The sequence below is a fragment of the Maribacter sp. ACAM166 genome (assembly GCF_005771495.1).
GTDB lineage: Bacteria > Bacteroidota > Bacteroidia > Flavobacteriales > Flavobacteriaceae > Maribacter.
Map to the genome: position 1 here is coordinate 1 of NZ_VAUW01000020.1, position 57,671 is coordinate 57,671.

Annotated in this window: 47 protein-coding genes and 2 tRNA genes; 27 read left to right on the top strand and 22 right to left on the bottom strand. The window is 36.2% G+C overall.

The window, feature by feature from the left end:
* Positions 1-153: 153 nt before the first annotated feature.
* Positions 154-1,458 carry a sodium:proton antiporter NhaD gene (gene nhaD, locus ES765_RS13375; RefSeq protein ID WP_138114827.1) on the top strand — a complete coding sequence of 435 codons (1,305 nt, stop codon included), beginning with the start codon at positions 154-156 and terminating at the stop codon, positions 1,456-1,458.
* Positions 1,459-1,465: 7 nt separating this feature from the next.
* Here nhaD and ES765_RS13380 read toward each other — a convergent pair whose 3' ends face one another.
* From ES765_RS13380 to ES765_RS13395, 4 genes are all read right to left on the bottom strand, one after another.
* Positions 1,466-4,093, bottom strand: coding sequence for an MGH1-like glycoside hydrolase domain-containing protein (locus ES765_RS13380; protein WP_138114828.1), 2,628 nt, complete (start codon positions 4,091-4,093; stop codon positions 1,466-1,468).
* A gap of 238 nt (positions 4,094-4,331) precedes the next feature.
* Positions 4,332-5,141 (bottom strand): amidohydrolase family protein, encoded by an 810-nt coding sequence (locus tag ES765_RS13385; RefSeq protein WP_138114829.1) that lies wholly within the window; start codon positions 5,139-5,141, stop codon positions 4,332-4,334.
* A 111-nt stretch (positions 5,142-5,252) separates the two neighbouring features.
* Positions 5,253-5,927 (bottom strand): hypothetical protein, encoded by a 675-nt coding sequence (locus tag ES765_RS13390; protein WP_138114830.1) that lies wholly within the window; start codon positions 5,925-5,927, stop codon positions 5,253-5,255.
* A 53-nt stretch (positions 5,928-5,980) separates the two neighbouring features.
* Positions 5,981-6,664: a cell division ATP-binding protein FtsE gene (locus ES765_RS13395; protein ID WP_138114831.1), complete on the bottom strand. Its 684-nt coding sequence runs from the start codon at positions 6,662-6,664 to the stop codon at positions 5,981-5,983.
* Between the two features lie 156 nt (positions 6,665-6,820).
* Here ES765_RS13395 and ES765_RS13400 point away from each other — a divergent pair, with 156 nt between their 5' ends.
* From ES765_RS13400 to ES765_RS13410, 3 genes are all read left to right on the top strand, one after another.
* Entirely contained in the window at positions 6,821-9,838 is a 3,018-nt protein-coding gene (locus ES765_RS13400; protein ID WP_138114832.1) for a tetratricopeptide repeat protein, read from the top strand.
* Between the two features lie 28 nt (positions 9,839-9,866).
* Positions 9,867-11,621, top strand: coding sequence for a TonB-dependent receptor (locus tag ES765_RS13405; RefSeq protein ID WP_138114833.1), 1,755 nt, complete (start codon positions 9,867-9,869; stop codon positions 11,619-11,621).
* A 213-nt stretch (positions 11,622-11,834) separates the two neighbouring features.
* Positions 11,835-12,845: an OmpA family protein gene (locus ES765_RS13410; protein ID WP_171017306.1), complete on the top strand. Its 1,011-nt coding sequence runs from the start codon at positions 11,835-11,837 to the stop codon at positions 12,843-12,845.
* A 1-nt stretch (position 12,846) separates the two neighbouring features.
* On the opposite strand, the gene ES765_RS13415 is transcribed toward ES765_RS13410, so the two are convergent.
* Entirely contained in the window at positions 12,847-13,629 is a 783-nt protein-coding gene (locus ES765_RS13415; RefSeq protein WP_138114835.1) for an NIPSNAP family protein, read from the bottom strand.
* Between the two features lie 288 nt (positions 13,630-13,917).
* On the opposite strand from ES765_RS13415, the gene ES765_RS13420 reads away from it, so the two are divergent.
* The 4 genes from ES765_RS13420 to ES765_RS13435 all read left to right on the top strand — a co-directional run bounded on the left by ES765_RS13420 (position 13,918) and on the right by ES765_RS13435 (position 18,262).
* Complete coding sequence (locus tag ES765_RS13420) at positions 13,918-15,222, top strand: MFS transporter (RefSeq protein ID WP_138114836.1); 1,305 nt, start codon at positions 13,918-13,920, stop codon at positions 15,220-15,222.
* Positions 15,223-15,293: 71 nt separating this feature from the next.
* Complete coding sequence (locus ES765_RS13425; RefSeq protein WP_138114837.1) at positions 15,294-16,055, top strand: NYN domain-containing protein; 762 nt, start codon at positions 15,294-15,296, stop codon at positions 16,053-16,055.
* A gap of 110 nt (positions 16,056-16,165) precedes the next feature.
* Positions 16,166-17,986 (top strand): DUF885 domain-containing protein, encoded by a 1,821-nt coding sequence (locus ES765_RS13430; RefSeq protein ID WP_138114838.1) that lies wholly within the window; start codon positions 16,166-16,168, stop codon positions 17,984-17,986.
* Between the two features lie 60 nt (positions 17,987-18,046).
* Entirely contained in the window at positions 18,047-18,262 is a 216-nt protein-coding gene (locus tag ES765_RS13435; RefSeq protein WP_138114839.1) for a hypothetical protein, read from the top strand.
* Between the two features lie 142 nt (positions 18,263-18,404).
* On the opposite strand, the gene ES765_RS13440 is transcribed toward ES765_RS13435, so the two are convergent.
* Positions 18,405-18,944 (bottom strand): DUF2911 domain-containing protein, encoded by a 540-nt coding sequence (locus ES765_RS13440; protein ID WP_138114840.1) that lies wholly within the window; start codon positions 18,942-18,944, stop codon positions 18,405-18,407.
* A gap of 234 nt (positions 18,945-19,178) precedes the next feature.
* Between ES765_RS13440 and asnB the strand changes: the two genes are divergently transcribed.
* Positions 19,179-20,852 (top strand): asparagine synthase B, encoded by a 1,674-nt coding sequence (asnB, locus tag ES765_RS13445; RefSeq protein WP_138114841.1) that lies wholly within the window; start codon positions 19,179-19,181, stop codon positions 20,850-20,852.
* A gap of 80 nt (positions 20,853-20,932) precedes the next feature.
* Here the strand turns inward: asnB and ES765_RS13450 are convergent, their stop codons facing one another.
* Entirely contained in the window at positions 20,933-21,118 is a 186-nt protein-coding gene (locus ES765_RS13450; RefSeq protein ID WP_138114842.1) for a CsbD family protein, read from the bottom strand.
* Between the two features lie 399 nt (positions 21,119-21,517).
* Between ES765_RS13450 and gyrB the strand changes: the two genes are divergently transcribed.
* Both gyrB and ES765_RS13460 read left to right on the top strand, forming a co-directional pair.
* The gene (gyrB, locus tag ES765_RS13455; RefSeq protein WP_138114843.1) at positions 21,518-23,458 is read left to right on the top strand and encodes a DNA topoisomerase (ATP-hydrolyzing) subunit B; all 1,941 of its coding nucleotides are present in this window, start codon (positions 21,518-21,520) and stop codon (positions 23,456-23,458) included.
* Between the two features lie 71 nt (positions 23,459-23,529).
* Positions 23,530-24,546 carry a DUF6588 family protein gene (locus ES765_RS13460; protein WP_138114844.1) on the top strand — a complete coding sequence of 339 codons (1,017 nt, stop codon included), beginning with the start codon at positions 23,530-23,532 and terminating at the stop codon, positions 24,544-24,546.
* Positions 24,547-24,867: 321 nt separating this feature from the next.
* Here ES765_RS13460 and ES765_RS13465 read toward each other — a convergent pair whose 3' ends face one another.
* Positions 24,868-25,245, bottom strand: a complete 378-nt coding sequence (locus ES765_RS13465; protein ID WP_138114845.1) for a hypothetical protein — start codon at positions 25,243-25,245, stop codon at positions 24,868-24,870.
* 293 nt (positions 25,246-25,538) lie between these two features.
* Between ES765_RS13465 and mdh the strand changes: the two genes are divergently transcribed.
* Both mdh and secDF read left to right on the top strand, forming a co-directional pair.
* On the top strand, positions 25,539-26,465 hold the full coding sequence (gene mdh / locus ES765_RS13470; RefSeq protein ID WP_138114846.1) for a malate dehydrogenase: 927 nt from the start codon (positions 25,539-25,541) through the stop codon (positions 26,463-26,465).
* 165 nt (positions 26,466-26,630) lie between these two features.
* Complete coding sequence (gene secDF / locus ES765_RS13475) at positions 26,631-29,600, top strand: protein translocase subunit SecDF (RefSeq protein ID WP_138114847.1); 2,970 nt, start codon at positions 26,631-26,633, stop codon at positions 29,598-29,600.
* Positions 29,601-29,651: 51 nt separating this feature from the next.
* Here the strand turns inward: secDF and ES765_RS13480 are convergent, their stop codons facing one another.
* The 7 genes from ES765_RS13480 to folE form a co-directional block, all read right to left on the bottom strand.
* The gene (locus ES765_RS13480) at positions 29,652-30,884 is read right to left on the bottom strand and encodes an ATP-binding cassette domain-containing protein (RefSeq protein ID WP_138114848.1); all 1,233 of its coding nucleotides are present in this window, start codon (positions 30,882-30,884) and stop codon (positions 29,652-29,654) included.
* Positions 30,885-31,406 carry a GNAT family N-acetyltransferase gene (locus ES765_RS13485; RefSeq protein ID WP_138114849.1) on the bottom strand — a complete coding sequence of 174 codons (522 nt, stop codon included), beginning with the start codon at positions 31,404-31,406 and terminating at the stop codon, positions 30,885-30,887.
* 35 nt (positions 31,407-31,441) lie between these two features.
* Entirely contained in the window at positions 31,442-31,936 is a 495-nt protein-coding gene (locus ES765_RS13490; protein WP_138114850.1) for a DUF192 domain-containing protein, read from the bottom strand.
* Positions 31,937-32,899 carry a prolipoprotein diacylglyceryl transferase gene (gene lgt, locus ES765_RS13495; RefSeq protein ID WP_138114851.1) on the bottom strand — a complete coding sequence of 321 codons (963 nt, stop codon included), beginning with the start codon at positions 32,897-32,899 and terminating at the stop codon, positions 31,937-31,939.
* A gap of 121 nt (positions 32,900-33,020) precedes the next feature.
* Positions 33,021-33,242, bottom strand: coding sequence for a membrane protein insertion efficiency factor YidD (yidD, locus tag ES765_RS13500; protein WP_138114883.1), 222 nt, complete (start codon positions 33,240-33,242; stop codon positions 33,021-33,023).
* Between the two features lie 453 nt (positions 33,243-33,695).
* Positions 33,696-35,174, bottom strand: coding sequence for a cysteine--tRNA ligase (gene cysS / locus ES765_RS13505; protein WP_138114852.1), 1,479 nt, complete (start codon positions 35,172-35,174; stop codon positions 33,696-33,698).
* 14 nt (positions 35,175-35,188) lie between these two features.
* On the bottom strand, positions 35,189-35,869 hold the full coding sequence (folE, locus tag ES765_RS13510; protein ID WP_138114853.1) for a GTP cyclohydrolase I FolE: 681 nt from the start codon (positions 35,867-35,869) through the stop codon (positions 35,189-35,191).
* A 132-nt stretch (positions 35,870-36,001) separates the two neighbouring features.
* On the opposite strand from folE, the gene ES765_RS13515 reads away from it, so the two are divergent.
* On the top strand, positions 36,002-37,801 hold the full coding sequence (locus ES765_RS13515; RefSeq protein WP_138114854.1) for a T9SS type B sorting domain-containing protein: 1,800 nt from the start codon (positions 36,002-36,004) through the stop codon (positions 37,799-37,801).
* Between the two features lie 123 nt (positions 37,802-37,924).
* Entirely contained in the window at positions 37,925-39,367 is a 1,443-nt protein-coding gene (locus ES765_RS13520; RefSeq protein ID WP_138114855.1) for a T9SS type B sorting domain-containing protein, read from the top strand.
* Between the two features lie 57 nt (positions 39,368-39,424).
* On the opposite strand, the gene ES765_RS13525 is transcribed toward ES765_RS13520, so the two are convergent.
* Together ES765_RS13525 and ES765_RS13530 are read right to left on the bottom strand one after the other, a co-directional pair.
* The gene (locus ES765_RS13525) at positions 39,425-40,930 is read right to left on the bottom strand and encodes an OmpP1/FadL family transporter (RefSeq protein WP_138114856.1); all 1,506 of its coding nucleotides are present in this window, start codon (positions 40,928-40,930) and stop codon (positions 39,425-39,427) included.
* A gap of 31 nt (positions 40,931-40,961) precedes the next feature.
* Complete coding sequence (locus ES765_RS13530; protein ID WP_138114857.1) at positions 40,962-42,254, bottom strand: hypothetical protein; 1,293 nt, start codon at positions 42,252-42,254, stop codon at positions 40,962-40,964.
* Between the two features lie 96 nt (positions 42,255-42,350).
* Here ES765_RS13530 and proS point away from each other — a divergent pair, with 96 nt between their 5' ends.
* The 4 genes from proS (at position 42,351) to rpsT (ending at position 44,410) form a co-directional block, all read left to right on the top strand.
* Positions 42,351-43,826 carry a proline--tRNA ligase gene (gene proS, locus ES765_RS13535; protein ID WP_138114858.1) on the top strand — a complete coding sequence of 492 codons (1,476 nt, stop codon included), beginning with the start codon at positions 42,351-42,353 and terminating at the stop codon, positions 43,824-43,826.
* Positions 43,827-43,904: 78 nt separating this feature from the next.
* Positions 43,905-43,976, top strand: a tRNA-Glu gene (locus ES765_RS13540).
* 55 nt (positions 43,977-44,031) lie between these two features.
* Positions 44,032-44,103: transfer RNA gene (locus ES765_RS13545), tRNA-Glu, on the top strand.
* A gap of 55 nt (positions 44,104-44,158) precedes the next feature.
* Positions 44,159-44,410, top strand: coding sequence for a 30S ribosomal protein S20 (rpsT, locus tag ES765_RS13550; protein ID WP_138114859.1), 252 nt, complete (start codon positions 44,159-44,161; stop codon positions 44,408-44,410).
* A 1,377-nt stretch (positions 44,411-45,787) separates the two neighbouring features.
* Here the strand turns inward: rpsT and ES765_RS13555 are convergent.
* Together ES765_RS13555 and rho are read right to left on the bottom strand one after the other, a co-directional pair.
* Positions 45,788-46,462 carry a hypothetical protein gene (locus ES765_RS13555; RefSeq protein WP_138114860.1) on the bottom strand — a complete coding sequence of 225 codons (675 nt, stop codon included), beginning with the start codon at positions 46,460-46,462 and terminating at the stop codon, positions 45,788-45,790.
* A gap of 197 nt (positions 46,463-46,659) precedes the next feature.
* A complete protein-coding gene (gene rho, locus ES765_RS13560) occupies positions 46,660-48,285 on the bottom strand; it encodes a transcription termination factor Rho (protein ID WP_138114861.1) in 1,626 nt (541 codons plus the stop codon).
* A gap of 191 nt (positions 48,286-48,476) precedes the next feature.
* Here rho and ES765_RS13565 point away from each other — a divergent pair, with 191 nt between their 5' ends.
* Positions 48,477-48,887, top strand: a complete 411-nt coding sequence (locus ES765_RS13565; RefSeq protein WP_138114862.1) for a DUF4293 domain-containing protein — start codon at positions 48,477-48,479, stop codon at positions 48,885-48,887.
* A 155-nt stretch (positions 48,888-49,042) separates the two neighbouring features.
* Here the strand turns inward: ES765_RS13565 and ES765_RS13570 are convergent, their stop codons facing one another.
* Positions 49,043-49,537: a metallophosphoesterase family protein gene (locus tag ES765_RS13570; protein WP_138114863.1), complete on the bottom strand. Its 495-nt coding sequence runs from the start codon at positions 49,535-49,537 to the stop codon at positions 49,043-49,045.
* Positions 49,538-49,694: 157 nt separating this feature from the next.
* Between ES765_RS13570 and truA the strand changes: the two genes are divergently transcribed.
* Together truA and ES765_RS13580 are read left to right on the top strand one after the other, a co-directional pair.
* A complete protein-coding gene (gene truA, locus ES765_RS13575) occupies positions 49,695-50,444 on the top strand; it encodes a tRNA pseudouridine(38-40) synthase TruA (protein ID WP_138114864.1) in 750 nt (249 codons plus the stop codon).
* Positions 50,437-52,203: an ABC transporter ATP-binding protein gene (locus ES765_RS13580; protein WP_138114865.1), complete on the top strand. Its 1,767-nt coding sequence runs from the start codon at positions 50,437-50,439 to the stop codon at positions 52,201-52,203. The genes truA and ES765_RS13580 overlap by 8 nt, the downstream gene beginning before the upstream one ends.
* Positions 52,204-52,271: 68 nt before the next feature.
* Here the strand turns inward: ES765_RS13580 and ES765_RS13585 are convergent, their stop codons facing one another.
* The gene (locus ES765_RS13585) at positions 52,272-53,057 is read right to left on the bottom strand and encodes a diadenylate cyclase (protein ID WP_138114866.1); all 786 of its coding nucleotides are present in this window, start codon (positions 53,055-53,057) and stop codon (positions 52,272-52,274) included.
* 53 nt (positions 53,058-53,110) lie between these two features.
* Complete coding sequence (gene folP, locus ES765_RS13590; RefSeq protein ID WP_138114867.1) at positions 53,111-53,935, bottom strand: dihydropteroate synthase; 825 nt, start codon at positions 53,933-53,935, stop codon at positions 53,111-53,113.
* 103 nt (positions 53,936-54,038) lie between these two features.
* Between folP and ES765_RS13595 the strand changes: the two genes are divergently transcribed.
* The 5 genes from ES765_RS13595 to ES765_RS13615 are packed head-to-tail and all read left to right on the top strand — an operon-like array spanning position 54,039 to position 57,663.
* On the top strand, positions 54,039-54,578 hold the full coding sequence (locus ES765_RS13595) for a DUF1599 domain-containing protein (RefSeq protein ID WP_138114868.1): 540 nt from the start codon (positions 54,039-54,041) through the stop codon (positions 54,576-54,578).
* A 36-nt stretch (positions 54,579-54,614) separates the two neighbouring features.
* Entirely contained in the window at positions 54,615-55,712 is a 1,098-nt protein-coding gene (locus tag ES765_RS13600; RefSeq protein ID WP_138114869.1) for a BT_3928 family protein, read from the top strand.
* Between the two features lie 41 nt (positions 55,713-55,753).
* On the top strand, positions 55,754-56,503 hold the full coding sequence (gene tpiA / locus ES765_RS13605) for a triose-phosphate isomerase (protein WP_138114870.1): 750 nt from the start codon (positions 55,754-55,756) through the stop codon (positions 56,501-56,503).
* Between the two features lie 27 nt (positions 56,504-56,530).
* On the top strand, positions 56,531-57,367 hold the full coding sequence (gene prmA, locus ES765_RS13610) for a 50S ribosomal protein L11 methyltransferase (RefSeq protein WP_138114871.1): 837 nt from the start codon (positions 56,531-56,533) through the stop codon (positions 57,365-57,367).
* A gap of 20 nt (positions 57,368-57,387) precedes the next feature.
* Positions 57,388-57,663, top strand: coding sequence for an ATP-dependent Clp protease adaptor ClpS (locus ES765_RS13615; RefSeq protein WP_138114872.1), 276 nt, complete (start codon positions 57,388-57,390; stop codon positions 57,661-57,663).
* Positions 57,664-57,671 lie beyond the last annotated feature (8 nt).

The window sequence follows — 57,671 nt, forward strand, 5'->3', positions numbered from 1 at the left end:
TCGAGATGATTTGGGAAAACAAGGTTATATTTAACATAAGAGAAAGGTGTGGTTTTGAGTGCACCACAAAGGTAACTTTGAGGAACAGAATTCCCTTTCTCTTTTTTAATCGTTTAGGACGCTATTGGTAATGAACCTTTAATTTATTTGTTGATGTATCTAACATTACTTGCCGTTTTTATTGTTGGTTATGTTTTTATTGCCTTGGAGCATAATGTCAAAGTTGATAAGGCTGCGACGGCATTACTCACAGGTACACTTTGTTGGGTTGTTTTTATTTTTGGACGAGACTCTTTTTTAACGGATATACCTGGGGAGGATTCCATTTCGTTCGTTACCGAAAGTCTTCGGGAGAATTTAGGGGAAATATCTGAAATCTTATTTTTTCTTTTGGGTGCCATGACCATCGTAGAAATCATTGATGCTCATGAAGGTTTTTCTGTTATTACGGATAAAATAACTACCACCAATCGGGTAAAATTGTTATGGATTCTCTGCGTATTGACGTTCTTTCTTTCTGCAGCTTTAGATAATTTAACCACGGCAATCGTAATGTCGGCATTACTTCGAAAACTGATTCATGAGAAAAAGGATTTATGGATGTTTGCCGGATTATTGATTATTGCTGCTAATGCGGGTGGTGCATGGTCACCCATTGGCGATGTTACGACTATCATGTTATGGATTGGTGGTCAAATTACCGCATTGCATATTATCAAAGAAATCTTCTTACCTAGCCTGGTCTGTTTGCTGGTGCCTTTGGTCATCACTTCGTTTAGGTTTAAAGGGGATATTTCTAAAATTCCTGAGCAGTATACTATAGTTTCGCATCACGTTCAAATAAGCACATTTGAAAAAAATGTTGTTTTTGCTATTGGTATTGGAGCATTATTATTTGTGCCAATTTTCAAGACCATCACGCATTTACCACCCTTCATGGGTATTTTATTAGGCTTGAGTGTGGTGTGGATTTCGACTGAACTTATGCATCGAAATAAAACGTTGGAGGAAAAGAAGATGTTGTCTATTTCTAATGTATTACGTAGGATTGATACGCCAAGTATTTTGTTCTTTCTTGGTATTCTGGTAGCGGTAGGTGCTTTGCAGTCTGCAGGTCATTTGGCAGATATGTCACGTTTGCTCGATTCAAATTTTGATAGTATTTACGTGGTAAATGCAATTATCGGGGTGTTGTCTTCTATTGTAGATAATGTACCCTTGGTTGCGGGTACCATGGGCATGTACAGCTTAGAGACGTATCCGGTTGATTCAGATTTCTGGGAATTGTTAGCCTTTTGTGCAGGTACAGGTGGTAGTATACTCATCATAGGTTCTGCTGCAGGAGTTGCCATTATGGGAATTCTTAAAATTGATTTTATGTGGTATCTAAAACATATATCCTTGTTGGCGATAATAGGATATGCCGCTGGTATCTTAACTTTTATGCTGATAAATTAAAATCCTATTAATTTTCTAATTGCTCGATGAGGTTGGCTACTAAGGCAGTCCATCCGGTTTGGTGTGATGCTCCTAAACCTCTGCCATTTTCTCCGTGAAAATATTCATAGAATAAGATGAGGTCTTTAAAGTTCGCATCTTTATACTGTTGCTGATAATTTTGGTTTACGGGTCGGTTGCCTTCAGCATCTTTTTCGAACATAGTAATCAGGCGTTTGCTTAATGCATCGCTTACCTGTTTTAGATTTAATAATTTAGAACTGCCTGTAGGGTATTCAAATAGAAAATCATTTCCACTATAGGTATGGTATTCCCGTAAGGCTTGAATGAACAAATAGTTCATGGGCATCCAAATAGGGCCGCGCCAATTCGAGTTTCCACCAAAGAGCGAAACTGTTGATTCTGCGGGTTCATAATCTATCGAATAGTCAATGCCATCAATCTGAATTTTGTAAGCTGTCTCATGTATTTTTGATAAGGAACGGATACCATACGGACTCAAAAACTCCTTTTCGTCCAACAAGCTAGTGACTAGTTTTTGCATCCGGTCTTTGGGTACTAATGATAACAACAAATCATCCCCATCATTGAACTGTTGAATCACATCATACTTTAAATTATCGGCCCTATATTTTTGAAACCAAAGAATGCTATCCTTGAACTTAGGGAATTTTTCTAAGGTGCTTTTCTTAATGGTAAGCACAGCAGCAAGAGAAAGCATACCTGCAATGGATCGTACTTTTATGGTCGTAGACCTACCATCGGGCAAGATTAACCGGTCATAAAAAAATCCTTCAATATCGTCCCAAGTGTTTGCCTTATCCGTATCCATTTTGTTCAAAGCTTCTGCTATGAATATAAAATGTCCGAAATATTTGGTGGCCATATCCTCGTAAGCGTCATCTTCTTCTGCGATTTGCAAACTCATTTCAAGCATGTTCAGGCTATATAAAGCCATCCATGCGGTACCATCAACTTGATCCAGAAATCCATTACCCGGTACACCATGGCTACGGTCAAAGACGCCAATATTATCGAGACCAAGAAATCCTCCTTGAAAGACGTTATTATCATTTCTGTCTAATCGGTTCACCCACCAGGTGAAGTTTAATGACAGTTTGTTGAACATGCGTTTTAGAAACTTTATATCTCCTTTACCGTTCTTTTCTTTGTCCGTTTTGAAAATTTGTAGAGTGGCCCATGCCTGTACAGGCGGATTCACATCACTAAAATTCCATTCGTAGGCAGGTATTTGTCCGTTAGGTGACATGTACCATTCTTTGGTAAATAGCAATAATTGCTCTTTAGCGAAGTCAGGGTCAATTAAAGCAAAAGAGGCACAATGAAAAGCAGAATCCCATGCAGCATACCAAGGATATTCCCATGCATCTGGCATAGAGAGGATATCATGGTTACGCAACGTTTTCCAATTACTGTTACGACCACTTAGGCGTTCTTGTGGAGGTCTTGAGGTTTTTGAATCTCCATCCAACCACTTTTCAACTTCGTAGTTGTAGTATTGTTTTGACCATAGTAAGCCGGCGAATGCTTGCTTCAAAATGGCTTTACGCTCGTCAGTAGCCTTTGGGGTAATTTCATTGTAAAACACAGTACACTCTTGCTGTCTCTTTGAGAAGATGTCGTTAAAATCAGCAAAAGGTTCTTTAAGTTTTTGCTCTGTCAATCTTAGTTGAAAGATCTTCGATTCACCACCTTTCAGCTGCATTTCATATAAGGGCGCAAATTTAGTTCCCGAATCGTTTTGGGTGGCTAAATCAAAATCGTTGTTACATACGGCATAATGAAACAAATCTTTTTTAAAGGGATGTTGATTATTTTCGTTGTAAACAGCTTCTCGATTTGTTTCGTTTTCAGTGAACAATAATTTATCCGCTGGCTGAAAATACAAGTTGTAGTTCCCAACATAAGGGTGGTCAATGTTTACAAAAGCATTGGCATCTTTACCTTGTTTTGTGATGACCGGCTTTTTAGACATTTCTTTAAACGTCCAATGATTACGCATAATCAATTGCGGTAAAAGCGCTATTGGTGCAGGTTTGTCATTTCTATTGGTAATAGTAATTTGAATAAGGATATCGCTTTCATCTGCCTTGGCATATTCGGTAGCTACATCAAAGTAGGCGTTGTCATCAAAAATACCAGTATCCAACAATTCAAATTCCAATGCTTTTCTATCGCGGTTTTGGTTTTCACTGACCAACTGCTCATACGGATACCTGCTTTGAGGATATTTGTACAGATACTTCATATACGAATGAGAAGGCGTATTCTCTACATAGTAATAGAGTTCTTTTACATCTTCACCGTGATTACCTTGCGGACCCGTTAAACCAAAAAGGCGCTCTTTTAAAATAGGGTCTTGCCCATTCCAAAGGGCAATGCTAAAACACATATTGCAATAGCGGTCGCTAATACCCGCAATACCATCTTCACCCCATCGAAAAACCCTACTTCTGGCTTGCTCATGTGGAAAATAATTCCAAGCATCTCCAACAGCGCTATAATCTTCCCGTACCGTTCCCCATTGGCGCTCACTTAAATAAGGACCCCATTTTAACCAATCTTTTTCTTCTTTTTGGTGTTGGGCTAAACGTTCTTTTTCGGGGTTCTTCATAGGAAGCTTATTTTTCGCTTTTCGCTATTTAAATTGTTTATTTTGCGTTTGCAATACGCTTTTATATTTTTTCTTTTAAATTTCTAACAACTAACAACTAACAACTAACAACTAACAACTAACAACTAACAACTAACAACTAACAACTAACAACTAACAACTAACAACTAACAACTAACAACTAACAACTAACAACTAACAACTAACAACTATTTTAAGTCGTATCGTTTACTTTAAACTAAAGCTTACTAACATCAATTTTGAAGAGTTCAGCTGCATTTTTCCAAAGAATTAATTCCTTCTTTTCGTCCGCTAAATCTAATTGATTCATGAATTTTAAATAGGATTTCATATTAGAAATGGGCCAATCTGTACCGTATAGTAAATAGTTGGGGTCACCAGCATAGGTTATCATTTCTTCGATTTCCTTTTTCATGTAGCGTTCAAACTTATCTGAAAAATCACCGAGTACTAACCCTGATATATCTGCGTATACGTTTTTGTTCTTATAAACGATTTCCATACAATCCTTAATCCACGGATTACCCACATGACAAATCACAATTTTTAAATCGGGATAATCAACGGCTAAATCATCAATATGAATAGGGTGTGAATATTTTATTTTCCCAGTAGGGGCATAGGTGTCCCCAGAATGAAACATCACTGGCACATCATATTCAATCGCCATTTCGTACATCAATTTAAAACGAATATCATTCGGATAAAAAGGCTCGTAACCAGGATAAAATTTCAAGCCCTTAATAAACCCCTTTTCAAGGTATTCACTAATTTCCCGTACATCTCTGTGGTTATAGTGGTGATAACTAACGCCAGAAACAACACCCAAATTTTTATAGCCTTTTATAGCTTCTACCACTTGCCTGGTACTAGGTCGATGTTCATTCACTTTGTATGAGGTAAGCACCAACGAATAATCAATATTATTCTCAGCCATGTTTTGCGAAAGCTTATCTAAACTTTCGTTTAAGGAGACCACTTTATCTTCATGATAGTTGTTGATGTGGGTGTGTACGTCTATAATCATGTTTGTTATTTTGTATTGACTTTTTATAGTTATTAGGTTTTTTAAAAAAAAACTGCTTATCACGGGGTTTCTCAATTGGGTGATTTTCTCTCGTGAAAGTTGTAAAATTTATTAATTATCTTGGATTTCAATAAAAGATAAAAATTTCTTTCCAAACTCAGTTGTTCTAGAAGATTTTAACCCATTTAAATTAACACCTACCTTTAATTCACTGGTATTTATTAATCCTGAACTATATAAGTCAGACCATATTAAATCACAAAATTCCTTTCTACTTTTAAGCGCTGAATAGGCTTTAAAAAGTATCTTAGATAAAGGTGCTGTGGCATATTCAGGAAAATCTATTTCATTCTCGATAAACCACTTGATTGGGTTATCAAAAACCTTTAAGATTTTAATATGCCATACAGTGAAATCCGTTATGAATCGAGTGAAAAAGTTAATTTCAGATGAGTCAAGGTTCTCGTGTATTGCAGTATTTAAGAGAGCATTTTTGAAATAATCTAATTTTTCTTTCTCACTTGTTTTTAGGGCTTCGGTTGAAATGTTTATAACCGTATCAATAAAAATATCATTATTAGCTAATTCGTTTAGTTCAATTTTATTCTTTACTTCAAGAACCTTTAGTTTTTCCCCTACTTCTTGCATCCAAATCTCTCGTCTTTTTTCAATGGGGTTTTTTAAAAGAAGAGGTAATATTTCAGAAGCTGTACTACCAATTATAGGTATAGATGCTATTCCTGCTTTTAAAATTGAATATAAAACTTCCTTTTTATCCTTGGACATGTATGGATATATATTAAGGTAGCCGATTTTAAATTATTTATCCATAAAAACCTCTACACCGCCCTTTGCACCACTTCAAAGACCTTATTGGCATCGCACTTAAGGGTTTTGGAGGGGTATTTAAGAATCAAGGCATAATCGTGGGTGGCCATTAGAATAGTTCGTCCAGCTTTATTGATTTCTTGTAGTACTTTCATGACCTCTACACTGGTCTGTGGATCGAGGTTTCCGGTAGGTTCATCTGCAAGAATAAGTTCTGGGTCGTTCAAAAGGGCACGTGCAATCGCAATACGCTGTTGTTCACCACCAGAAAGTTCATGTGGAAATTTAAAGCCTTTGGTTTTCATACCTACTTTTTCAAGTACCGATAGCACTTGAGCATCGATTTTTGCATTGTCTGTCCAGCCAGTTGCTTTCAAAACAAAAAGCATATTCTGGTTGATATTTCGGTCTGGAAGCAGTTTGAAATCCTGAAAAACGATTCCTAATTTTCTACGTAGAAACGGAATTTCACTTTCTTTTAGCGTCTTTAAGTTGAACTCAACAATATGACCTTCACCTTTTTGCAACGGCAAATCGCCGTAAAGCGTTTTCATGAAGCTACTTTTACCGCTTCCCGTTTTACCAATAAGGTATACAAATTCTCCTTTTTCAACTTTTAAACTCACTTCGCTCAAAACCAAACTGTCTTTTTGAAAAATCGAAGCATCCTTAAGTTCTAAAACAATCTCTTTCATAGCGCTAATGTTGATATAAAAGTAATAAGTTCTTATTGATATTAAAGAACCCTTTTTTAAATTCTTTTCTTTTGCACTGGTAATGCACATACTTAGGAACAATTTTCGCCGTTATCCCATGTGATAACCGGTATATTTAAATAGTAACAGAACACTATGCTTAAAAAAATCACCGCTTTTATTCCGATGGTATTGGGATTGGTCGTTTTGACCAGTGCCCAGGAATCTAAGATTTACACCCACGAACAGAAAGCTTTTCAAGACGCCTTGGCGCTTTACAACAACGAACAGTATCAAGCGGCACAGACCATTTTTGACAAGGTCAACGTGACCACAAAAGACGAGGAGACCGCTGCCAATAGTGCTTACTATGCAGCCAATGCTGCCGTGCGGTTAAACCAAATCGGAGCCGATCGTTTAATGGAGGATTTTGTGGAAAAATACCCCACCTCTACGAAGCGGAATTCTGCCTTTGCAGATGTGGCCGAATACTATTTTCAGACAGGTAAATATCCGTATGCCTTAAAGTGGTATGACAAGGTGGACCAAAAATCATTGTCTCGTGGCGAGATGGACAGGTTCAACTTTAATTATGGTTATTCTTTATTCTCATCACGTAAAACAGCGCAGGCAGAGAACTATTTAGAAAAGGTAACTACATCACCTATATACGGTTCACAGGCTAAGTATTATTTAGGTTATATATCGTATCAGCAAGATGATTACGAAACTGCCAACGAACGTTTTGACCAGATTACGGATCAAGATGTGCTCGAAGAAAAGTTGAGTTACTACCAAGCTGATATGAATTTTAAGCTAGGTAAGTTTGAAGAATCCATTGCCTTGGCTAAAAAACAATTACCTAAGTCTGATAGAAAAGAAGTTTCTGAACTGAATAAAATTATTGGAGAGAGTTATTTCAACTTAAAGCAATATGAAAATGCGGTTCCTTATTTGACAGCGTATAATGGAAAGGGCGGTAAATGGAGCAACACCGATTATTACTACCTAGGTTATGCCTATTACAAGGGAGGCGATTATGCAAATGCCATAGCCCAGTTCAATAAAATTATTGGCGGCACAAATAGCGTTGCACAGAATGCTTACTATCATTTGGCGGAGTGTTATTTGAAGTTGGATAAAAAGCAGGAGGCTTTGAATGCGTTTAGGAATGCTTCTCAAATGGATTATAGTGTAGAGATACAAAAGGATGCATTTTTGAATTATGCCCGTTTGAGCTATGAAGTGGGTAATGCCTACGAAGCGGTACCTGCGGTGATCACTAATTATCTAAAGACGTATCCGAACGATGAGCACCAAGAGGAGATGCAAACCCTATTGGTAGATTCGTATATCACTTCAAAGAATTTTGCTGGAGCGATGAAATTGCTTGAGGAGAATAAAAATTACGCCAGTAAAACCGTTTACCAAATGGTAGCGTATTATAGAGGTATCGAGCTTTTTATGGAAGGAGACTATACTGCTGCTTCAGAGAATTTCGGTAAATCACTTTCAAGTGCAGAAAATATGCTATTCAAAGCACGTGCGAATTACTGGAAAGCAGAGGCCGATTATATCTCGAATCGTTTTGATGATGCGGTAAAAGGCTATGTTGCTTTTAAAAATAATCAGTCAGCTAAGAATACGGAGATGTACCGTGAAATCGATTATAGTCTGGCCTATGCCTATTTTAAACAGAAAAATTATTCTGATGCAATTACATACTTTGATTCCTTTACGAAAAACGGAAACGCGGAAGTTGAGAAATTACACGATGGTTTTTTACGCTTGGGTGATAGCTATTATGCTACTAGTAAATATTGGCCAGCAATAGAAACGTATAATAAGGCTTTGGCCTTAACCGGACCAGAGAAAGACTATGCTTCGTACCAAAAAGCAATGAGTTATGGCTATGTGGACAGAGGGGACAGCAAAATCGAAAATTTAGAATTATTCGTCAGCCAGTATCCAAGATCAAGTTTCAAGGATGATGCGCTTTTTGAATTAGGGAATACGTTTGTATCCCAAGGTCAAGAAAATAAAGGATTGCAAGCGTATGACCGTTTGATTGAAGAATACAAAGGCAGTTCATTGGTGCCACAAGCATTGATGAGACAAGGTTTGGTCAATTATAACGCAAATAGAAACGAAGCGGCCTTAGTGAAATTTAAGACTGTAGTTCGTGATTATCCGAAGACTCAAGAAGCGATACAAGCAGTTGCTACCGCGAAATTGGTCTATATAGATTTGGGACAGGTAAATGAATATGCTGAATGGGTACGTGGTTTAGATTTTGTAGAGGTAACCGATACAGAACTAGATAATGCCAGTTTTGATGCCGCCCAAAAGCAGAACATGGAAGGTAAAGTCGAGGCGGCCATACGAGCCTATGAAAATTACATCCAACAATTTTCGAATGGATTGCATGCGGTTGATGCTAATTTCAGTTTGGCTCAATTGTACTTTGGTAAAGGAGAAAAGGAATCGGCTTTACCGTATTATAAATACGTTGCCGATAGAAGTACCAGTGAGTATGCCGAGCAAGCGTTGACACGAGTTTGTGAAGTCTATATAGGAAAGGATGATTACACTACGGCGTTACCCTACTTATTGAAATTAGAGCGTCAGGCTAACATTATGCAGAATAGAACATTCGCCAGGTCTAACTTGATGAAAGGATACTATGGTCAGAATAACTATTCAAAAACATTAGAATATGCGGATAAGGTATTGTCTACGAAAAATATCGATAACCGTATAAAGAGTGATGCCCATATTATGATAGCACGTTCGGCCATTGCTACTAATGATGAGCAAAAAGCAAAATCTGCCTATGGAGAGGTATTGAAGATAGCATCTGGTGCTACGGCTGCCGAAGCCCTTTACTACGATGCCTATTTTGAACATAAAGATGGGTCGTTTGCAAACTCTAATGTTGCCGTTCAGAAATTGGCAAAGGATTATGCTACCTATAAAGAATGGGGAGGTAAAGGCTTGGTCTTAATGGCCAAGAACTATTATGCCTTAAATGATGCCTATCAGGCAACGTATATTCTAGAAAGCGTCACCACTAATTTTAGTCAGTATCCAGAAATTGTTTCAGAGGCTAAGGCAGAATTGGCCATTATCAAATCAAAAGAAGCAGAAAGTAATTCATCAGTTAATCCAAATTAAACTAATGTACACCAGTAAAAGAACACCTATGTACAACAAACATAGTATTACATTCATTTTTTTAGCACTAGGCCTGCACATCAGTTTTGCCCAAGACGATAAAAAAGATGATTTAGGCACGGAAACAGTGACTGTTACCAAGGCCTATACACCTACGGTATCAGACGCCTTTAAAATTAAGTCGGTTCCTGATTTGAATGACTCGATCGTATTGCAGAAAAAACCGATTACCTACAGTATTTTTTCTGTTCCGGTTGCATCAACATTTACGCCTTCAAAAGGAATAGCTTCAACGGTTGAAAAACTTCCACCACCGCAGTTATATAATTCGTATGCTTCTTTTGGGGCAGGTAATTATGGCAATGTGTTGGGAGAATTTTATACAAGTAGAACCATCAATAGAGATGAGAATTTAGATGTAGGCTTTAATCATTTATCTTCTCGAGGAGGTATAAAAGGGGTAGATTTAAATAATACGTTCTATGACACCAAACTAGATGCTTCTTATTCAAAACGAGATCGCGATTTAAATTGGGGTGCAGCACTAGGGCTTCAACATCAATTGTATAACTGGTATGGCTTGCCAGAAGGTGTTTACGATCAAACTACAATTGGTAGTATTGATGAAAGTCAAAACTACTTTATGGGAGAAGCTGGTGCACATATTAATGTGGAGGATGCATTCTTTAAAAGAGCCGATATAAAGTACCGTCGATTTTTTGATGCGGTAAGTTCTGGTGAAAATAGAGCCATTTTTAATACCGGTTTTGAATTCCCAATGAACGAGGAAATCTTCGGGGTAAATGTAAAGGTGGATTATGTAGGCGGAACTTTTGAAAATGCGAATGTAAATAGTACTACCAATGATGCAGGAATAGCCTATGGGAATTTGCAAGCAGGTATCAATCCGTCATTACAAATGCTTCGTGATGACCTTTCGCTAAATTTGGGAGTGAACTTGGTTTATGGAATGGATTTAGAAAATAGCGAAAGCAATTTTTATATCTATCCAGCAGTAACTGCATCCTATAGGTTATTGGATGAATCTGTTATTGCATACGGTGGTGTAACCGGGGAACTGAAACAGAATTCGTATTATGATTTTGTGGAGGCTAATCCTTTCGTTTCTCCTACTTTATCTGTTGCACCTACCGATAGTCAATACAATGCCTATATTGGTTTTAAAGGTCAATTATCACCTAACCTTAGTTATAATATTAAGGGTTCGTATGCTGCCGAGAATAGAAAGCCATTATATCGATTGAACCCTCAAAATAATTTTAGATCAGATGAAAAAGGATACTATTATGGAAATTCTTTCGATGTATTTTATGATGATATAAAGACGTTAGGAATTTTTGGGGAATTGAATGTAGATGTGAATCGTAATTTCACCTTGGGTGTTAATGTCGAGGTATATGATTATAGTACAGAAACAGGTAACCCTGCTTGGAACTTGCCAAATTTGAAAGGTTCTCTTTTTATGGATTATCAAATTGGAGAAAAGTGGTTTATGGGCGCTAATCTATTTTATATGGGTGAACGAGAAGATTTTGCTTCTGTTGTTGTAGAAAATATACAGCCTGGTGGATTTCCGGCGACCATGATTACCTTAGATGGTTATTTTGATGCCAATGCACATGTGGGATACCGATTAAATAATCAGCTTTCCTTTTTTGTAAAAGGCGCCAATCTTTCTAATAATGAATATCAGCGTTGGGCCAATTTTCAGGTACAAGGTATTCAAGTGTTAGGTGGTGCAACGTATAAATTCGATTTTTAAGAATACACTTATATAAAATTTCAGAATGTTTAAATGCCCTTCTCAATGATTAGAAGGGCATTTTTTTGCCTTCTTCCAAATGCTATGGTATTATAGGTTTTCAGTACTTTAGGGAGAGATAAGTTTATTATGGTGTTCAAAAACCTACAAAACGCAATTATATTTTTACTGTTGCTCGGTATGCATAGTTTTGGTTTTAGTCAAAATCTAGTGGTGAATCCAAGCTTTGAAATCTTTGTACAGTGCCCCGTTAAACTTGGCAACTTAGAGCAAGATGTAGAAAACTGGAAAATACCGACCCTTGGTTCTACAGATTATTTCAATGGATGTAGTACTTCGATGGGAACTCCAGAGAACTTTAATGGCCAACAACCTGCTAATTTCGGTGTTGGGTATGTAGGTTTTTATATGTTTGCGCCTGATGATTATAGGGAATATATACAGGGGGCTTTATCGACCACGTTACAAAAGGGAGGGCGCTACACGATTTCCTTTTATGTGAGTTTAGCAGAACGTTCAGATTTTGCAGTAAAGGAATTTGGAATCCGTTTTTCAGAATTTCCGGTTAAGGTGGAAACCAGCAAAGTGCTTTCTAATATCCATTTTTCAAAATTGCAGGGTGATACTTCCAATCAAATTGAGATTACGTATTCAAAATTTTATTCCGATGAAAAAGAATGGATAAAGCTTACGCAAGAGTTTGTCGCCAACGGAACGGAAAATTATATACTCATCGGCAATTTTAAGAATAATAGAAGAACACAAAAATTTCAGACCAAAAGAAAAATCACCAAAGGGTCTTATTATTATGTAGACATGATTTCAGTGGTCAAAACTGATTCAAAGAAAATTGATAGTCCACCAATACATAATTTTAAATTGGATAGTGTACATGTTTTTAAAGATGTGCTGTTCGGTTTTAATAAAGCAATCCTCAAAGATGTATACCAACAGGAGTTGACATCGATCTTAAACTATTTGAAGCTTCATACCGAAGTGAAAATAAAAATTAGTGGTCATACAGATACTATGGGCTCAGATAGGTTTAATCAGTTGCTATCTGAAAAGCGGGCCAAATCTGCGGCTGATTATTTTTTGTTGAAAGGTGTGGAGCAGAGTAGGATCTATTTTGATGGTTTTGGAAGTTCAAAACCCATAGCATCAAATAAAACAAAAGCCGGTAGATTACTCAACCGGCGTGTAGAATTTGTGTTGTTGCAGTGATTTAATAATCAGAATACGCTGTTGGGTAAAGTAAATGAATGTCTGCATTACTAACGGTATTAACATATTTTTCCATGACCGATATTTCCTTCCATCTATCAGAATCTACAAAATTTTCCCATAAGGCATTTCTTTTGTCCATGTCCGTAAAGGTGGTCATATACATTAAATTAGGCATTTTATCACCTGAAATCACTTCGGCATAAAATACCGCATTAAAGCCTAAATTTTTAAAAAGATCAACTTCTCCACCTTCATTAAACATAGCTACCTTTCTGCGATACATGGCCTCGGTAGGCCCTTCATAACTACGTAGTTCATAAACCCTATCGGTTCGTGGACCTGCTACATCAGTCGGTTTCATTTTGGGCATGTCAGGAAAGGCGCGCATCAAAACAGAGCTAACCCGCTCATAAGGTGCATTGTCATGATACGCATTGATGTAATCTGCACCAGCTGTAAGATGCGTTTTATCCAAAGCAAGCATCGACTCCAATTGGTCAAATGCACTCAACGATTTAAAAGGAATCAAAACATAGATTTTATCACTCATTTTAAAATTATCTTGACGCACTTTAAAAACGCCAACATGTTCAATACCCATTCTTTTTAGAGCAGGTACATAGGCATTTTCCAAGTAAGTATCAACCCTTTTTTCCTGATCACTATTTTTGATAGTATAGGTTTTTAGTTGGTAGTATTCTTTATCTTGAGCATAGCTTGAAATGGATGAAAAAATCATTAGAACGACAAAAATAAAAGGCAATAAAAATCTATTTTTCATGAGTTGAATAGTATGTTTGTTAAGGATAGAAAGTTAGGAATAAAAATAGAATCGTTGGTCGAGTTTAGCTAAAACCTATTTCATGATGAGTTTTTAAGATTTTTAAATCTAGTTTTTCGAAAGTCACACAAGTGAGCATTATAAAAAAGGCATCCTACATAATGATTTTTATTTTACCGTTAGAGATAATTCCTGTGGGTGTAAATAGGAGTGCACGAAGTGCGCAATCGTGCATATAATTTTAGTGAGTGAAGGCTAAGGCGTATTTTTGCGGCTAGCAACTTTTGTATGTCCAACCTTTTTCAGAAACCACTTATTGACCCGGCCAAAAGCCCAATTTTTTATGGGTATGTAATTCTTGTAATTGGTACGATAGGTATTTACTTCAGTATACCTGGTCAGACTATTGGGGTTTCAGTATTTACAGACCCTGTAAAAGATGCATTGGGTTTAACTAGAAATCAATTTAGTAATGCCTACATGATAGGTACCATAGCAAGTTCATTGGTGATTGGTAGGGCAGGGGTTTGGTTTGATATATACGGAGCTAGATATGTGGCTTTTTTCGCTGCGTTATCGCTAGCGGTGACCTTGTTTTTATGCTCATGGTCAGTAACGATGAGCTCTTATATAAAAGAAGTATTATCGGTTGATACTTGGATGGTGCCTTTTGTATTAATGACCGTATTATTTTTTCTATTACGTTTTGCAGGTCAGGGAGTGCTTACGATGGCTTCCAGAAATGTGATAATGATTTGGTTCGATAAGAATAGAGGCAAGGTAAATTCATTTAGTAGTGTGGCACTTTCATTTGGGTTTTCATCTTCACCTTTGTGGGTCAACGCATTAATAGAAGGATATGGTTGGCAACAAACATGGCAATTTCTAGCAATAGGCTTGTTAATTTTCAGTGTTTTCATTTTCATTTTTTATAAAATATCGCCTGAGAAACATGGCCTTCTGCCAGATGGTGCCAAGTCACCGACAAAGGAGGAGGAAGAGATCACAGTTGTTCCAAAACAGTTTACCCTATCGGAAGCAAAAAAGGAAAGAGCATTTTGGATGTACGGACTTACATTGGCATTCAATAGTTTTTTTATCACCGGACTTACTTTTCATGTCGTGTCAATTTTCACACATGAAGGATTTGTGAAAGAGGATGCTATTGCCATTTTTTTACCGAGTTCGGTTGTGGCGGTAACCGTTTCTACCCTGTTTAATTTTTTAAGTGATTACCTGCCATTAAAATTGTATTTGTACTTAATGTTGATAGGAGGGTTTTTGGCATCGTTAGGTTTTTTGTTTTTATCCACCCCTGCGGGTATACCAATGTTAATTGCCGGATTTGGTATTTTAGGCGGATTCTTTGCAGTGCTAAATGCGGTAGCATGGCCTCGGTTTTTCGGTAGAAAACATTTAGGTGGTATTACGGGTAAAATCATGAGCTTGTTAATTCTAGCAAGTGCCTTGGCGCCAAGTGTTTTTAGTCTTTGCCTATCCACGTTTGGTTCTTATAAAATGGTAGGATTTTTAGGGTTGGCTTTTTTGCTTTTTTTGGTAATAGGTTCCATCAAGGCTAATAATCCTCAATAATGTTCTATTTAAAAGGATAACATCTTGCAGTTCAAGTTGAAAACTAATTATCTTTATAAAAAATCAGTTTTATGGATTTAAATTTAGCAGTATTGATAGATGGTGATAATATTCCATCTGCTTACGTAAAGGAAATGATGGAGGAGATTGCTAAATATGGTAATCCTACAATAAAACGTATCTATGGCGATTGGACCAACCCGCGTTTAGGTAAATGGAAGAATGTTTTGTTGGAAAATGCCATAACACCTATTCAACAGTATGGTTATACTCAAGGAAAAAATGCGACAGATTCTGCAATGATTATTGATGCCATGGATGTGCTTTATGCTGGTAAAGTCAATGGTTTCTGTATCGTTAGTAGTGATAGTGATTTCACACGTTTGGCTACTAGATTGAGAGAAGCAGGGATGCAAGTTTTTGGTATTGGCGAGCGTAAAACTCCCAATCCTTTTATTGTGGCGTGTGATAAATTTATATACATAGAGATTCTTAAAAGCAGGACTGAGGAAGATACTTCTGATACCGTAAATGAAACACCTGCCGTTAAAAATACTGTTGATAAGATAACCCCAAAGGCATTACGTTTTATAGCTACGACTATTGATGATGTTGCGGATGATGACGGATGGGCATTTTTAGGTGACGTAGGTAGTTTATTGCAAAAAAAGCAACCTAATTTTGATTCGCGTAATTATGGTTTTCAAAAATTGACCCCATTAATTAATTCAATTCCTCATTTTGAAATTGAACGAAGAGAAGATTCCAAAGGACGTAAGAAACTTATTTACGTAAAAATTAAGGAAAAGAATAATTCCAAATTAAAGAAATAACTAGTTAAGAGCAACCCCCCTTCGTTTAAAAGCTCTAATTTTTATATTCTATCGTTAGAGGTCTAAAGCATATCGTTAGTTTTTGTATTTTCATTTCAAATACTAAAACTATGATTCGTGCGCTTTCCTTCTTTTCTTTTATTCTTTTATTTATTTCTTGCGAGCAATCGGAAAAGAAAAAAGCACCTATCGTCGAGAAGCCAGTAGCTGAGGTGTTTACAGAATTCTACGAATTCAAAAAAAGCATAAATCCTATAGAAGCGACAAAGGCGGGTTATTCGAAATATAATGACACCATTGCTAACTACATTTCAGATGATTATATTTTTCACCTAAAAGAGCGCTACACGTATTTTTTGGAGGAGCTCGACCGGTATGATTCTACTACTGTAACTGCGGCAGATTGGATGAGTCTACGGGTTATGAAGTGGGATTGTTCATTGAAACTGCAAGGTGTTATGAACCCAATCGTAACTGTAGCCTCCCCGATATATGACTTGCCCAGTTTTGAATTAATGCCAATTTTTCAAATTCAATCCTTACATTTATATGTAGCTCAATTGGCCAGTGGAGCAAGTGTGCAACCATTTAAAACCGTAGAAGATTACACTAATTGGTTACATCGGTTAGAAGATTATGTGACTTTTTTGGATACTTCGATCGATAAAATGAGGATAGGGATGACTAAAGGTATTGTTTTGCCAAAGGCCTTAACCTTAAAAATGTTGCCTCAGGTGAGATCGTTTATAGATATTCCACTTGAAGAGAATTTATTTTACCAGCCAATAAATAATCTACCTGATAGTTTTTCAGATGCTGAGAAAGAAACATTGAAAAGGAGTTACACTAACTTGATTCAAAATAAACTGACTCCTAAATATGTTGCGTTGAATATATTTTTAACTGAAGAATATTTGCCGGCTTCTAGAGAAACAAGTGGACTTGGTGATTTGCCAGATGGGAAGGAGACGTATGATTATCTTATTAAATTACACACTACAACGACCATGAGTGCTGATGAGATTCATGCATTAGGGTTGTCTGAAGTGAAACGTATTTCTGGTGAAATGATTACTGTTAAGAACCAGTTAGGATTTAAAGGTGATTTAAAATCCTTCTTTAAATCCTTACGGAATAAGAAATCTTTAATGCCTTTCTCTAAGCCGGAAGATGTTATTTCTAACTTTAATAGTATTCATGAACGTATCGATAATCATATTGATTCTTTATTCGAACTTACTCCTAAAGCTGGGTTTAACGTACGTAGAACAGAAGCGTTTAGAGAAGCATCTGCAAGTGCTGAATATACGCCAGGGTCAAAAGATGGATCAAGAGCAGGTATTTTTTACGTGCCAATTCCAAATGTAAAAACATACAATACGATTCATGATGAAGCCTTATTCTTGCATGAGGCTATTCCAGGGCATCATTTTCAGCTATCCCTACAACAAGAGAATAGCAACCTCCCAGAGTTTTTACATCCAGAAAGTATGGGTGTATTTGTTGAGGGTTGGGCACTTTATGCAGAATCTTTGGGTAAGGAATTGGGAATCTATACAGACCCATATCAGTATTTTGGAATGTTGAGTATGGAAATGCACAGGGCTATTCGTTTGGTTGTGGATACCGGTTTACATGCTAAAGGTTGGACGAGGGATGAGGCAATACAATTTTCTTTGGATAATGAGGCAGAGTCTGAAGAGAGTATTATCTCAGAAGTAGAGCGTTATATGGCTACGCCTGGCCAAGCCCTTTCCTATAAAATTGGTCAATTGAAAATTCGCGAGTTGCGAACAAAGGCAGAAAAGGAACTTGGTGCTAAATTTAATATACGCTCATTTCATAGTCAAATTTTGAACTCTGGTAGTTTGCCATTAGTCCTTTTGGAGGAAAAAATAAATGGTTGGATAAGCAGTCAAAAGAACCCTTAAAGGAAAAAGGTTAATTAATTATTTAAGCTTAACAGATTAAACACGTTTGAGATAAATCGTTTGCAACAAGCAGGAGAATTATCGACTAGGGTGTATGTCATTATTAGTAATAATAAAGAGTACGTTAATTATTTCATTTATAAAGGTCCGGCTAAAAGTGACCGGTTAAATGTTCGTTCCGTAGAAGATGTGAGTCCGTTCTTAATTTTTTACGTTGCAAACTCTAGTTTTGAGAAAAATGAAGTATTGAACCTGTTAAGTTTGCTGGCTATGTAATTTACGATTAGGATATGATGACGGTTCCTCTAGAAGAAATACCTATTGTCTACGCTGAATAAACTTTTGTAAATGAGGTGATTCATTAAAAAGAAAAACCTCGGTTATGTACCGAGGTTTTTGCTATATATTTTTTCTAAACTTACATTGTAATTGGAACGGCAACTCTTGTTTTATCCCATCCCATTACTAAATGAGCTCCGCCTTCAGCGTCTTTGAAGGCGATAGAGAATTCTTCAAGTGGTGTAATATCAGAACCATTAGGTACCGCTACGCGAGCAACATCAGAAGCTTCATCATAAAAGTAAGAACCCCATTGGTTTAAATTTTTATTTAATATAACAGTCCATTCTTTTTCGCCAGGTATGGTAAATAGTGAATAGGTGCCGGCTTTGACATCTTTTCCTCCAAATTTTACATCTTTGTAAAATGTAATTTCAGGAGCTTCATTTGCTCCAGTTCTCCAAACTTTACCTGTTGGAGCCAATTCTTCCATAGAACGACCTTTCAATTGTGGTCTTCCATAAATGATACGGACTGTTTTTTCGGAAACCTTATAATCCGTAGGGTATGCTGCCATATCCATCGGACTTTTATCGATCCCTGAAAAATCTTGTGCAGTAGCAATAGTGGTTAAAATCAAGGCAAATAGTAATGTTGCCAAGGTAGATACTCTTTTCATAAAAATTATTTTTCATAAAATTAAGCAGATCCTGTGAGTATATTTGGTAAAATGGCGTTAAATTTTGACTCATTACAGTATAGCATGCGCTAAGGATTATTTGATAAGTCTTACTTCGAATTATAAGTGTAAATTCAATTTAAACTTATAATATGTAAGTAAAATGATTATTTATGTTTCGTAATTGGAAGTATAAATCGATATTTGTATTCAAATTGATATAATAATAAGATTATGTGTGGAATAGTATGTGCATTTGATGTTAAGGAAAGTACAGAGTCTCTTAGACCTCAACTACTGGAAATGTCGAAGAAAATAAGACATAGAGGTCCGGATTGGAGTGGTATCTATGCTGATGATAAAGCGATTTTAGCGCATGAAAGATTAGCGATTGTTGATCCAGCTTCTGGAAAACAACCGTTGTTGAGTCCGAACGGTAAATTGGTATTAGCTGCCAATGGAGAAATATACAACCATAGAGAGTTGCGTAAGCAGTTTGAAGGTAAATATGAATTTCAGACAGAATCTGATTGTGAAGTTATATTGGCTTTATATCAAGAAAAAGGAGTTGACTTTTTAGATGATATGAATGGCATATTTGGGTTTGCTATATATGATGCTGAGAAGGATGAATACTTTGTAGCACGTGACCATATGGGGGTTATTCCATTATATATGGGTTGGGACAAGAACGGAACATTCTATGTAGCTTCAGAATTAAAAGCATTAGAAGGTACGTGTACTAAAATCGAATTATTTCCTCCAGGTCATTACTTACATAGTTCAGATGGACAGTTGAAAAAGTGGTATTCTAGAGATTGGATGGAGTATGATGCAGTAAAGGATAATGAAACTAGTATTCAGGAGATTAAGGAAGCGTTAGAGGCTGCGGTGCATCGTCAATTGATGTCCGATGTACCTTATGGTGTATTGCTTTCTGGAGGATTGGATTCTTCTGTTACATCTGCAATTGCTAAAAAATATGCACAGAAGAGAATAGAATCAGGAGATACGACAGATGCTTGGTGGCCACAATTACACTCTTTTTCAGTAGGACTTGATGGCTCACCAGATTTGGCAGCTGCCCAAATAGTTGCAGATCATATAGGAACGGTTCACCACGAAATCAAGTTTACCATACAAGAGGGGCTTGATGCAATAAAGGATGTGGTTTACAACTTGGAAACTTATGATGTTACCACCATTCGTGCTTCTACGCCTATGTATTTAATGGCACGTGTCATCAAATCTATGGGTATCAAAATGGTATTGTCGGGTGAAGGTGCAGATGAATTGTTTGGAGGGTATTTATATTTTCATAAAGCTCCTAATGCTAAAGAATTTCATGAAGAGACGGTACGTAAACTAAGTAAACTGCATATGTACGATTGTTTGCGAGCAAACAAATCATTGGCATCTTGGGGTATTGAAGGAAGAGTGCCATTTTTGGATAAGGAATTTATTGATGTTGCCATGCGTATTAACCCACAAGATAAAATGATTAATGGTGAACGTATGGAGAAATGGGTAGTGAGAAAAGCCTTTGAAGAAATGTTACCTGAAAGTGTAGCTTGGAGACAAAAAGAACAATTCTCTGATGGTGTTGGTTATAGTTGGATCGATACGTTGAAGGTGGTTGTAAATGACGAAGTAAGTGATGAACAATTAGCGAACGCCAAATTCAGATTCCCGCTTCAGACACCAACTTCAAAAGAAGAATTTTACTATCGTTCAATATTTCAAGAGCATTTCCCATCAGATGCGGCAGCATTATGTGTGCCACAAGAAGCTTCTGTAGCCTGTAGCACTCAAATTGCTTTAGAGTGGGATGAAGCGTTTAAAAATATGAACGATCCTTCTGGTAGAGCAGTTGCAAACGTACATAGTGATGCATACGTTAAACAATAGGTTGAGTTTGAATTAGTCAATGTTTCTATTGTAAAAAGCCCGTCTAATTTTAGACGGGCTTACTTTTTAATTTAGATAGACTACAATTCGTTAATCATTTTCTTTAATTTTTCTTTAGACTCACCAGTCTTCTCTTGTATTCTACCTAGTAGCTCATCAGATTTTCCTTCTGCGTAAGTCAGGTCGTCATCTGTTAAGTCAGCATATTTTTGTTTAAGCTTCCCTTTTGCAATGTTCCATTTTCCTTTAAATTGCTCTTCATTCATGATACTTTAATTTTAGGATTAGAATGCTAAATTAACATCAATAAATAAAGGAAATCTTAATATTCATCCCATTTTTCGGATAGCGTTCAGATTATTTTTAATACAGTCAATTCTCGGCTTTTATTATTAAAAAATTAACTTTTAGAATCACTGTTTTTAGGGTGAATAAAAGCTAATTTAAATGTAGGGCTCTATTTTGTAAATTCAATTGTAGTTGCAAATCTAAGATTAACGATAAAAATGAATAGAACATTTATTATAAAGTAAGTTTTAAGGTCTAATTTTCCACAATGATTGTTGATAACTTGCTCTTGCCTAGTGACTAGGAACGTCATAGTTCATAGGGTATTCCGTATATTTGTAAGATTGCAAAATTTGAAGTAAAACAACCTTAATTTTATGAGCGAAGAAGCAAATAATAAAGATTATTCGGCAGATAGTATTCAGGCCTTAGAGGGTATGGAGCATGTACGTATGCGTCCATCCATGTATATTGGTGATGTTGGGGTGCGTGGTTTGCATCATTTGGTGTATGAAGTAGTCGATAATTCTATTGATGAAGCAATGGGTGGCTATTGCGATACGATTAGTGTTGTTATTAATGAGGATAATTCCGTAACTACAGTTGATAATGGTCGGGGTATTCCTGTTGATTTGCACAAGAAAGAAGGAGTTTCTGCGCTACAAGTAGTAATGACCAAAATTGGTGCAGGTGGGAAGTTCGATAAGGACTCCTATAAAGTTTCCGGTGGTTTGCATGGTGTTGGGGTGTCTTGTGTGAATGCATTGTCGGATCATTTAACGGCTACCGTTTATAGAGAAGGTGTTGTTTGGCAACAGGAATATCAAAGAGGTAAGGCTCTTTATCCGGTAAAACGAGTTGGTGAAACTACTGAGCGAGGTACGATGGTTACCTTTCATCCAGATGAAAGCATTTTTAAACAGACAATTGAATTTAGTTATGAGACTTTAGCGAATAGAATGCGTGAGCTTTCTTTTTTGAATAAGGGAGTAACGATTAGTATTACCGACAAGCGTCAGAAAGATGATAAAGGGGAGTATATAAGCGAAACCTTTTATTCTGATGAAGGGCTTAAAGAGTTTGTTAGATTTTTAGACACTAATCGTGAATCATTGATAAAAGGTGTTATCTCTATGGAAGGGGAAAAGAATGACATTCCAGTAGAAGTAGCCATGATTTATAATACGAGCTACACCGAAAACCTTCATTCGTATGTGAATAATATTAATACCCACGAAGGTGGAACTCATTTATCCGGTTTTAGAAGGGGGCTTACATCAACGTTAAAGAAATATGCCGACGCTTCCGGTATGTTGGATAAATTGAAATTTGAAATTCAAGGGGATGATTTCCGTGAAGGATTGACCGCTATTGTATCTGTAAAAGTGCAAGAGCCTCAGTTTGAAGGTCAGACCAAGACAAAATTAGGTAACCGTGAGGTTTCTGCAGCAGTGAGTCAGGCTGTTTCTGAAATGTTGACCAATTACTTAGAAGAGAATCCTGATGATGCCAAGATTATTGTTCAAAAAGTAATTCTTGCGGGTCAGGCAAGACATGCGGCTTCTAAGGCTCGTGAAATGGTACAGCGTAAGAATGTAATGAGCGGAGGTGGGTTACCTGGTAAACTATCGGATTGTTCTGAACAAGATCCTGTAAAATCTGAAATATTTTTAGTTGAGGGTGATTCTGCAGGTGGTACGGCCAAAATGGGTCGTGACCGTAAGTTTCAAGCTATTTTGCCTTTAAGGGGTAAAATTTTGAATGTTGAAAAAGCCATGCAGCACAAGGTTTTTGAAAATGAGGAAATCAAGAATATGTATACCGCGTTAGGGGTTACAATAGGAACAGAAGAGGATAGCAAGGCTTTGAATCTTGCTAAATTGAGATATCATAAGGTGGTCATTATGTGTGATGCTGATGTCGATGGTAGTCATATTGAAACACTTATTTTAACGTTCTTCTTCCGTTATATGAGGGAGCTTATTGAAAGTGGACACGTTTATATCGCAACACCGCCATTATACTTGGTGAAAAAAGGACAAAGAAAGCAATATGCTTGGAGTGATAAAGAGCGAGATGCAATCGCTGATACGTATAGTGGAGGCGTAAGTATTCAGCGCTACAAAGGTCTAGGTGAAATGAACGCTATTCAATTATGGGATACTACAATGAATCCAGAATTCAGGACTTTGAGACAGATAGTGATTGATAATGCAACGGAAACGGATCGTGTGTTTTCAATGTTAATGGGTGATGAAGTTCCTCCAAGAAGGGAATTTATTGAGAAGAATGCCGCTTATGCGAACATTGACACATAGAAATCACTACTTACACAACAAAAACCTGCGCCTACAGCGCAGGTTTTTTAGTTTTGTATAAAATTTTAAAGATGAAGAATTTACTTGTATTTGTTTTTATAGGGAGTTGCTTGAACGCTAGCGCTCAATCAGATTTTAATAATGTATTTGCTGCAGGTGTTGAAGATGCTGAACGATTTACAACAGATTATTTGAATCCACTCTCAGAAAGTGTGGTTTACAGTATATCAACTGGATGGTACAACACTGCTGATGCAAAACCATTAGGCGGATTTGAAATTTCAATTATTGGAAACATTACCGGATTTAAAAATAAGTCGGATAAAAAAACATTTATTCTTGATCCTAATGATTACGAAAATCTTGATTTTGAGGATAACCCAGGTGTTGCAAGAGAAGTATCTACTGCATTGGGAGATATTGCTGGGGTAAACGTACTTGTGGAAGGTGAAGTTGCTGGTCTTACTGTTAGAGAAACTTTTGAATTACCATCAGGACTTTCAGGTGAAGGTATTGATTTTGTTCCTTCAGGATATATCCAAGCTAGTGTTGGTCTAATTAAGGGTACGGAAATCAAAGCAAGGTTTCTTCCTAAGATGGAGTATGAAGATGCATCCATTGGTTTAATAGGGTTCGGGATTCAACACGATTTCACTAAGCTATTACCGGCGGATAAAGTACTACCGGTAGCTATTTCAGCAGTAATTGGATATACCAGTATTTCGGGAGATTATGATTTGACCAATGCAGCGTTAATAGAAGGAGAAAATCAACGAATTGAAGCGAGGATAAACAGTTGGGCTTTTAGTGGTGTCGTATCTACCAAATTGCCAATTATTAACTTTTACGGTGGTTTAGGGTATGTTTCGGGAAAGTCTGTGACAAATGTTTTAGGAACATATAGGGTTACTGAAGGTCCATTTATATCAGAAACGTATGTTGACCCATTCTCAATCACCAAAAAGGTAAGTGGTGTGACTGGAACAATAGGAACGAAACTTAAGGTAGGTTTCTTTAGGTTAAACGCAGAATATAATTTAGGCGAGTTTAATACTGCAACAGTTGGTGTTAATTTCGGTTTCAGATAAATAATACGGGGCTATTAAAAAAAATATTTAAACGTATTGAAATAGAAAAATATCGATAAAATTGTCCTCAATCTTGTCGATATTTTTCTATTAATTCTCTGATAAAATGTACTTTATCAACTATCAACTATCAACTATCAACTATCAACTATCAACTATCAACTATCAACTATCAACTATCAACTATCAACTATCAACTATCAACTATCAACTATCAACCCTTTTGCTTAGTGTAGTCTAAGGGGTCAATAAATGAGTATATAAAAAAGCCTGCCTAGATTGCTCTAGACAGACTTTTTCCCATGGCCCTGTTAAAATCGTTCATTCCCTGGTTGCCAATGTGCCACCTTCACTGTTTGTAAGGTATATGCCATCTTCAACGTTTAAAATAGAGAAAACATGAGTAGGTTTGCCTTCAAGACCTCTATACTCTATGGTATATGTATCGTCTTGTCTAGACCATTTAAAATCTGTTTTGAGGGTTGTTGTTGCGCCGCTTATTTCGTGATATCTACCTAAATATACATCGTTGAAAATCCATTCTTTTCGAACAGCCTGTTTTGATGATTTTTCTGAAGCCACAATTTTTGATTGTGACCATATCCCGATAATAGGGTCATTGTTCTGTTCTATCCTAGAACAGTTGGCTAGAAATATAATGGCGCATATAGCCATTAAAGAGAGAAGCTTTTTAGTCATAAGTAGGTTACTATTTTTTTTAGGATTTGGGATCCATAGTTTATAACGTGACGAATGTCGCGTTATTATTAAAATTCGATGTACGGTATCAATTTTCCGATATCTTCGTTGAATAGTCTTTTTTTTTAACACGACCTGCATTTTATCGATGATTTTATAGTAACTGAGAGGTAATTAAATGGGCCGTTCTAGACTATTTTTCATCAATAAATACCTATTTTTGAAATGAAAAATCAATATAATAAGGTGGAACAAGTCCATTTTATAAATAATAATTCATAAAACAGATTTACATGAAAGTTACAGTAGTTGGTGCAGGCGCAGTTGGTGCTAGTTGTGCAGAATACATTGCTATTAAAGATTTTGCTTCTGAAGTGGTTGTTTTGGACATTAAAGAAGGATATGCGGAAGGAAAAGCCATGGACTTGATGCAAACCGCATCGTTGAATGGATTTGATACTAAAATTACAGGTAGTACCAATGATTATGCTAAAACTGCTGATAGTCATATAGCTGTGATTACTTCTGGTATTCCAAGAAAACCAGGTATGACCAGAGAAGAATTGATTGGTATAAATGCTGGTATTGTGAAAACAGTTTCTAGGAACCTTATAGAACATTCACCAAATGTTATCATTATTGTAGTTAGCAATCCTATGGATACGATGACTTATTTGGTACATAAAACTACAGGTTTACCTAAGAATAGAATTATTGGAATGGGTGGTGCGTTAGATAGTGCTCGGTTTAAATATCGTTTAGCAGAAGCCATGGAAGCTCCAATTTCAGATATCGACGGTATGGTAATTGGTGGTCATAGTGATACGGGTATGGTGCCATTAACTTCGCATGCTACCAGAAACAGTATTCGAGTTTCTGAATTTTTATCGGAAGATAGACTGCAACAAGTTGCTGATGATACTAAAGTTGGTGGAGCAACATTGACAAAACTTTTAGGTACAAGTGCTTGGTATGCACCGGGTGCTGCAGTGTCTTCAATGGTACAAGCTATTGCGTGTGACCAGAGAAAAATGTTCCCTTGTTCAACAATGTTAGAAGGTGAATACGGTTTAAACGACATATGTATAGGGGTTCCTGTTATATTAGGAAAAAATGGAATTGAAAGAATAGTCGAAATTCCACTTAGTGACGCAGAGAAAAACAAAATGAAAGAAAGTGCAGAAGGTGTAACAAAAACCAACGGCCTGCTTGATTTTTAAATTCATAATCAAAGTGTTAGTACAAGTAAAGCCATCTGGTTTCCATGGAATTAGGTGCTAGATGGCTTCCTTTTTACAATTACTTCTAAATATATTGCCAAATCTTAGGGTAAATCATATATTTGCACGCTGTTATAAAAAGCGTTCATAAAATTCTCATAACCAATGCAAAATAAAGGACTTATAAAGCTTTTTGCTTTATTATTCGGGTTAGTAAGTATCTATCAGCTATCCTATACTTTCATAACGAGTAAAGTAGAAAAAGAAGCTACTGTCTTCGCCACAAGCCGTATACCGCAGGCAGAAGAGGGTCATGTAGCAAAAAGAGAGGTCGTATATAATAACTATCTCGATTCAATTGGCAACAATACTATTCTTGGGTACACCAGTTATCATGAGGCCAAAGAGAAAGAATTGAACAAAGGTCTTGACCTTAAAGGTGGTATCAACGTAACACTTCAAATTTCAGTTAAGGACATCCTTAAAGGGTTAGCTAACAATACCAAGAGCCCTGTTTTCAATAAAGCCTTGGCTGATGCCGATACCGCAACAAAAGATAGTGATGATACCTACATTGAATTGTTTTTCGAATCATTTGATAAAATTAAAGGCGAAGCAAAACTAGCTTCTCCAGAAATCTTCGCAAACAAAGGTCTTAGTGATGAGGTTAACTTTCAAATGTCAGATGATGATGTTAAACCTATTATTAGAAGAAAGATTGATGAGTCGATTGTTTCTGCTTTTGAAGTATTGAGAGAACGTATCGATGGATTTGGTGTTACGCAACCTAATATTCAAAGAGAGGGAAATTCTGGTCGTATTTTAGTTGAATTGCCAGGAGCTAGAGATATTGCCCGTGCTCAAGACTTATTGTCAAGTACTGCACAATTAGAGTTCTGGGAAACGTATAAGCAAAATAATACGAGTTTTAGTACGTTCTTGATTCAGGCGAACGAGAAACTGAAGGGTATTGTAGAGGTGGAGGCTCCTAAGCAAATCAAGGAAGAATCAGAGTTAGATTCGTTGTTATCTGATGTTTCAGCAGATTCATTGGATTTGGTTACACAGGTAAATCCATTATATGAGTTATTGATTCCTGCTAATCCAGGAAGTAATGCAATGTTCCGTGCGGCTATTAAGGATTCCGCAACAATTGGTTCTTATTTAAGAATGCCAGAGATTAGAAGATTATTACCTGCAGATATTCAATTCACCAAATTTGTTTGGGAAAGACCTTCAACGGAAGATACTGAAGTAATTGATTTATATGCTTTAAAATCTAACCGTGAGGGTACGCCTAGAATAAGTGGAGATGTAGTTAGTGATGCAAGAGCAGATTTCGATCAGTTTAGTAAGCCTGCTGTTTCAATGACCATGAACACCAAAGGTGCTAAGGAATGGGAAAAATTAACAGGCGATGCATATACCAATCAAACAGGTATTGCTATCGTTTTAGATAATAAGGTATATACTGCTCCAGGTGTTTCATCTGGTCCTATATCAGGTGGACGTTCTGAAATTACAGGAAACTTCACCGTTAATGAAACAAAAGATATTTCGAATGTTCTTAGAGCTGGTAAACTTCCAGCTTCTGCAGAAATTATTCAATCAGAGATTGTTGGTCCTTCTTTAGGTCAAGAAGCTATTGATAGTGGTTTTATGTCTTTCTTAATCGCAATGGCTATTGTGTTGTTGTGGATGATTGCTTATTATGGTAAAGCAGGTGCTTTCGCAGATATCGCTTTGCTCTTGAACATCATGTTGATTTTCGGTGTATTGACCAGCTTAAATGCAGTGTTGACCTTACCTGGTATTGCAGGTATCGTTTTAACCATTGGTATGTCTGTGGATGCTAACGTACTTATCTTTGAGCGTATCAAAGAAGAGTTAGCAAAAGGAAAAGGAAAGAGCCAAGCCGTTGCAGATGGTTTTGGAAATGCACTATCCTCTATTTTAGATGCGAACATTACTACAGGCCTAACAGCGATTATATTATTCATTTTTGGTTCAGGCCCTATTAAGGGATTTGCAACTACATTATTAATTGGTATTATCACTTCGCTTTTCACAGCTATATTTATTACGCGTTTACTGGCAGATTGGTATATAAGTGGAAAAGGAAGAAGTTTAGATTTCTCTACAGGATTAACTAAAAATCTTTTTAAGAATGTCAGTATTGATTTCTTGATTAAAAGAAAGATAGCTTACATTTTGTCTACTATTCTAGTTGCAATAGGATTGTTCTCTTTATTATTCGGACAAGGATTGCAGCAGGGTGTTGATTTTATTGGTGGACGTTCTTATATTGTTCGTTTTGAACAAGCTGTCAATCCTTCTGAAATTACATCTGAATTGAATACCGTTTTTGGAAGTGGTACTAATGTGAAAACTTATGGTGAGTCTAACCAGGTTAAAATAACAACTCCTTATAAAGTTGATGTTGAAGGAATTGAAGTTGACGCAGAAATTCAGGATAAACTATACACAAGTCTTCAAAAATACTTACCAGATGGAATGAGCAAAGATGCCTTTACATTAGGTGGCGTGCACGAGGAAGCTATAGGTATTTTGCAAGCTGTAAAAGTTGGACCAACCATTGCCGATGATATCAAGAATAATGCTTTCTTGGCTATTTTAGGATCTCTAGCAGTAGTGTTCCTTTATATCTTATTCAGATTTAGAAGATGGCAATTCTCATTAGGTGCAGTAGTTGCTGTATTCCACGATGTATTGATTGTACTTGGAATTTTCTCTATATTCGGTAAACTAATGCCTTTTAATATGGAAATTGATCAGGCTTTTATTGCAGCGATATTAACGGTAATTGGTTATTCATTGAACGATACCGTGGTTGTGTTTGACCGTATACGTGAAACATTGGCAGAACGCGGCTGGAAAGGTGGTGAGAATATTAACTACGCTATAAACAGTACGTTAAGTAGAACATTGAATACGTCTTTGACCACGTTGGTCGTTCTATTGACCATCTTTATATTTGGAGGTGAATCTTTACGAGGATTCATGTTTGCAATGATTATTGGTGTTGTTGTAGGAACCTACTCATCGGTGTTTATTGCTACTCCTGTAATGTTTGATGCTTTAAGTAAAAAGATTACATCTGGAAGTGAAAAATAATATATACTAACTCAATGCTAAAATCGCTATCTCAAAAGGATAGCGATTTTTTTATGCCGTAGTGCTAACGCCAATTGAGCCTGTAGCTGATTTAAGTAATGTGTATATGCTCTTTGGTTCTAAGTAGGGTTCTTTTCTGTGGGATACAAAAATTATCGCTGTATCCGTTTCTTTTGCAATTTTATTAACCAATGCTACCAGCAATGCAGCAGATGCATCATCCATACCTGTAGTGGGTTCATCTAGAATAAGTACTGGAGGATGCTTTACCATCGCTCTTGCAGTCATTATCAATCGTTGCTTACCTGTGGATAATTGGTTGAAATAGGTGTCTTTTAATTCGTAGAGATCCAACAGTAGTAGCCATTGTTTTATTAACCGCTTTTGCATCTCTGTCGGCATGGTATAAAGACCAACGGAATCTGTTAGGCCTGAGATTAACATGTGTTCTACCGAATGTCTGCCCTTAAACCTATTGGTCATTGCAGGGGAATAGTAGCCTACCTTCTTTTTAATATCCCACACACTTTCTCCACTACCTTTTTTTGAGCCGAACAGGTAAATTTCTTGTCCAAATGCTTTGGGGTTGTCCCCTATTATCATTGAGAGTATTGAAGTCTTTCCAGTTCCATTCGCTCCAGTAAGTTGCCAGAAATCACCTTTATTTACTTTCCAATTGATATCTCTAAGTATTGTTTTATTTCCATGAGAAATAGAAACATTTTTGAATTGAATTAAAGGATTATTACAATAACCTATAGTTGCTAAAGGTGTAGGTATGCTGTCGGTATTAAATGGGTCAGTTGTTTTGGCTTCAAGAGTTTTTAGATTAGATATTTCTGTAAACGTACTATGGTCCAGTTTTCCGAATTTATTGATAAAAAGTAAAGTGTCAGCCTTACGGCTCGCCAGTTGTATAAAAGTTATGGATGTCGAATGTTCTTGTAGTATAGTTTTTAGCTCTTCTTGAAAGTGGGTATCTAAGTTGTCAAAGGGATTGTCTAAGATGATATAATCAGGACGTTGTTGAAGCAAGTAATATAACAACGCTTTTTTTTGTTCACCACTTGACATGGTTTCTAAGGCTTGTTCTTTTGAGCTAATAATCTTATGGTCGTGTTTGTCTTCTTCTTCGATGAGTTTCTCTAATGTAATTTGAGAGTACAAACTTCCAGTTTTATCTTTGTATTCTTGGAGCTCAGTAGGTACTTTGCCTTTTGAAAAAAGCTCAATAAATTCCTTTTTCTTGGAATTGTTATCTATATAAATTACCCAATGGTTCATTTACCTATTAATTCTAAATATATAAACAGGATTGTCTCTATATGTGTTCTCATAATCTATGCACATTCCATTTTTTAATGCTGTTTTTTGTGATGGAATGTTATCAACTTGTATAATTGAAATTAAGCTTTCTGCCCATTGCTTCTGAAACGCAACGTACTTGCATTTCTCCGTGGCTTCAAAGGCAAAACCTTGACGCCAATACTCAGGTAGAATAGAATACCCGATTTCTAATTCTTCATTACCATTTACATTTTGAACTAGAATTCCGGCAAGCCCTATAAGTTTATGTGTCTTCTTTGAAATTAAGGCATTCATGCCGCCAGACCCTTCACAATAGCGCTCAAATAATCTAGAAAACTGTTCTTCACAGGCGGCTACTGGTTCATTGGGTAGCCCAGACCAATATTGGTTGCTAAGTGGTTCTTCATGAAAAGGTAGCCAATCTTGAAAATCGGTTGCGATTACTTCTCTAAAAAGTAACCGCTCAGATTCTTCGTTGAATAATGAATAGTCTGGCATATTGTTCCTTAATGACTACCTAATAAAATGGTATTTTAATTTTTGGTAAAACTTATGCTGTCTCCAACTTTTATTCCCAATTCTTCCGTTAATCCTCCATTAATTTCCAGTACGTATTTAACGGCTACTAGAGAGGATAATCCGCCTTCATTTAAGGGTTGTGCATTTTCTTGCGTGCTGGCAATTTTCAAATCCTTATCGATATAAAGAATGTCCAATGAAAATTCAGTATTCTTCATATAAAACGAATGCACAGCTTCCTCTGGAAAAATAAAGAGCATGGCCTGATTTTTCGCCATACCCTTTCGGTACATTAATCCTGTTTGCGTTTCATATTCTGTTTGTGCAAATTCTATGTTGAATTTAGTTCGTAAAGTATCGCTGGTCTTTTTAAAGATAGATAAATCACCCTCGTATGTAAAGTCTACCTGTTGCGTGGTGATGGTCTTTTTAGCGTCTTCCTGACAAGAGGTTAATAACACTGTCAAGACCACTATTAATACCCAATATTTGCTTCGAAAATTGAACATTTAGGCGGTCTTACTTTTTCTAAACATGAAAAATAGGCCAATAAGAATAAAAGGAATACTCAACCATTGACCAGTTGATAAAACACCTAACGATTCTTCAAATCCTCCTTGGCTTTTCTTGACAAACTCAACAAAGAATCTAACTGTCCAAAGCAGTACAAAAAACAGTCCGAACAAGTAACCCGCCTTATTCTTTTTATCAGTTTTCCAATACAGAAAGTAAAGAAGTATAAATATAAAAATGTAACCTATACCTTCGTACAATTGGGCCGGATGACGGTAAGGGATTTCTGCTAAATATTGGGAAAATTGTGGATTGTTCTCAAGGGCATCATAAGCAGCATTCAATGTTTTTTCTTGGGTGATACCCAGGGCTTTTGACGGGTGAAGGTCATCTGAGTCACGTATAAATTTGGTAGCGAAAATGAAATTTTCGTTTACTACTTTGCCATTGATTTCAGAGTTGAAAAAGTTGCCTAAACGGACACAAAAGGCACCAATTGAAATCGGTAGTACAATTCTGTCAAATATCCAGAGCATATTAAACTCGGGAAACTTTCTAGTATACAGCCATGTGCCTACAATAATACCAAGAGTTGCACCATGACTAGCTAAACCGGCGAATCCTGTAAATACATAACCGTTAATTAATCCAAATAAAAGGCTCCCCGAATCACTCTCACGAATAGGTAAAAGAATTTCTACCAAGTGAGTGGAATAATACGCCCAATCATAGAAAATTACATGACCTAATCGTGCGCCCAACATTGTTCCTAAAACGGTATAGATAAAGAGGGAATCTAACTGTTCTATTGATTTTTTTTCATTTACGAAAATCTTTTTCATGATGAACCAACCTAAAGCGAAAGAGGTGATCCAAAGTAAATTGTAATACTTAATTTGTATAAATCCTATATTGAATAGGGTTTCATTGGGATTCCAGATTATTCCTAAGAAATGCATGTGTCGTATTTTGAATGGCTAAGATAATAAATAGCCAACAGACCAATTCGGTTTTAGAAAATAGAGTTTGGCTAAAGAGTAATACGTGAAAGAAGTTTTCAATTTATTAGAATTAACCAATTCAAGGAACCGGGTCATATCCCTTCCCGCCCCAAGGATTGCAGCTGAAAATACGTTTTGTTGCCAACCATCCTCCTTTGAACAAACCATGTTTTTTCAATGCCTCTACCGAATATTGGGAGCAGGTAGGGGAGTATCTGCATGTGGCAGGGGTATACGGTGATATGGCCAATTGATAAAAACGGACCAATAGTATAAATGGGGCAATCAGAATTTTTTTAATCGAGATGTTCAAAATAAAAAATTAATATTGCAAAGCTAGTATAAAAGTGTGAATTCTTAAAAACGAATAAGTCCTGATGTTTTGTATCTTGATTTGTCTAAGAAACTTGTATTAATCACGTACGATTTTTGTTTTCTAAGAATCATTCTTCAAAATATATGTTTGTAGATAACATGTTGATGGGTTGAGTAAAATACCCTGTATGTGTCCGGGGTATTTTTACAGAATGTTTAAATCAGAATTAGGTATTTCGCCAGTTGAATTTATTAATAACGAAAGAATCAAATTGGCAGTTGGCTTGTTCAGGACCCAAAACGGAATATCAAAGATGAATATCTTGATTGTGGCTTTGAACGTAGGTCCTACCTTAATAGTGTGTTGAAAAACCGTCAAAATTTAGACCCTGTAGCATACCAGACTAAACTTCAGAAATTTTAATTTTTATCTATAAAATTATAGGCTATACGTAGTACCTTCTTTGCCATCTTTAAGTTGAATACCTAAATCAGCCAATTGGTCACGAATTTTATCGGAAGTAGCAAAATCTTTATTCTCCCGTGCTTCTTTTCGTAGTTGTATTAAAAGCTCTACCACACCACCTAACTTTTCAGAATCTGCATCAGAACTACTCTTATTTTCAAGTCCTAAAACATCAAACGCAAAGCTATGCAGGGTGTTTCCCAATTCCGTTTTATCTTCTGCAGTAATCGTTTCGGTACCTTCTTTTATTAAATTGATATGCTTCACCGCATCGAATAAGTTGGCAATAAGAATCGGTGTGTTAAAATCATCGTTCATAGCATTATAGCAAGAAGATTTCCAAGCAGTGACATCAAAATTTGTGGTTTTGCCGGTAGCTAATGATTTTAATGAATTTATGGCTTCCATTAATTTATTAAAGCCTTTCTCCGAAGCCAAAAAGGCTTCATTGCTGATATCTAAAATACTGGTATAGTGCGCTTGCATCATGAAAAAACGAACCATTGATGGGGAAAATGGTTTGCTTAGAATTTCATTTTCACCAGAAAATATTTCTCCAGGAAGAATACTATTACCTGTTGATTTAGCCATTTTCCTACCATTGAGCGTCAACATATTAGTATGTAGCCAATAATTTACAGGAGATTTTCCATTACTAGCTTCGGCCTGTGCAATTTCACATTCATGATGTGGGAATTTTAAGTCCATACCACCGCCATGAATATCAAAGGTTTCACCCAAATACTTGGTACTCATTGCCGTACACTCTAAATGCCAACCTGGGAAACCATCTCCCCACGGTGAAGGCCATCTCATAATGTGCTGCGGTTCGGCTTTTTTCCAGAGTGCAAAATCTTGCGGATTATGCTTGTCATCTTGTGCGGAAAGATTGCGGGTATTGGCAATCATATCTTCTAGCTTACGCCCGCTAAGTTTACCATATTCATGCTCCTTATTGAACTTTGCTACATCAAAATACACAGAGCCATTGGTCTCATACGCAAATCCCTTTTCAAGAATATCCTTAATGATTTCAATTTGTTCGATAATATGACCTGTCGCTGTTGGCTCTATACTTGGAGGTAAAAAATTAAATTTCTCTAAAATATTATGAAAATCGACGGTGTATCGCTGTACAACTTCCATCGGTTCCAATTTTTCCAGTCTAGCCTTTTTACCGATTTTATCCTCACCATCTTCTGCATCGTCAACCAAATGACCAGCATCTGTAATATTCCGTACATAACGTACTTTATAACCGAGATGTCTAAAATACCTAAAAATCATATCAAATGACATGAAAGTTCTACAGTTACCTAAATGTACATTGCTATATACAGTTGGTCCGCAAACGTACATACCAATATGGCCCGTATTTATAGGCTTGAAAATTTCTTTTTTCCCAGTTAAGGAGTTATATACTTTGATTTCTTGACTTTCGAACAATTGCATGAAGCTGTATGCGATTAAAAATGGCTATCTAAGTTTAGGTAATTTAAAAACTCACGTCGTACTAAATCTTCTTTGAATTTGCCGCCATATTCAGCGGTTACGGTACTACTATCGATATCTCGTATACCTCTTGAATTTACACAAAGGTGTTTAGCGTCTATAATACAAGCAACATCTTCCGTCCCTAAAACCTCTTGTAATTCTCTTACGATTTGAATATTTAAACGTTCCTGTACTTGCGGTCGCTTTGCATAATAATCAACTACACGGTTCATTTTAGATAGACCAACAACCGTTCCGTTAGAAATATAGGCAACGTGTGCACGACCTACAATCGGTAAAAAGTGATGCTCACAGGTTGAATATAGGGTGATGTTTTTTTCAACCAACATTTCCCCATACTTATACTTATTATCGAATGTAGAAGATTTTGGTTTTCGGTTCGGGTGTAAACCACCAAATACCTCATTTACATACATTTTGGCAACCCGGTTTGGGGTACCTTTTAAACTATCATCGTTTAAATCTAGCCCCAAGGTTAACATAATGTCACGAACGTTTTCACGTATGCGTTCTATTTTAGTAGCATCATCCAAAACAAAGGCGTCTTTGCGTAAGGGTGTATCTTCAGATGTAGAAATATGATCGTTTCCTAACTCCTCAAATTGATTTTCCAATGTATCCTCAATTTTCATTTTAACTAACTTTTACAAGCTGCAAAGATATACATTATGTGCCACTTTATATCTAAATGGGGGGATTACACAACATAAATTAGACATAGCGCAAAGGTCTGGTTAATTTTAAATTCCAATTATTTAGACTCTATGACCAAGTATAGTATAGCCATTCTACTAATGAACATTTTTGGTTGCCTAACTTGTTTTTCACAAGTAGCACCAGATTGTATCAATGCTACTCCTATTTGTAAAAACACCCCTGTAAATGCAGGTACAAATGGTTATGGGGTGGATGATTTTAATGGTGCTTCCGTCTCAGGCTGTATTGAAGCTTCGGTAACTATCGAAACTAATTCTGCTTGGTACCGCTTTAGAGTAGGTAAAAGTGGTCAATTAGGGTTCAATATTGGTTATGATTCAAATGAAGATTGGGATTTTGCTTTGTATAAAACCAATGATTGTGATGATTTAGGAGAACCTGTACGATGTGATTTTTTTGATAATTCTGATGGTAGTAGTTATATAGGTATTGGTGAAGACCCTACTGGAGCTGATAATATTCAATATAAAGATTGGTTAGAAGTAACAGCAAATGAGGATTATTATTTGTTGATTAATAATTATAGCAACAATAATTCAGGGTTCTCAATTCAATTCTCAGGAAACATTTTTATAGAATTTCCGAATACAGCATTGGATTGTGATATTATAGATAATTTACTAGGCCCTCCAATTAGTGCCTGTGATACTGAAACCGTGATTTTGGATGCTACAACTTTTGCGGCATTAAAATATGAATGGTATTTGGATATAGGTACAGGGTATCAGCGTATTCCTAACGAAAATGAGCCACAATTATCTGTTGCGGTATCTGGAATGTATCGGGTTTTAGTGTTAAGGCCATCAGGAAATAATTTAATTAGTGAGACCCAAGTGGCGTATGTTCCTTCACCGGTTACTTATCCAGTTTCAGATGAAACGGTTTGTTTTGATGGTACCGCCATTAATTTAAGGCAAAAAGATGCAGAAGCATTAGAAAATCAAAGTCCGTTTGAATTTAGTGTAACGTATCATGCCTCTCTAGAAGAAGCTATAAATTCAAGGAACGCATTGCCAAAAGAATATATTCCAACAATGCCTTCAGAGACAATCTATGTACGTACAACTTCCATCGAAAATGGAACCTGTTTTGATGCATCAGAATCTTTTGAGATTAATAGTGTTGAGCTACCAACGTTAGATTTTGATACCAATATCTTTATGTGTGGAGAATCGCCAGTAGTAACTATTGGGGAAGAATTATCAGATTCGAATTTCACATATGAATGGAGTTCTGGTGAAACTACTTCTAGTATTACTGTTGCCAAGGAGGGAGTTTATACCTTATCTGTGAGCAATAAACAAGGGGCCTTAAAATGCATTACAATTCGTTCTGTTGCTGTAATTTTTTCTACACCACCTGTTATTACAGATATACGTATTGCTTATGAGGACGATTTATCGAATGTTGTCAAAGTTTTTTTGGAAGAGCAAGGGAATTTCGAATATCAATTAGACGACGAAATCCCTCAAAACAGTTCAATTTTTAATGATCTATTTCCGGGTGAACATACAATAACTGTAAATGATTTAGATGGTTGTGCTGCTGATTTTGTGGAAATAGTAGTTATCGGTTTTCCGAAATTTTTCACGCCGAATGCAGATGGTGTAAATGATAAGTGGCAGGTAAGCGGACTCTTAGTTTTGGATAATCCGATTGTTAGAATCTATGACCGTTATGGTAAATTTCTTCATCAATTGAATAAAAGTTCCACTGGTTGGGACGGTTCATTTAAAGGAACTTTGTTGCCAGAATCAGATTATTGGTTTAAACTATCCTATACGAACTCGCAAGGGCAAAGTATGAACGCAGCGTATGTTAATAATCACTTTACATTAAAACGTTAGGCTTTAAAATAGGTCTATAAAGTGTATTTTATCGATTAAAAGCCATAATAGTCGCTATAAGATACTAAAATTTGGCATGTGTAGTTATTATATACATTACGTAAACTAATAGCCACACTTTCTATGAGAACACTTATTTGTTCTATATGTTGTTTGATTCTTTTCTATTCAAATTTAAGTGCTCAGAATTCTGCGGATTGTAGGACTGCTATACCTGTATGCGCCGACCAACCTATTATGGGTATTGCTGGCGGTAGCGGTGATGTTGATGATTTTGACCCAGACGTAATACGACAAACAGGATGTTTAGAAAAAGGTAGTCTAACCTCTGCCAATATTGAATTTAATACGTCTTGGTTTGTTTTTAGGGCTGGTACTGGTGGTCAAGTAGGTTTTGATATCGAAGCATTGCCGGCCAACGGAGGGACTGGAACACCTACTGCAGAATGGGATTTTGCTGTGTATGGTCCAGAAGTTGATTGTGCAGCTATTAGTAATGGTACGGCACAACCTATTCGTTGTAATTATGAAGTCAATACTACGTTATTTACCGGAATTGGTGTAAATCCTGAAAATGGACAAGAAGGAGCTGCTTCATTAACCGGAAGCCAAAACACCTACGATGAATATTTAGAGGTGCAGCCAGGTGAAATATACTATATTCTAATAAATAATTTTGCAGATAATTTCACGGGTGATCCAGAACCTTTTATGTTGACATTTACGGGAAGTTCTGTAAGTGATGATCAAAATACTGCTTTGGATTGCACGTTGCGCGATGAATTTTTAGGTCTTGATATTGTAGCTTGTGAAGGCGATGATGATATAACCATTAGCGCATTGAATTCTCCAGCAGGTTCTGATATTGCAAATGTAGAATGGACCGTTGATTATGAGGATGATGGCTTGGTAGATGATACGCTTACCGGTTCTGGTGAATTTGGAGCCGAATTGGTGGTCGTAAGCCCTAATTCTGGACGCTATTTTGCGACAATTACCACTAGAACCGGTATGCCGCCAACGGTTAGTGATGACAGCGGAGTTTTGATTACTTTTTATGGTACACCGATTCTAAATCGGGTAGAGCTTTTAGATTCAAACCTTTCTATTGATCCAGATCAAAATAATGTTGAAATAATTATTGATGCAGACGGTGCTTATGAATACGCTATAAATAATGGCGAATTTCAAGATGATCCGATATTCATGAATGTTCCGCCTGGTATTAACACTGTAATTATAAACGACAAAAACGGATGTGGTATTACGGATCCTATTGAGTTCTTGGTGGTAGGGTACCCTAAATTCTTCACGCCCAATGGTGATGGTATTAATGACGATTGGAATATAAAAGGGATTGATACCTTAACAAACCCAGCTGTATTTGTTTTTGATAGATATGGTAAATTATTAAAGCAGTTAGGGCCGACAGATGCTTGGGATGGTACTTTTAATGGGAGACAGATGCCATCATCAGATTACTGGTTTCGGTTTGAGTATGCAGAGACCGATGAGGGATTGTTAGTGGCAAAAACAAGAAAAACACATTTTGCGCTAAAGAGATAAAAAAAACGGACGCAAATTTTGCGTCCGTTTTTTAGGTAGTTCTAAAACCACTAGTGCTTAAAAGTTAATCGTATAACTTAAAGTTGCATTAGTATTTATTCTATTTATGCTAGCTGGCGTTGTAATACCAGAATCAAATAATCGTTCATTAATATCTTGCTGGGAACGGCCTAGGGCAAAATCTAATCTACTACCACCAAAATTATAACCTATCCCAGCAGAAACAGCATTTAAATCACCTATTGTATTTCCGTTTGCATAGGGGCTCTGTTCATAACGATAGCCACCTCTTAAGCTGAATTGTTCTATTCTATATTCTCCACCTAACCTAAACGTAGAAACCGAGCCTAGTTCGCTGGATATTTGATTGTTTACATTTTGAAAACTAGGGTCATTGGCAGGGCGTAATTCCGTTTTGGAAAAATCTTGAAATCCATAGTCAAAACTTAATAATCCGTTTTTAGCAAAAACTAGTGCTAAGCTACCTGTCAATTTGCTTGGGGTTTTTACAGTATATGTTTCGAATACATTGACAATATTGAAATCAATAAAATTAATTTCAGAATCTGCCAAATCAGAATTGATACGTTGTGAAAAATCATCATTCAAGCGATACCAAGTAGGAGACTGGTAGCTTCCGCCCAAGCGTACATATTCATTTAGCTTTGCAATTGCACCTAGACTAAATGAGAAACCGCTTCCTTCTGTGCTTAAATAATTATCAAACGTGGTGTTCTGTATTTCCGATGTAGCGTCATAACCACGTTCAGTGAATTGATCATATTTAGTGTACACTATATTGTGAAAATTTAAGGAAGCACCCATGTAAATATTCTCCTTAAACTGTGAACCTGTGTTTAGTGTGAATTTGCTATTATAACCTGAAGTTCTCCTTAAAAAATCTTGATTGACTGTGTTGTAGCTCGCATTACTTATATAGTCTGTATTATTGTCCTCTTCAGAAGCAGGGTCAAGTATACCTCCGTAATATCCTAAAAAGGCTTGTTGCTCTCTAAATCCTTGGTTTGCTCCAATATCTAAATAAGCCTCTTCGAGAAATTCACCATCTTGAAGTAAAATGTTGCCAAAGGGTGTTCCTTGTGCGTAGTTCGAAAAGTAGTTGTCTATGCCTTGCGAGCTATTTCCTGAAACATAATATTCATTATCGAAATTGTTTACCACATCGTAATTAAAGGCTAATGAGAACTTCTGCCAGTCAGAATTTGAGTTGGTATTTTTAAAAACAAACGCCCCACCTATTTGATTTAAATCAAGGTTGTTCGTTTTCGTATCAATGCTAGTACCAAAATAACTTGCTTCATTATTGATATTGTAGGTTGATCCTGAAATAGTAAATAGGCTATTGCTGAAAACAGCTGATCCAGCAGGGTTTATATTTAAAGATGACATATCGCCACCTAGTGCTCCAAAAGCTCCACCCATCGCTTGAAAGCGGGCGGTACCTTGAAGATTTTCACCACTATAGCGTAAGGCTTCGTTAATGTTCTGAGCACTACCAACAGCGCATAGGGTGAGTATTATGAAAGTTAAATATATTTTCATAGAAAAATTTTAAAGGTGAAAATTTATAGATTTAATTTCTTCTGCCATTGCTTCTACCTGAGGATGTAGAACCAGAAGATCTTGAGCTACCACCACTAGAACTCCTTACTGATCTAGAGCTACCAGAGCTTTTGCTTGATCTGCTATAGTTGCTGCCGCTAGATTTTCTAGTGCTAGAGCCAGAATTTCTATAAGACCCGCCGTTAGAGCCTCTCGTAGTGCGACCTGTTGAATAGTTCCCGCTACTTCGCGAAGGACTTCTACTATTTCCAGAACTTCTATACGTGGAAGTCCTTGGGGTCATTACTCGACTGCTAGACCTAGTGGTGCCATTAGTATTTGCGCCTGTAGCATATCTGTTCGTAGAATTTACACTTCGTGAAGAAGTAGTATATCTAGGGGTAGCTCTCGTGCTTCTGCTGCTTCTGTATGCTCTGTTTTGATCTACGCCAACTGTTCTTCTGGTACTGCGGCTATTACCGGAATAGGTTCTTGAGCTACGTGTGCTAGCAGCGCTTCTAGTTGTTGCAGTACGAGAAGTTGTACTTCTGTATCTTGGAGAATCTCCTCTTGTATTTACATTAGATCGCCCTCTTAACGCACTTGAGTTATTAGCGGTATTTCTAGTATAGTTTCCTCGTCTAGAATTATTAAGGGCATATTGCCTATTGTTATATCTATTATTGAAACCAAAACCTTGGTTATAGTTTCCGTAATAACCGCCCCAGCCCCAGTTGTTCGAGCCAAAGCCAAGGTTCCAGCCATATCCGTAGCCGCCATAACCCCAATTGTTCCATCCCCAAGGATTGTTCCAACCATAGCCATATGATGAGCCGTACCCCCAGTTGTTCCAGCCCCATGCAGGGTTTGCCCATCCAAATTGACCACCATAACCCCAATTGTTCCATCCGTTGTCATAGATATTTATGCTTACGCTAGTAGCATTATCTCCCCAGCCACCATAACCTTGGTAGTCATTTTCATTTGAATAGTAATCTGTTAACTGACCTTCTGGAACGTATCCACTATTTTCATTTGTGGCATAGGAATCAACATCGGTAAAAATTTCACTATCCAATATCTCATCGTATTGATTAGCTTTTTCTCCAAAATAGTCGGAATACGTATCTGATTCTGCATTACGTTGGGTATTCACACGCTGCTCTGGTCGTCTCTCAACCGTTTGAGGTGTATCGTCAGCGTAAATACCATCATTGTCGTAATAAGATGCTTGCTGGTAAGACCCGCATGAAGCTAAGATTAGAGCTAGGGTTACCACCATTGTTATGTTGCGAAGTTTGTTGTGGGGTATTGAATATATCATCGGATCAAAATTATAGTGTTGAACATATTAAAAATAACTAGTTTTACCCAATTATTGTATTATAATATTCACAAAATTTGTGCCAAACTCCAGATAATGAGTAAAAATTTGACTAAGAGAAGTGAGGATTATTCCAAATGGTATAACGAACTAGTAGTGAAGGCAGATTTGGCCGAGAACTCTGGTGTTAGGGGTTGTATGGTGATAAAACCATACGGTTATGGGATTTGGGAGAAGATGCAGGCTGGTTTGGATAAAATGTTTAAGGAAACGGGGCATGAAAATGCATATTTCCCACTATTGATTCCAAAATCATATTTCAGTAAGGAAGCTAGCCATGTAGAAGGATTTGCAAAAGAATGTGCAGTCGTTACTCATTACAGATTAAAAAACGCTGAAGATGGCAGTGGAATTATTGTAGACCCTGACGCGAAACTGGAAGAAGAACTGATTGTAAGACCAACTTCTGAAACTATAATATGGGATACTTATAGAAAATGGATTCAGTCGTATAGGGATTTGCCTTTATTGATAAATCAATGGGCCAATGTTGTACGTTGGGAAATGAGAACAAGATTGTTCTTGAGAACCTCGGAGTTTTTATGGCAAGAAGGTCACACGGCACATGCTACTGAGAAAGAAGCAATAGCAGAGGCAGAGCAAATGATGAACGTGTATGCAGATTTTGCTGAGAATCACATGGCCGTACCTGTAATTAAAGGAACTAAAACGGAAAGTGAACGTTTTGCGGGAGCGATTGAAACGTATTGCATAGAAGCATTGATGCAAGATGGTAAGGCACTACAAGCTGGAACATCACATTTTTTAGGACAGAATTTCGCAAAGGCATTCGATGTTAAATTTGCAACTAAAGAAGGTAGTAAGGAATATGTGTGGGCTACCTCATGGGGAGTTTCGACTAGATTGATGGGTGCTTTGGTGATGACGCACAGTGATGATAACGGATTAGTGATTCCTCCAAAATTGGCACCAATTCAAGTAGTAATTGTTCCAATTTATAAAGGATTGGATCAGTTGGATGAAATTTCTGAAAAGGTAATGCCATTGGTTAAGGAGTTAAGATTGAAAGGTATTTCTGTGAAGTTCGATAATAGGGACACCCATAAGCCTGGTTTTAAGTTTAATGAATATGAACTACGTGGAGTACCTGTTAGGTTGGCAATAGGGCCAAGGGATATGAAAAATGGCACGTTCGAAGTAGCTAGAAGAGATACCTTGCAAAAAGAAACAGTAGCAGCAACCGATGTGGTAGCTAAAATTGAGTTTTTAATGGAGGATATTCAGAAGAACTTGTATCAAAAGGCATTGGATTATCGTACAAATCATATTACAAAAGTTGATTCTTATGACGAATTCAAGAAAATTTTAGAGGATAAGGGCGGTTTTATCGCTGCACATTGGGATGGTAGCAAGGAAACGGAAGAGCGTGTAAAAATAGAGACAAAAGCCACGATTAGGTGTATTCCTATTGACGCCGAGGAAGAAGAAGGGGTGTGTATAGTTACTGGTAAACCATCGAATAAAAGAGTGTTATTTGCTAAAGCGTATTAAAAAATTTAAAAAATAATATTCAAGGGTTGTGATAGTAAAAAATATTTGTATTTTTGCATCCGCAATTGCGCAAAGTTTGGTCCGTTCGTCTAGGGGTTAGGACGCCAGGTTTTCATCCTGGTAACAGGGGTTCGATTCCCCTACGGACTACGAAGTAATTAAAAATCTCGGTTTTTAATTAAATTTTAAGTTCTAGTAAAACAATGGTCCGTTCGTCTAGGGGTTAGGACGCCAGGTTTTCATCCTGGTAACAGGGGTTCGATTCCCCTACGGACTACGAATAAAACATTTTCAGGATTTTAATAAATCCTATAAACAAATTAAGAAATAAAATGGCAAATCACAAGTCAGCGTTAAAGAGAATTAGAAGAAACGAAGCAGTACGTTTACGTAATAAATACCAACACAAAACAATGCGTAATGCATTGAGAAAGTTACGTACTGAAGAAGATAAAAAATCTGCTGAAACATTATTCCCTACAGTTATAAGTATGATTGATCGTTTAGCAAAACGTAATATTATACATGATAATAAGGCGGCTAACTTAAAGAGTAAATTGGCAAAGCACGTAGCGGCTCTATAATTTAGCTTGGCTCAAAAAATTTAAAGCCTTTCTTTAATAGGGAAGGCTTTTTTTGTTGTACGACCTTCTTAAAATTCAATACGATAGAATTTTGAGAAGGTCGTTAAGTTTTAACAACCAAAGGAATCGCTTTGTTGAAATACTGTGATTTAGTGAAGGGTAAGTGAGTTTCTATTCTACCTAAGAGCCATTCTATTTCTCTTTAAAAAATGTACTACATAGCGGCGATAAGCACTTTTAACGTTGCTCTCAATTCATGTGTAACCCATGTATTATGGTCTGTGTATTCAATAATAGTGTTAAAAAGGAGTATCGAATAAAATAGTAGTAGGGCAAAGCTTACCTAAAACATTAGATTAAAGGGTAAAAGAGTTCCAGGTATTGTTGAATTTTGTTTTATAATAAAGGATGATGCAAAAATTAAAACATACGAACTATTAGCTATAGCGTAAAAGAGGTTTGTTTCTATGGGATTTTGCAATTAGTACTAATTGCATACCTTAAATGGCTTATAATTTTCCCAATGACTATATACATTGTGTTTTTATTTATTAATTCCTCCTTTTTCTATAGTTAGTATTACAAAAATTGAATCTTTTTTTTGCATACTAAGTTTTTCCATTCGATGGCTTTATATCGTTCGAGTGATTTCTATTTCTTTTAGTCAATAGATATTCGAAGCCGCTTCATCAATATAAAACCAGTTATAATACAAGAGTAAAAAACTCCAATTGTTGCGTAATGGAATACGGATAAATTGTATTCAGAATATATATCATAGTAAAAAGTCAGAATATACATGGAAACCGGGTACCACGTATAAAAAAATAAAATACCCAAACTAATCCAAAAAAGGAGATTTCTGTGAGGTAGCGTTTTTCGCTCTTCTTTAAATATTTTATGTAAATATGCTAAAACAGCATACAGTAAAATTAGTGCGCCAATGATAATGGCATAGTTTTGAGGTTCAACATAGAAATTTTGAAAAAATAAATTACATATACAAGTAGCTAAAAACACCCATGCACCATATTTAATCACTTTTTTGCTAAATGAGTTGTTAATAAGATGATAATAAACATAAAAGAAATATAGAAAAAAGATGATGTCAAAAATATTGAAAATAATGGTGTTGTAATTGTAAAAATCTTGCTTATAAATAATTTGAATTTCTTCTACATCGCGTATAATTATACCTAAAAGTTCTGACAATAATGTGTATGCTAATAGAATAGGAAGGTATTTTAATATAGTATCATAGTAGAGTTGGTATTTAGTAACAGATAGAATTAGAGCTAAAGAATAGAGTAGCATAAAATAATTATTCGATATGTACTCGAGCATAATTCAATCTAGGTATAGTTAGTACAGTTTTTTCTAGTTCTTTGGCGGGGGTACACCTGAGCCTCTATTAAGTGTTAAACTTTTTACACTTTGAATAATTGCAGATTTACTAGTAGTGGTATTTAGGTTTGGTGCAAATGATGCGTAGGCCTTACTGTTTTCAGATGAATTTGTTCCATACCCTTTAATAGTTTCAAAACTATTACTTAGGGGCACTGCCTGTTTACCTTGTGCTCCTTGACCAACGTAGAACAAAAAGTCTCGTTTTCCATCATTGTAGGTTGGTGAAAGCATAATAGAGTTCTGTCTCGGATGTTTGATAGAATCTTTCGAATTTGGAAAAACTGCTTCGTCTGGATAATTAGAATAGTAAAACCTTAAAGTTGAAATTTCTACACCAGCATCTTCTGCTTCCTGCTCTATATAGACTAAATACTGTTTTATAGTTTCATAATCATAATAAACAAACCTTCCAACATCAAATTCCTTACCCTCTTTTTTTTGCCTGTTTATTGAATCCTCAAAATGTTGAATTAGGGGTACTCTGCGCGTGCCATAAGAGTCATACATGTTTTTCGCTTGAGGAACTGCTACAATCTGATTTGGCGCTTTAACCATAATTTTATCTTGTTGTTGATTGCAACTAAAAACACTAGTGAGGGCAAAAACACATAAGATTTTGGAGGTCACTGAAGTTGGTCTTTTCATTTTCTGTGAATTTAAATGGTTAATAAGAAAACTGAAAAAAGACTGGGGGAGAATCTTTTCTAATACGTTAAAGATATTGAATTAAGCGTAGTGTTTAAGGAAGGGTTTTAATTTTTGTAATTTCTACAGGTGTTTCCGAAAACAAAAAAATCCTGATTTCAATTTGAAATCAGGATTTTAATATAAAAATATTTATTTTATTTGTTCATTGTCATCAGGAATTCTTCATTGTTTTTCGTTTGCTTAAAACGTTGTTCGATAAACTCCATTGCTTCTAAAGGATTCATATCCGCAAGGTACTTACGCATGATCCACATGCGTTGTAAGGTACTTTCGTCTAATAACATGTCATCTCTACGTGTGCTAGAAGAAGTAAGGTCAATAGCAGGGAATATTCTTCTGTTTGCGATTTTACGATCTAGTTGAAGCTCCATGTTACCAGTACCCTTGAATTCTTCAAAGATAACTTCGTCCATTTTAGAACCGGTCTCCGTTAATGCTGTAGCAATAATTGTAAGAGAGCCGCCATCTTCGATATTACGAGCAGCACCAAAGAATCTTTTTGGTTTGTGAAGCGCATTGGCATCAACACCACCACTTAATACTTTACCAGATGCTGGTTGTACTGTGTTGTAAGCCCGTGCTAAACGAGTAATTGAATCTAAAAGAATAACCACATCATGACCACATTCTACTAATCTTTTGGCTTTTTCTAAGACAATATTCGCTACACGAACGTGTTCTGTTGGTTCTTTGTCAAATGTAGATGCAACAACTTCGCCACGCACGTTACGTTGCATGTCGGTAACCTCTTCTGGTCGTTCATCAATTAATAAAATAATTTGATAAACTTCAGGATGATTCGCTGCAATACCATTAGCTATATCTTTCAAAAGCATGGTTTTACCCGATTTTGGTTGAGATACAATCATTCCCCTTTGTCCTTTTCCAATAGGTGAAAATAAATCAATAATACGGGTAGAAATTGTACTTTGACGTTCTGCTAAGTTGAATTTCTCCTGTGGAAATAAAGGAGTTAAATGCTCAAAAGATACACGGTCACGAACGATTTGAGGATCAATACCATTAATTTTGTTCACCTTAATTAGAGGGAAATATTTTTCACCTTCTTTTGGAGGTCGTACATTACCCAATACAGTATCTCCTGTTTTTAAACCAAAAAGTCTAATCTGTGATTGCGATACATAAATGTCATCTGGTGAGGATAGGTAATTATAGTCAGATGAACGTAAAAATCCATACCCATCCTGCATGATATCTAGTACACCTTCACTGGCAATTATTGAATCAAACTCATATTCAGGCTCCTTGTACCTATTTTTAAGGTCTTTATCAAAATTACTCTTGTCGTGAGTAGTTCTTGGGTTGGGCTTTTTGTTATTCTGATTATTGCTTTGGGGAGAACTCTTTTGAAAATCCTTTTTAGTATTTGGTGGATTTGCAGTTTTAGGCCTAGGTCTTGGTCTAGGCTTTACGGTTTCTAAGACTTCCTTCGTATCTTTTTCTGGAGTGTCTTCTTTTTTGGGAGACTCTTCCTTTAGAGTTACTTTCGGTTCTTTAGCTACATTAGGTTCAACACGTTGCCTGGGCCGTGGTTTTGGCTTTGGTTTTTCCTCTACTGGTTTGCTTGCTTCCTCCGCTGCAATTGGCGCGGCAACTTTGGGGTTAGCAGCTTGTAAGTCTAATATTTGATAGACTAAATCTAGTTTTTTTAAAGTTTTGAATTTAGGAACCTTAAGTCCTTTAGCAATTTCCTGAAGCTCAGGAAGCTTTTTTGATTTTAAATCTGAAATCTCAAACATTAAGTAGTAGAATAAATTATAAGTAATTTGTATTGTAAGAAGTATTTTTTTTGGGTAAATTCAAGGAATGTTTTCCTTTTTGGTAGGCGTTATAACATGATAACGAAGCAATATTACAAATTTTTTTGAATAAAAGGGGTATAATTTTTGAAAAGACCTGTATTTTTACGCTGTAAAGTGGTATTAAATTTATGATTCAAAGAATACAGAGCGTTTATTTAATTATTGTCGCTATTCTTACGGGAGCATTGCCGTTCTTTCTAAATCTCTGGGTAGATATAGATGGTGTAGAAATTTTTGCCGATAATGAGATGCTTATTTCCATTACATTTTATGCTAATGCTATTTTGGCGATTTGGTCTGTAGTGCAATTTAAAAATAGAAAAACCCAGTTTGTTATTAACAGGCTGAACCTGATATTGAATGTTTTTTTACTAGGATTTTTCGTTTATCGATCACTAAACCTATCCGGAGAGACCTTTGTTTCTGAGAAGGGTATTGGGATGCTGATTCCAGTATTTTCTATCGTTTTTTTAGTGCTTGCAAATAGGGCTATAAAAAAGGATGAAGATCTTGTAAAATCTGTCGATCGCTTGCGTTAAGCCTAACATCTTAGTAGTATTAGTGCGTTAAACCCGGGGTAGTTCCCGGGTTTTTTATGGTATGCTGTTTTTATTACTACTAGAGGAATAATGAATCGCACTTTCTGCTTAATGATTACAGTTAATTATAGTAATAAAAGATGCTGCTGCTATCACTAACGCTTGCCCAGTTCAATAATCTCAAGATTCTTAATTTCAGCTTTGTCAATAACAAATCGTAGCATTGTACGTACTTGGTGAAATCCGTGTTTGCCACAAGCACCTGGGTTCATATGTAAAGTGCCCAGCTTTTTATCCCACATTACCTTTAAAATATGAGAATGCCCACTAATAAATAATTTAGGTGGATTTTCTTGAATCTCTTTTCTGGTCCGTTCGTTGTATTTAGGCGGATATCCGCCAATATGGGTTATCCATACATCTACATCCTCGCAGAAAAAACGATTGTTAAGGGGGAATTCTTTTTGAATTATATGGTCGTCAATATTACCATGAACACCTTTTAATGGTTTAAGTTCTTCTATGGCATCGGTAACTTTTAAGGAGCCAATATCACCGGCATGCCAAACTTCATCTGCCCAACGAACATGTTTTAGTATGGCATTGTCAATGTGCGAGTGCGTATCAGAAAGCAAAAGAATTTTGGTCATTATATAACTTCTATTTAGTTTGGGATTTAGTTAGGCTCAGAAATGGTTGTTAATCATCCTTATAATAGTTCGATTTTTTCAAAACTGACTTTTGTACAATGAATGTTAAAACACATCTTTTTAATACCTTTACAGGATACAAAACTAGTATATACTTTTGAGATTCTTTATTCAATTTTCATACTTTGGCAAAGCTTATCATGGTTGGCAGAATCAACCTAATGCAATAACCGTACAGGAAGTGTTAGAAGATGCCATGTCTAGAATTTCCAAACAATCTATGTGTCTAATGGGAGCAGGTCGCACTGATACTGGAGTACATGCCAAGGAAATGTATGCCCATTTTGATACAGAACAATTAGAAGGAATTCCAGAACTAATCTTCAGGTTAAATTCGTTACTACCAACAGATATCGCTGTGCAGCGTATTTTTGAAGTAGAAGATGAAGCACATGCACGTTTTAATGCAACATCACGAACGTATGAGTATTATATTATGAAAACTAAAAATCCGTTTTTTACAGATATGGCGCATTTCATAAAAAAGGATTTGGATGTGAATCAAATGAATTTCGCTGCCGAATTTTTAGTAGGCAAAAAAGATTTTGAGTGCTTTTCAAAATCCAATACAGATGTTTTTACAAATATTTGCGATTTAAGAAATGCACTATGGACGCAAGAAAATGACATGCTCATTTTTTCAATTACGGCAGATAGATTTCTGAGAAATATGGTGAGAGCCATTGTTGGAACGCTTATAAATGTTGGTCTAGGTAAATATCCGGCAGACTATGTTAATACCATATTAAAAAGCAAGGATAGGACAATGGCAGGGGTATCCGTTCCTGCAAAAGGATTATATTTGACCTCTATTGTTTACCCCAATACTATTTTAAAGAATGGATAAGGATTCTGGTAAAGCATTTGACACTCGTCTTTTTAAACGCTTAATGGCCTATACTAAACCGTACAAAATTACTTTTTATGGTGTAGCGTTAGCCGCTATTCTACTGTCCGGTTTCGCTGTGCTCACGCCACTTATCGTAAAGAAAATTATTGATGAAGCCATTAAACAAAGTAATGAGCAGATGTTACTATATCTGACGATTGCTATGTTGGTGGTGTTGATTGGGCAAGTGTTAAGCCAATTGGCTTTCAATTATTATGCGAACTGGTTAGGTGAGTCGGTAATAAAGGATGTTCGTATTGACCTTTTCAACAAAATGCTTGGTTTTAAAATGAAGTATTTTGATAATTCTTCCTTGGGTGTGTTGGTTACTAGAGCTGTTGCAGATATGCAACGAATTGGAGAAATATTTAGTCAGGGATTTTTTGTGATTGTTGCTGATTTATTAAAAATGGTAGTTGCAGCAGTAGTTATGTTGGTCATTAATTGGAAACTTTCTTTAATTGTCTTCTCATTATTACCAATCATATTATATGCGACTAGGCTATTTCAAAAGGCTATGAAAATTGCGTTTACAGAGGTAAGGGCAGAGGTGTCTAATCTTAATTCTTTCGTACAAGAGCGTATAACGGGTATGAAAATAGTTCAACTGTTTACCCGTGAAAAAATTGAGAGCGATAAGTTTAGAGAGATTAATAAAAAACACAAAAACGCCTGGCTTAAAACGGTTTGGTATAATTCTATTTTCTTTCCCATAGCTGAAATTGTATCATCAATAACTGTGGGTTTAATTGTTTGGTATGGAGGCTTACAGAATGTAGCCAATATAACGACCGATATTGCGGGTACAATATTTGCGTTCATCATGTTAATTGATTTACTTTTTAGACCACTTCGTCAAATTGCTGATAAATTCAACACATTGCAAATGGGTATGGTGGCGGCTAATCGTGTTTTTAAAATATTAGATACAGATAGTCATATTCAAAATATTGGTACGTATAAAAATGACCTTATCAAAGGTGATATTAAGTTTGAGAATGTGCATTTTGGTTATTTAGATGATGAGCCAGTGCTTCACGGTATTTCTTTTGAAGTGAAAGCAGGTGAGACCGTTGCAATTGTTGGAGCAACTGGTGCAGGAAAAAGTACTATTGTCAATTTATTAAATCGATTCTATGAAATTAATTCTGGGATTATTACTATTGATGGAGTTGATATTAAGGAATATAACTTATCATCTTTGCTTTCGCATATTGCTGTAGTCTTGCAAGATGTATTTTTGTTCGCAGACACCATTGCAAACAATATTTCACTAAAGAATCCATTAATTACCGTAGATGATATTGAAAATTCGGCTAAAGCTATTGGGGTAGATGCTTTTATATCTAGTTTACCGGGTGGTTATCAATATAATGTAAAAGAAAGAGGTACGATGCTTTCAAGTGGTCAACGTCAATTAATCGCTTTTCTTCGAGCGTACGTTAGCAATCCAAGTATTTTAATATTGGATGAGGCAACTTCATCGGTAGATACCTATTCTGAACAATTAATACAATTGGCAACCGATAAAATTACTCAAGGAAGAACTTCTATAGTAATTGCCCACCGTTTGGCAACGATTAAAAAAGCAGATAAAATCATTGTTATGGATGCTGGGGAAATTGTGGAAACAGGAACTCATCAAGAATTACTTAAAAAAGGAGGGTACTACGATAACCTATATGAAGCCCAATTCTTAGCTGAAGAAGTTGAATGAATGGTTGTTGCTATATACTGTTTGTGTATTGTAAGGGATAATGTGTGTGTCAGTTGAAGACACTATGTCTAAATTAAATCTTGTTTTAACATATTGCCTAATTGGGTGATCGAATCATAAATCACAAACTCCCCATTTTTAATATAAGAAATCAACCCTGTTTCTTCACTGACCACAAGACTTAACGCATCTGTTTTTTCGCTAATTCCTACAGCAGCTCTATGGCGTAAGCCAAAACGTAACGGAATATTACGCTCGTTGGATACAGGTAGAATAACCCGGGTAGCAACGATGTAATTACCAACAATAACGGCCGCACCATCATGCAACGTACTATTCTTATAAAAGATACTTTCGAGAATAGGTTGATTAATCTCAATATTCATGCGGTCTCCACTAGATTTTATAAAATCTAATGAAGTACTTCGCTCAATCACCATTATGGCTCCTGTTTTAGTACTTGCCATCTTTTCACATGCTTTTAAAATAGAATCCACGTCTGTGTCGGTTGATTTACCTTCTTGTTTTAAAAATTTAAAATGCTTAACAAAGTTCCTTTTATTGGCGAAATTGGTAGAACCAATCATCAATAAGAATTTTCTAATTTCCTGTTGAAAAACTATAATGAGTGCTATAAGACCAACTTGCATAAAGGCACCGACCATACTACTGATCATTTGCATATCGAGTAGTTCGGTTAGTTTCCAAAAGGCCCAAACAATTACAATACCAATAAAAATATTAATGGCCACCGACCCACGAACAAGCTTGTAAATATAATAGAGTAGAACGGCTACGAATATGATGTCTAAGACATCCGTAATCTTAAAGTCAATAAAATTTAAAAAATCCAAACAGTACTTTTTTAGTAAAATTAAAAAACAGATTAAAAGAAATAAGTATAAACTTAGGCATTTAATTGCTCATATAGTTTGACACATTCCATTGCTTCTTTTACATCATGAACTCTTAAAATATGTGCGCCATTTTGTAGACACGTCATATGTAATGCGGTTGTTCCATTTAGTGCATTTTCTGCGTTTGTATTCAATAAATTATAAATCATAGACTTTCTACTAATTCCTGCCAGAACGGGGTGGTCAATTAGTTGTAAAAGTTTCATTTGGTGTAGCAGTTGGTAATTTTGCTCAAGGGTTTTTGCGAAACCGAATCCCGGGTCAATGATTATATCTTTAATTCCCATTGCCTTGGCTGAAGCAAGTCTTTCTGAAAAGAATAAAATTATTTCTTTCATCAAATCTTTATAATTAGTTTTTTGCTGCATGTCTTTGGGTGTTCCACGCATGTGCATCATGATAAAAGGTACGCCCATTTCTGCAACTGTGGGTAACATGTTCTCATCTTGTTGCCCTGCAGAAATATCATTAATAATTGCAGCCCCTTGTTGAACACATTCTTCGGCGACCCTGCTTCTAAAGGTATCAATGGACAAAATTGCCTTGGGAAATTCTTTCAGTATCAATTTAACAATAGGGACTATACGTTCTAATTCTGTGTTCTCATCTATTTCAAGTGCGCCTGGTCTGCTGCTATAAGCGCCAACATCAATAAACATGGCACCATCAAGTATCATTTTTTCGACTTGCTGTAAAATACTTGCATCATCTTTATACTTTCCACCGTCAAAAAAGGAATCAGGTGTTACATTCAAAATACCCATTACTTTAGGTTGATGAAGTGAAATGAGTTTACTATTACAATTTATGGTCATTATCAATATTTAACAGGAATAGGTGCCATTTTCCAAGTTTAAACCATCCGCCTTGATGGTTACAATATTTTAAGCGAAATTTACACAAATTAGAAAGAATTACATGCTACAAACGGCACAGGAATATGATGGGGTCATTCAAATTTGCTTGGACCTTTACAGAAAGAAAATGACAGATTACGGTAGTGCCTGGCGTATTTTAAGGTTACCGTCCCTTACGGACCAAATTTTCATCAAAGCGCAACGTATACGAAGTCTTCAGGAAAATGAAGTGCGTAAGGTAGATGAAGATGAACGTTCAGAGTTCATTGGTGTAATTAATTATTCGGTGATGGCGCTTATACAATTAGAACTTGGTGTTGTAGATCAACCAGACTTAGACACCGAAAAAGCGGTAGAGCTTTATACCAAACATGTGCAGGTTACTAAAGAATTGATGCTGAATAAAAATCATGATTATGGTGAGGCTTGGAGAGAGATGAGGGTGAGTTCACTCACGGATCTTATTCTGCAAAAACTATTACGTGTAAAGCAGATAGAAGATAACAAGGGTAAAACCCTAGTAAGTGAAGGAATTGATGCAAACTATCAAGACATGATTAACTATGCCGTTTTCGCTTTGATACATTTAGGATTAAAATAGTAAAATAGTAAAATAGTAAAATAAAAATAAAGGATAATGAAATATCTAGTAGGGGTTGTACGAATATTTGTAGGTATTCTTTTTATTATTAGTGGCTTTATTAAATTGAACGACCCTGTAGGTTTTTCTTTTAAGTTAGAAGAATACTTTAGTCAGGGTGTGTTAGATCTTCCGTTTTTAACGCCTTATGCATTGGCGATTTCCATTTTGGTGGTTATTATAGAGGTCATGGTAGGGGTCATGTTAATTTTAGGTTACAAACGTAAAATTACTGTTTGGACGTTGCTGGCGATGATTGTATTCTTTACGTTTCTAACATTTTACTCAGCGTATTTCAATAAGGTAACAGATTGCGGTTGTTTTGGTGATGCAATTAAATTAACGCCTTGGGAATCATTTACAAAAGATATCGTACTCTTGGTGTTGATATTAATACTATATGTTGGTAGAAAATATATTACCCCACTTCTAAAACCCCAGCCCGTAAAAGCTGTTTTAGTGGTTTCTTTTTTCGCTTGTATTGGGTACGTTTATTATGTGCTAAACCATTTGCCAGTTATTGACTTTAGACCTTATGAAATTGGCAAAAACATAGAACAAGGTATGGGTGTACCCGAAGGAGCACCAAAGGCTATTTTCGAGTACAAGTGGAGATTTGAAGTAGAAGGGGTGGAAAAAATAATAGTAACGAACGGGGATTATCCAACCGTTGATGGCGAATTTATAGATGTCGAAACCAAAGAATTGCAAGCCGGTTATGAACCCCCTGTTCATGATTTTACGGTTGAACAAGAAGGCGAAGATTTCGCAAGTGTATTGCTACAAGAACCAAAATTGATGATGATCATTGCCTATGATTTAAGAAAAGCCAATTTAGAGGTTTTTGAAGAAGTGAAAGTTGCTACTGACAAAGCATTGAAAAGGGGATATAAAGTTATCGGAATGTCGGCATCGGGTCGGGATCAAACTGACGTATTGAAAAAACAGTATAATCTTGATTTTGATTTTTACTTTACCGATGAAACCACTTTAAAGACCATTGTAAGATCTAATCCTGGTATTTTGGTTTTAGAAGAAGGAACAATTAGACAAAAAGTTCATTACAACGATATAGAGGATTTAGAATTAAAATAAGATTTTAAATTGAAATAAGAATAATTAGAAATAAAGATTACATGAGAGCAAAAATAGTGGCAGGAAATTGGAAAATGAATAAGAATTTAGCTGAAACGGAGGCTTTATTGGCAGAGTTGTCGGCAAAATTACCAAATACGGATGCAGAAATTATGGTGGCACCAACCTACGTGAATTTGGCAAGTGCTGTACGCACTTTAGAGAGTTCTAAGATAGAGGTAATTGCACAGAATATGCATTATGCAGAAAATGGAGCTTTTACAGGTGAGATATCAGCTGATATGTTGTTAGATATTGGTATTGATACTGTTATAATAGGGCATTCTGAGAGGAGAGCATATTTTGCTGAAAACGATGAAATCCTTTCTAAAAAAGTAATTTCTGCCTTGGGGAAAGGTATGCGCGTTATGTTTTGCTTTGGAGAAGAATTGGAAGATCGTAAATCTGGCAATCATTTTAAATTGGTAGAAAGCCAATTGAAAAATGTTCTCTTCAATTTAGAACCTTCGGCATGGTCGAATATCATATTGGCTTATGAGCCAGTTTGGGCTATTGGAACAGGAGAGACAGCATCGCCAGAGCAAGCTCAGGAAATGCACGCTTTTATTCGTAAAACAATTTCAGAAGCATTTGATAGCACCATAGCTACAAATGTTACGATTTTATATGGTGGTAGTGTTAAACCGGGGAATGCTGTTGAAATCTTTTCAAAACCAGATGTTGATGGTGGTTTAATTGGAGGTGCTGCATTAATAGCCGATGATTTTGTAGCTATTGTTAAAGCTATCTAATTGCTAGCGTAATGCTAAATCATATTAATGAGCTACAATATATATATTGAATACCGTTTTACGGTAAAACCTCCAGGGCCAGCTTCAGATATTCTCATTGCAGAATTAGGCGAAGCTGGTTTTGAAAGTTTTCTTGAAGAGGAAGATGCAGTTTTGGCCTATATTCAAAAAGTAGATTGGTCTGTAGATATCTTAAAAGAAATAGATATTCTGTCCAATTCCAATTTTGAGATTGATTATGACTATAAGGAGATAGAACAGGAAAATTGGAATGCCACCTGGGAACAAAATTTTCAACCTATCATTGTAAATGATATTTGCATGATTAGAGCTCCTTTTCATGATCCAATTAATGTTGAGTACGATATCATAATCGAGCCTAAAATGAGTTTTGGTACAGGGCATCATGAAACAACACATATGATGTTGCAGCATATTCTAAATTTCGATGTAAAGGATAAAACCGTATTGGATATGGGTAGTGGTACTGGTGTATTGGCGATTTTAAGTGCTATGCGAGGAGCCGCGACAGTTGATGCTATTGATATTGATAATTGGTGTTACTTGAATGCTAAAGAAAATATAGAACGCAATAAAATGAATTTTATTTCGGTTTATGAGGGTGATGTAGCGTTATTAAAGGACAAAAAATACGACTTAATAATTGCAAATATTAATAGAAATATTTTATTGGCAGATATACCGACTTATATAGATTCTTTAAACGAAAATGGAACCCTATTGTTGAGCGGTTTTTATACGGAAGACCTTGATATGATTACTGAAAAATGTATGAATAAGGGGTTGAAGTTTAAAAAAAACCTAGAACGAAATAATTGGGTTGCCGCAAAATATGTAAATTAGGTAGTATTAATTTTAATTGAATGAGCACGAAAGAAGAAATTTCCGAAGAACTACTTTTAGAAGAAGAAACGGTTCAACAAAATGAAATCGTTCTTTTCAATGATGAGGTGAATACATTCGATCATGTGATAAACACATTGATGTCAGTATGTGAACATTCGCCAGAGCAAGCCGAACAATGTTCTTTAATTGTTCATTATAAAGGTAAGTGCACAGTTAAAACAGGTGAATATGTAGAGTTAAAACCGCAATGTTCTAAATTATTACAAGCAGGCCTCAGTGCTGAAATTATTTAAACAATCCA

What these genes read in the sequence shown, in the direction of transcription:
- ES765_RS13465 (WP_138114845.1), bottom strand. Translation starts at nt 25,245, where the DNA reads ATGACTAAAAAGCTTCTCTCTTTAATGGCTATATGCGCCATTATATTT.
- ES765_RS13580 (WP_138114865.1), top strand. Translation starts at nt 50,437, where the DNA reads ATGGATAAGGATTCTGGTAAAGCATTTGACACTCGTCTTTTTAAACGC.
- ES765_RS13480 (WP_138114848.1), bottom strand. Translation starts at nt 30,884, where the DNA reads ATGAACCATTGGGTAATTTATATAGATAACAATTCCAAGAAAAAGGAA.
- asnB (WP_138114841.1), top strand. Translation starts at nt 19,179, where the DNA reads ATGTGTGGAATAGTATGTGCATTTGATGTTAAGGAAAGTACAGAGTCT.
- cysS (WP_138114852.1), bottom strand. Translation starts at nt 35,174, where the DNA reads ATGCAATTGTTCGAAAGTCAAGAAATCAAAGTATATAACTCCTTAACT.
- proS (WP_138114858.1), top strand. Translation starts at nt 42,351, where the DNA reads ATGAGTAAAAATTTGACTAAGAGAAGTGAGGATTATTCCAAATGGTAT.
- tpiA (WP_138114870.1), top strand. Translation starts at nt 55,754, where the DNA reads ATGAGAGCAAAAATAGTGGCAGGAAATTGGAAAATGAATAAGAATTTA.
- ES765_RS13555 (WP_138114860.1), bottom strand. Translation starts at nt 46,462, where the DNA reads ATGAAAAGACCAACTTCAGTGACCTCCAAAATCTTATGTGTTTTTGCC.
- ES765_RS13405 (WP_138114833.1), top strand. Translation starts at nt 9,867, where the DNA reads ATGTACAACAAACATAGTATTACATTCATTTTTTTAGCACTAGGCCTG.
- ES765_RS13615 (WP_138114872.1), top strand. Translation starts at nt 57,388, where the DNA reads ATGAGCACGAAAGAAGAAATTTCCGAAGAACTACTTTTAGAAGAAGAA.
- ES765_RS13565 (WP_138114862.1), top strand. Translation starts at nt 48,477, where the DNA reads ATGATTCAAAGAATACAGAGCGTTTATTTAATTATTGTCGCTATTCTT.
- ES765_RS13520 (WP_138114855.1), top strand. Translation starts at nt 37,925, where the DNA reads ATGAGAACACTTATTTGTTCTATATGTTGTTTGATTCTTTTCTATTCA.
- ES765_RS13490 (WP_138114850.1), bottom strand. Translation starts at nt 31,936, where the DNA reads ATGTTCAATTTTCGAAGCAAATATTGGGTATTAATAGTGGTCTTGACA.
- lgt (WP_138114851.1), bottom strand. Translation starts at nt 32,899, where the DNA reads ATGCATTTCTTAGGAATAATCTGGAATCCCAATGAAACCCTATTCAAT.
- nhaD (WP_138114827.1), top strand. Translation starts at nt 154, where the DNA reads ATGTATCTAACATTACTTGCCGTTTTTATTGTTGGTTATGTTTTTATT.
- ES765_RS13530 (WP_138114857.1), bottom strand. Translation starts at nt 42,254, where the DNA reads ATGATATATTCAATACCCCACAACAAACTTCGCAACATAACAATGGTG.
- ES765_RS13525 (WP_138114856.1), bottom strand. Translation starts at nt 40,930, where the DNA reads ATGAAAATATATTTAACTTTCATAATACTCACCCTATGCGCTGTTGGT.
- ES765_RS13595 (WP_138114868.1), top strand. Translation starts at nt 54,039, where the DNA reads ATGCTACAAACGGCACAGGAATATGATGGGGTCATTCAAATTTGCTTG.
- mdh (WP_138114846.1), top strand. Translation starts at nt 25,539, where the DNA reads ATGAAAGTTACAGTAGTTGGTGCAGGCGCAGTTGGTGCTAGTTGTGCA.
- ES765_RS13385 (WP_138114829.1), bottom strand. Translation starts at nt 5,141, where the DNA reads ATGATTATAGACGTACACACCCACATCAACAACTATCATGAAGATAAA.
- ES765_RS13570 (WP_138114863.1), bottom strand. Translation starts at nt 49,537, where the DNA reads ATGACCAAAATTCTTTTGCTTTCTGATACGCACTCGCACATTGACAAT.
- gyrB (WP_138114843.1), top strand. Translation starts at nt 21,518, where the DNA reads ATGAGCGAAGAAGCAAATAATAAAGATTATTCGGCAGATAGTATTCAG.
- ES765_RS13395 (WP_138114831.1), bottom strand. Translation starts at nt 6,664, where the DNA reads ATGAAAGAGATTGTTTTAGAACTTAAGGATGCTTCGATTTTTCAAAAA.
- ES765_RS13390 (WP_138114830.1), bottom strand. Translation starts at nt 5,927, where the DNA reads ATGTCCAAGGATAAAAAGGAAGTTTTATATTCAATTTTAAAAGCAGGA.
- rpsT (WP_138114859.1), top strand. Translation starts at nt 44,159, where the DNA reads ATGGCAAATCACAAGTCAGCGTTAAAGAGAATTAGAAGAAACGAAGCA.
- ES765_RS13440 (WP_138114840.1), bottom strand. Translation starts at nt 18,944, where the DNA reads ATGAAAAGAGTATCTACCTTGGCAACATTACTATTTGCCTTGATTTTA.
- ES765_RS13415 (WP_138114835.1), bottom strand. Translation starts at nt 13,629, where the DNA reads ATGAAAAATAGATTTTTATTGCCTTTTATTTTTGTCGTTCTAATGATT.
- ES765_RS13430 (WP_138114838.1), top strand. Translation starts at nt 16,166, where the DNA reads ATGATTCGTGCGCTTTCCTTCTTTTCTTTTATTCTTTTATTTATTTCT.
- ES765_RS13400 (WP_138114832.1), top strand. Translation starts at nt 6,821, where the DNA reads ATGCTTAAAAAAATCACCGCTTTTATTCCGATGGTATTGGGATTGGTC.
- secDF (WP_138114847.1), top strand. Translation starts at nt 26,631, where the DNA reads ATGCAAAATAAAGGACTTATAAAGCTTTTTGCTTTATTATTCGGGTTA.
- ES765_RS13600 (WP_138114869.1), top strand. Translation starts at nt 54,615, where the DNA reads ATGAAATATCTAGTAGGGGTTGTACGAATATTTGTAGGTATTCTTTTT.
- ES765_RS13420 (WP_138114836.1), top strand. Translation starts at nt 13,918, where the DNA reads ATGTCCAACCTTTTTCAGAAACCACTTATTGACCCGGCCAAAAGCCCA.
- folE (WP_138114853.1), bottom strand. Translation starts at nt 35,869, where the DNA reads ATGAAAATTGAGGATACATTGGAAAATCAATTTGAGGAGTTAGGAAAC.
- folP (WP_138114867.1), bottom strand. Translation starts at nt 53,935, where the DNA reads ATGACCATAAATTGTAATAGTAAACTCATTTCACTTCATCAACCTAAA.
- ES765_RS13460 (WP_138114844.1), top strand. Translation starts at nt 23,530, where the DNA reads ATGAAGAATTTACTTGTATTTGTTTTTATAGGGAGTTGCTTGAACGCT.
- ES765_RS13425 (WP_138114837.1), top strand. Translation starts at nt 15,294, where the DNA reads ATGGATTTAAATTTAGCAGTATTGATAGATGGTGATAATATTCCATCT.
- ES765_RS13380 (WP_138114828.1), bottom strand. Translation starts at nt 4,093, where the DNA reads ATGAAGAACCCCGAAAAAGAACGTTTAGCCCAACACCAAAAAGAAGAA.
- prmA (WP_138114871.1), top strand. Translation starts at nt 56,531, where the DNA reads ATGAGCTACAATATATATATTGAATACCGTTTTACGGTAAAACCTCCA.
- ES765_RS13485 (WP_138114849.1), bottom strand. Translation starts at nt 31,406, where the DNA reads ATGCCAGACTATTCATTATTCAACGAAGAATCTGAGCGGTTACTTTTT.
- ES765_RS13515 (WP_138114854.1), top strand. Translation starts at nt 36,002, where the DNA reads ATGACCAAGTATAGTATAGCCATTCTACTAATGAACATTTTTGGTTGC.
- rho (WP_138114861.1), bottom strand. Translation starts at nt 48,285, where the DNA reads ATGTTTGAGATTTCAGATTTAAAATCAAAAAAGCTTCCTGAGCTTCAG.
- ES765_RS13450 (WP_138114842.1), bottom strand. Translation starts at nt 21,118, where the DNA reads ATGAATGAAGAGCAATTTAAAGGAAAATGGAACATTGCAAAAGGGAAG.